Consider the following 42,261-nt stretch of genomic DNA (forward strand, 5'->3'; position numbering starts at 1 on the left):
GGTTCTATTGGCAGCACCACTAGTCCAGAGTTGCAAAGCAGCCCTGTGAGTCCAGACCAATCAGAAAACCTTCAGGCCTCGGTAAATACTGGTGGTACATTAAATAGTGAGAGTGGTTCTATTGGCAGCACCACTAGTCCAGAGTTGCAAAGCAGCCCTATGAGTCCAGACCAATCAGAAAACCTTCAGGCATCGGCAAGTACTGGCGGCACATTGAATAGTGAGGGTGGTTCTACTGGCAGTACCACTAGTCCAGAGTTGCAAAGCAGTTCTATAAGTCCAGACCAATCAGAAAACCTTCAGGCCTCGGCAAGTACTGGCGGTACGTTAAATAGTGAGAATGGTTCTATTGGCAGCACCACTAGTCCAGAGTTGCAAAGCAGCCCTGTGAGTCCAGACCAATCAGAAAACCTTCAGGCCTCGGTAAATACTGGTGGTACGTTAAATAGTGAGAGTGGTTCTATTGGCAGCACCACTAGTCCAGAGTTGCAAAGCAGCCCTATGAGTCCAGACCAATCAGAAAACCTTCAGGCCTCGGCAAGTGGTGGTTCTATTGTTGCTGAGTCTAGTCTAAAAACTGACAAAAGCGATGATAATGTGCAGACTCAAACACAGTTAACTGCTTCTAATTCTTCTCAGAAAGGTGAGTCTTTTGAACAATCTAACTCAGATGAAAGTTCAGTTTTGAACAACTCTAGTTCTGAGAACCTAAGTTTTAATGAAACAAACGCTGGTGAAGCAGCGATGGTTAACAATAGAGAAAATTCAATTGAAGAGAGAAACCCGTCTAGCCTACATCCTGTAGCTGGTGGTGAAGTCACTATGACCGAGTCACAAGAGGTTGGATTAAGGCAAGTTCTTGATAATACAGAAATGAGCAATGATGCATTATTAAAAGCGGAAAATATCTTGTCTCTAGGTGCAAATTCCAATTTGAGCTCATTTACAAAGGAAGAAAAAACAGAGCTTTTAGATTTGGCTGAGAATTTAGAGGCAAATAATTACATAGCTGAATCATTACAAATCAAAAGAACGTTGGAGAGCTAACATTGACGATGACATTAGAGCAAGAATCAGCAGCTAACGATGTTAATAATCACTCTTTGATTCTTGCTACAGCAGGTAGTGGTAAAACAAAAACATTAATTGAAAAAGTAAAAAACGTACTAAAAATATCATATGACAGGAAGGTTATTCTCGTTACATTTACAAATGCGGCCGTCAACGAAATGCAAGAAAGGTTGGAAATAGCTCTTCCACAATCATCAATAAACAGAGTTTCTGTAACTACATTTCACAGGCAGTTTCTTAACCAAACAAAGAAACTCATGCAAGGTAAGCTACTAATTGGAGCAACATACTTCAACTTTATTGAGAGGTTGAAGAATTACATCGAGAATGAGCACCTACTACCGGAGTTAAAAGTAACATTCAGTGACATTACGAGTATTTTGAATGATCAGCCATTAGATGAAAAAAAAGGGTTTGATAAAGACGCTGTTAAGCTAGTTAAAGAATGTTATCAAGAGTTAAAGATAAAGAACCACCTGTATGACTTAGATGACGCAACCAGGCGCGCGGTAGAAGGAACTTTAAGTGGGGAAATACCGCTATTAAATTGTACAGACCTAATGATTGATGAGTTTCAAGACACAGATTTACTACAATATGAGTGGATTGCCCTGCAGGGGCGCGGAGGGATTAATCTAACACCTGTTGGAGATGATGATCAAAGTATCTACTCATGGAGAGGCGCTAGAAGTTATGAAACAATGCTTAAGTTTAAAGATGAATTTAAACCCAATATTCATATGCTTGCAAAGTGCTTTAGATGTAGACCTGAAATAATAGATGCCAGTAAAAATCTAATAGAATTTAATAAAGATAGAATTCCCAAAGGTATGGTCTCGGGGAAGGAAGTTGGTGGCACTGTTAAAACATACATACATAAATTTAAAAAAAGTATGCTGTTAACATTTTTAGAAAACTACAATAAATATGATGGTGAGTGGGCGATCCTAAGCAGAACTAATGTTGCATTGGACTCAATAGAAGAGTTTCTGATAGAACATGAAGTAGCGTATTCAAGAAACAATCAAACAAGTATTTTTAAAACAAGCGCTGGTGATTTCGTAATTAAACTGTGTTCATATCTTTTAAATAAGTTTGCACACTACCATCTGTCAGAAGTTTTAGGGTACTTAAAAGAGGATGAGAACCTAATTCCTTTAATTTCAGAAAGTATCAAAAGTAATTCTGATATTGAGTCATATCTAAATAATTACGGTCAATCAATTAATGGAACGGCTTTTGAAATGTTCTATTCAAATTATTATTTATTTGAAAACACTCATGATTCCAAAGAGATAAACACAAGAATTGATTTGTTGATTGATTTCATCATAGAGCGCCGCTCAAAAGGCGACAAGCTGAATAAATGCGCTGTTGAAACATTACTTCTTGAAGGGCTCAAGACAAAAACAGGCTCTTGGTTCGAAAGAATTAAGCTTTACTCAGATAAAATTAAAGAGCAAAACAGCAAATCTGAAATTGATAAATCAGTGGTAACTTTAACCACATACCATGGCTCTAAAGGCCTAGAGTGGACTAATGTGGCTATTTTTGATGTTATCCATGAAACAATGCCAAATATGCAGTCACCAATCGATGAGGAAAGACGTTTGCTGTTTGTTGGGATGACACGCGCTGAGCAACGGTTATTTATTCATAGCTACTTAAATAAGGCTGATATTGATGATTTAAAGGATGTGGGTGAACTGGCACTATTCAAAAAAGATTACGAATATAGCCCACCAATAACATCAGATATTAATGATGTTTGTTTTCCAAGCGAGTTTATCGAAGAGATTTATTACACTAACGATTAATCAAATGTTGTTTGGCTTATTTCTGGAAATTTAATCTTTTGTAATGTTGACTAAAAATTTATAAGCAATTATATTGATTATAACCCTAAAGGTTCAGCCTTTAGGGTTAACCAATCAACACAGACTATCAACGTCACAACCACTCTTCTGAGTCATTATCGGAATACAAACTTCCAATAATGATTTCTCAATCCACTTTACCTTTTAGGTCTTTGATTTTTGCACTATGCATAATTATGCCTATTGGTATTTAAAGTGGCTTCTAGCTGTTGAAGTTAAATCTCAGCGTTAATACCTTCTTGGTATTAAGACGGTTGAAGTGATTCTTTCACAAATACCTAACCAATTCCTATACGGGATACTCTTCTGTATAGGAATCGAAATCTCATTCGATGCGACCGCTATACAGATCTACTTATTTTTAGTTCTGCGTTTTCGGTCAAATGCATTGGAGGAGATTATGGATATCATTCTTATATTACTGGCGTGCACATATGTTGCAATCAAAATTCACAGCATCATCGTTAAGCCAATTCTATCAATAGCTAGTTCAAGCTGGGGTTAATTTGAATAAACTAATTCCAACCTATTCGGGCTACAACAATCACAATCAGTTAAAGATTCAGAGTGTATATTGCATTGTATATGACAGGTTAACGTTACAAGTTTTAGCAACAGCTGAAACACATAACGAGGCCAGTCAAATAGCAACTGAGATATTCAACAAAGACAAAGTATTCGCTGTTCCCGGTGAAGTTAGGTTTTCAGATGAGAGTATTTCACATAGTAATATTCTTGGAATGAACCTTGTTAATTTTGAATTCTTTGTTGAAGCAAATATGAGTCATCCACTGATTAAATCAACTTTCACAGGCGAGCATTAGCTCCCTGTGAATTTCCTTACTGGTTATACCTATCCAGCTTGAAGCAGGATGCTTAGGTATAACCAGTAAGGAGAAACCTATGTTTGAAGATACTGCTTTTCATATTTTCGACAAATCAACATCAACACTTACATTATTCACAGGTGAGATAAAACAGATTGATGTTAATCATTTAGACAAACCAGACTACCTATCAGCTGTAAAGCAAAAGGCCATTTCTAGTGGCTTAATTGGCGAAAGCGATTTTGTATGTGAATGGGATGTTTAACAGATAGTAGGGTAAACCTTACTCTCTGAATGAGCTTTATATATTAGAGTTTATTCAAAGGGTTACGGTGAATATTGCCGTTATTTTTGATTAAGTCGCGCGATATTTTCTTTATGTAATTATATCTACATCAGTTGTGATGATTTTATAACTTTATAGAGGGCTTATTTATGCGTACTGCAAAAGATAATTCAGCAAGGCTTGGTGGTAGAGTCGCGAGTCTTGATATCAGAAATGGTCAAGATGGGTATTTTGGTACTGTGACAATTGCTTGTGATGACGGCTACTTTAAGAAGTCAAACGAACCTAACGGACAAAGTGAGTGGGTTGACAGAACTTACTTTTTTGATGTCAAAGTGGATAGTCGGTTTTTAAAGAATTTTAAACCAGCTATTGAAGTAGGGGACGAAGTAACTTTAAGAGGAAAACTTGTTCAAGAAAAGTGGACTGATAATGGTGGGCAAAACCGCTCTTCAACAAAGATTAAAGCTATCGAGCTAATTCAACATCTTAGAAAAGTTGAAGTGGAATGTTTAAAAGCCTCTGGCTTAATTGGCAATCAGAACCAACAAAATAGTCATCCACAACAAAATAGTTCTTCAAACTACCAAAGTGCGCCTCAGCATCATAGTCAACAGCAAAATAATGCACAAAACTATCAGCGCAGCCAGCAAGACCAGAGCGCACCAATACACTATCCGCAATCGCAGGGCGGTTTTGCTCCTAAACCTCAACCAGGGGGGTATGGCGGTAGTCAACAATAACAAGCTAGATAAGGTTTCCTAGCCTAGGAATTTGCATGACAAGGATGTCACTTTTGTTTTTTCTAATATTCATAATACCTTTTCGCTTCTCGCGAATAACTCTGCTATGGCAGTTAAAGTTGAATATTAGTTACGCACTCTCAACATCAAGTTGAAAAGCAAAAATCTATTTTGTGAGTGCACACCAAGCAACATCGTTGCTTGTTTTAACCTCTGAGGGTTTAACCTTCACAGGTTAATCCTTCAGGTTTTTAAAATTTGGAGGAACTTATGAATAACAAATCAACCGGCGCATATTTACGTCGTCGCGAACGCAAATTAATTAAACGAGCAAAACGTGATGGATCTAACAAGTTAGTTATTCGCGCAAGCCGTTTATATCAAGAGTCAAACCGCGTTTTTCACGGTTAATCTCTAACCTATCTACCAACCCACAAGGGGAATTTTCCCTTTGCTGGGGATGTTCCCTTTAAAAATCTCTTTGGAGGAGAACATCATGGCTAGACCAAAAAAAGCCATAACCAAAGCTCAAATAAATGCAGAACTTGAAAGAAAGAAACAGTTTAAGCCGAAGCGAACAACTGATCACTTTCTGTCAGTAAATGCAGAATATACGTGCCATTCGTTAGACGAAGACATCATAACAGCTCATCGAGCTGGTAAAGTTGCCCCTGGGCAGGATGTATTTTTTGGTTTAATGGATGATTGTTTGGATGCTGCAAGAGGTGAATATTACATTCATTGGTCAGACGAGAACATTAAGGCGTTATGGGAAAGTGTTTTGTATCGTTCACTTGGTATGCTTCGGTATGCTAAAGCGAATTCAGAGATGCTAAACGACGAACTTGAATGGATTTGCTCTGCAAATTTTGATTATGTATGCCAGTGTCTAGATTTAGATGCTTGTTCAATTAGAATTGCAGTACCACAGATCTTACAACAGTATAATCAACTTAATGAATTACTTGTAACTAACAAATACGCTAAAGCTCTTTGTGAATACAAGCACTTCATCTTAAATGGTAGCAATTTCTCATCGTCTAACTCTCACCTTTATAGTGACTTAGAAGGGCCTGACATCCCTCTTTGGCATGATCTAAAGTTTTAGGAGTTGATAATGGAAATTTATCTTATTCATGAGTCTAATACTTGGACTCTACTTGATGATAATGTTACTGAGCGAAAGCTACTATTAGGTCAGAGTGATGAAGGCTATCACTTTGGTCATATTGATGGTTGGCCAGACTCAGTTGAAGTTTGGAATTCTACCAGTTATGCAACTAAGGAATTAGCAGCAGAGGCTCAAGTGAATTTTATGCTAGACCTTGCAGATGAGGATGAAACAGAAGAAGTATATGAAAAGTGTTCTGTTCTAGACTCACCAAACCTTCATCTTTATGAAAAAAGTTATATAGACTTTTTAGAAGTACCATTTTAAATATTAAGAAATCAAACCCATCAAGGGACACTACACCCTTGAAGGGATAAGTGTCCCTCAAAAATCTCTTTGGAGGAGACACAATATGAATACTCAAACACAATCAAACGTATCTACAATTAAACCAGCAACTAAAATTGATTATAACGAAATGATAGAGGTTGACGCTCATGAGCGTTTCCCTGAAATCTTCGACCCTAATCAATATAAGATTAAAATTCGTAAACACCGCCACCCTAATTGTCAAAAAGCAGACATGCATTATACGCCGGATGAAGCAACACTTCGTAAAGCGTTAGCATGGTGGCTTGCGCCTGCTCAACCGAAGCCTCTTGGCTTGGTTGGTGAAACAGGTACAGGTAAAACGGAGTTATTACTATTCATTGCAGATCGCTTTAATGAGCCTGTCTTCATTGAAAAAGTAACCGTAGGCATGAGTGGTGAGCGCTTAGAAGGTGGTTATGAATTAGCTGTTGATGGAAAAGGTAATAATGTTACTCGCAAGCGATACAGCCAAGCTGCATGCGGATACAAATACGGTGGTTTAGTTATCTTAGATGAAGTGGATAAAGCTAATGAAGATTTATCAACATCGCTTCATTTGTTTGTTGAAGGCAAACCTTGGACACTTAGTGTTTTCGGTGAAACCATAAACAAACATGCTAACTGTCGAATAGCTGCTACAGCTAATACTACCGGTGGTGGTGATAGTGATAGGTATATTACTTCACAACGTTTAGACCAAGCATTACGTTCACGTTTTGGTTGGTTAAAAACTAAATATCCAAGCAAAGCAGTTGAGTTGGAAATTTTGGAAAAGAACTTTCCGAAACTAACATTGCCGATTCGCAAGCTTATGGTACAAACAGCTGACTCTTTAAGAACAGCTGCATTAGGTAAAGACCACGATGGCAACATCGATAATGGATTAGGGTGTGTTTTTTCAACACGAACTTTAGTCCACTGGGGTTTTTACATGATGACATTTGGCGCCAATCGTTCTCCATATGAGTCATTTGAATTTTCGTTCTTAGGTTCCATTGATAATGATGAAATTGAAGAGGTTAATTCTGTTGTTCAACGAGTATGGGGTGATGAAATTAATAAACCACTTGGCGAGTTAATTCAAAAAAAGTAACTAACTCAAACACTAACACATCTTCTAATTCGGCTAACTTAAAAGTTGAGAGAGGGGACACAGTGTTTGAGTGCTTTGAAGTTGAAAATGGTCGTTTTGTTGGTTTTAGCTACCAACCATCAAATGGTAAATACCTCCGTATTGAAGGGGGTAAAGACCCACTTAAAATTGACGATGTAAGAGACATTAAAGCTATGAGTATGTCTGAGTTAATTCAGGCAACCGATAAGATTGATTACATTAGGAACGGCAATCCTTATTTTCTTATTCATTCGGATGAGAAAATGAAGAACTGTGACTTTGTAAACTGTCGAGCTCAAGTTATGTTCAATGCTCAAGGTAACCTGAAATGCAATAACCCGTTTGATGTTTATCATCATGCCGGTGAAGGTAAATATTGGGCTGTAACATCATTCCAAAATACGACATATGTGTTGTTCAAGAATGATAATACTGAATGGAAATGGGTTTTTATGTCTGTAAACGGTGAGAGAAATGCTCTTGCCAAAAATAAAGAACAAAGAGGTTATTCACTTATGGGAATAGGCCACTTTAATCAAAATACATGGGATATTGAAGTGATGTAACCAATCACAGGTCCTATTAATCAACCAACCCTTTGGGGAGTACTTTCCCCAACAGGGAAGTCTCCCCTTTTTTTATATCAAATTGGAGGAGACAACATGTCTTTATCAAACGAAGCAATCGCAAACGGCAAAGAGTTAGCAGAACAAAACACTTCACTTAAAAATGGAGCATGTTTGTTAGGCTGGCAATTAAGATCGCCATGTGGTGAATCAACTTTACCGAACGCAAAGATAGAACTAGATGGTCAGAAAGTATCATCTAATCAAATCAAGGGGAGTAAACTACAGTGGTTTCCTAGAAGCAAGCTGAAGCTTACAACGAAGTACAACAACCGTCTTACACGAACTTTTAATAGTTATGGTGTTAAGTATGGAGACTTTACGGTTGTCCCAACAACCAGATTAGATGAACTTAAGTCAGAGCTTGATGAAATAAAGCGTGATTGGCAAGACGAAGTAACAGTATTAATTGCTGAATATGATAAGTCAGTTAATCAACATATGGCTGAAAATTCGGATATCGCTGCACTGATCCATAAATATGCCTTATCTCAGGTTGAGTTCCAATCAAAATTCAAACTGACGTTTACAAAGCCTCTGGCTATGAAAGCGCTTTTTGATGATGATGAAGACGATATCAAAAATGATGTTGCAGAAACTCTTTGGCAAGAAATTGCTAAGGAAGCAAGTAGTGTCTACAAAACAAACTGGTTTAAAGACAAAACACCAGTTAATCGCGTAAGCCAAAAAGTACGTTCACCATTTAGAAGAATGATGAATAAACTTATTGATTTATCATTTGTAGATAGTGGTATTGAGAATGTGGTCAGTACAATACAGGAAGTTTTAAATAACTTACCTTCTAGTGGCTACATTGAAGGTCATTCATTTTCAGAGTTAACCAACTGGTTACTCGTAATGAGTAATGAAGACACACTTCGCCTTCATGCTGAAGGAAAACCTCAATATAGTGCAACACCAGAGCCGGAAGTAATTACACATGAGGATACCGACGAAGCGATTAATTTCGTTTCAGGTGAGTCAAGTGAATCTGCTTCTGAGAGTTCAATCATTGTAGAAACAGCTGATCAAGAAAATTCTTTTGAATTTGACCTAGCGCCTACAGAAGAAACCGATTTTTCCGAGCCTGTTGAGCGTAACAACTCATTAGGTGATTTTGGATTTAATTGGTAACAAATTAAGGAAGCAATCTAGCTTCCTTTAATTCTAAACCCACAGGGGATACTCACCCCTTGTGGGTGTATCCCCTCTTAAACATTCCTGGAGGAGATGCAAATGAATAAATCAAAACTATTAAAACGATTTAGAATGCTTTCAAGAGTAATGAGTAACCGTGGTGACATTACGATTAACTTAACTGGTAACAGATGCTATACAGATTACAACAGCATTACTTTACCCGTAGGTGATCTTGAAAACCCCGATTATCTCGAACTTTTGGAAGGCGCTATTGATCATGAAGTAGGCCATCTACGATGGACCGATAGAACATGGACAGCTAAGTCGTATGAAAAAGGAGCATTTTTCAATGCTATTAGAAATGGCATTGAGGATATTCGTATGGAAAGAATGGTTTGTCTGGAGTGGCCGGGTGCCATCTTAAATTTATCTAAGATGGTTACTCAAGGTATTAAAAAGGGATGGTTCAGTAAACCAACTGATAGCTTCCCGCCTTCATTACTGTTACAAGCTGTAGTTGTATATTATGGGCGATATAAAATTAACGACCAAGTACAACTAAAGGAGTTCTGTGAAATTGCATTAGCTTTATTAACTGATTGTATTGGCCAAAAACCAGTACACGATTTAATTTTGCTATTGGATACGATACCAGCTCTTCGATCTAACCAACATAGTTATGAACTTACAGAACAGATCATTCAATTACTTAAGAAAATAGAGTTTAAACCAGGTGATAGCCAAGGTAATGACTCAGGTGATAGCCAAGGTAATGACTCAGGCGATAGCCAAGATAGCCAAGGTAATGACTCAGGCGATAGCCAAGGTGATGACTCAGGCGATAGCCAAGGTAATGACTCAGGCGATAGCCAAGGTGATGACTCAGGCGATAGCCAAGGTAATGACTCAGGCGATAGCCAAGGTGATGACTCAGGCGATAGCCAAGGTAATGACTCAGGCGATAGCCAAGGTAATGACTCAGGTGATAGCCAAGGTCAAAACTCAAGTGTTAGCCAGCAAGTAATTAATTTTGTAAATGAATGCCTAAATGCCGATGAAAGTCAGCTCATGGCAGATTTGCATGAACAAGTTAATAACGAGCTAGAGAAAATGGCTGATGAAGTAAGATCAAGTAATGATATGGAGCAACTAATTGACTTAAATGCTCCTTTAATATCAAAAAATGATCGTGGCACAGTTGGTACTGCAGAGCTAAACCTAGCTAAGAGACTTTCAACACCTATAAGTCGAGAACTCCATAAAATAATTTATGGGTTAGACCGAAAAAGTGTGAATTTTTCTAAGCAAGGTAGAACTGTTGAGGCAAATAGACTTGCTGGAGTAAAAGCTGGTAATTTTAATGTTTTTAAATCAGAAAGAATTACTAAAGCCCCGACAATGGCGATTTCAGTCCTCGTTGACAGGTCTAGTTCAATGAGTGCTGTTGAGATGAATGGTGCAAACACTTCTGCGCTCGCAATTAACTTAGCAATAGATAAGTTGAAAGGCGTAAATAGTGAATGCATATATTACAGTGCCGGTGACCTATATGAAGCAAAATGCTTTAAATCAACAACTAAAGCCGTTAAAGACAACTTTAGAGTCAGCAGTAGAGGCGGAACACATACAGGGTTAAGTCTTTATTCTGTAATTCGTAGGCTTTCACTACGTGTAGAGCAAAAGAAAGTTGTTTTTATCATTACTGATGGCCAAGCAAGCGATCTAAAGTATTTAGAAAAGTCGATTGAAATGTCGGAACTTCTAGGTATTCAAATTGTATGCATTGGTATAAACACAGGAATGCTTTATGGCTTTGAGAATCAGGAATTACTCAACATTCAAACCGTTGAAGAGTTACCTTCAATTCTAAAACAAGTAATTAAAAATAAATTAATTGCTTAACCAAGTAATGCGCCCTTTTGGACGCATTTTAAAGCAAACACAATGTTTTAAAATGCGGCTATAAGCCAAATAGATTTTCTGCTTTTATCTTAATTTACTGATGGCACCTTGCTATCAAATTTACCGCAAGGTAATTAATTTTGATAAAGCATAAAAGCTACTCAAATCCTTGTATTTGTGTAGAACAAGTATCGACGTCTCGTTGTTACTTTGGGTTTAACCCTAGACTTAGCATAAGCGAGTTCAGCTTGCTTGTGTTCAACAAACTTAAATCAACCCATAGGGGATTAATTATCCTCTGGGTAATTGTCTCCGCTTAATGTTTCTTTGGAGGAGACAATGACTATTTCTAACTTAAAACTAAATGAAGAAACTGGTAAATATATAATCACGTCTGAGCTTAGCTCTGATGAAATTATTGAAACAGCCAAGAAGCTTCTAAACAATAGACTGAGACGAGGAGCTATTTTTAATAGTCCTACTCAAGTAACTGATTATCTTGAAGTCCATTTGAAGGAGTTAGAGCATGAGGTTTTTTACATGCTTTACCTTGATAACCAAAATAGACTAATAGACAAAGAAATACTTTTTACCGGAACGATAAATGCTGCAAGTGTTTATCCCCGGGAGATTGTAAAAAGTGTACTAAAAAAGAATGCAGCCTCTGTAATTTTAGCGCACAACCACCCATCAGGTATTGCTGAGCCATCGCAAGCGGACAAGCTAATAACCACTAAGATCCAACATGCACTCAATCATATTGATGTAAGTGTGTTAGATCACATCATTATTGGTGAAAACACAGTCTCATTTGCTGAGCGCGGCCTTATCTAACTTAAATTAAACCAACCCTTGTGGGGATACTTCCCATAAGGGGCGTATCCCCTTTTTTGTACTCTTTGGAGGAGATACGCATGAATAATTCAATTAAAAAGGCAATTATGCCAATCCCATCGTCAATACCTAACACAGAAGTGAGAGAGGTACATATTGGCGGTAAAACGATTCTTTCATTACGTGCTAAGTGGGGACCTTTATTTGAAGGTCAACAACGAGCTCAAGCTCAAGGCTAAACGTATGAGTTAGCCTTAGGGCTAACTCTTCTTTTTATTCGAGGCGACCACCTAAAGCGCCTTGTATTCAGGACGCTTTAGGGTCGTCTTGAGGAATAGGAGAGTTGTAATGATTGAATCAAAAATAGATAAAGTACTTGCTTTAGTTAAGTCAAATGGCGGGTGGTCTTCTGTCTACTCAGCCTACCCAGGACTTAATGAAGCAGTTTCAAAATCAAATAACCACGGTGGTTCACCACAAGTACCATGCCCAAAAACTGGAAACGGAAGAACTAAGTTTCGCCTTTTCCGCGATTGGGCTGATACCGGTGGCGCATACCATAACGACGTAGGTGCTTTACCCGGCGGAATCGATGTAATTGCGTTTATGGAAAGTTGCTCAAAAAGCGACGCTTTAAACAAAATAATCGATATCTGTGGTGGTGACTTATCAAGCATCTCGCGCGAATACGTTCAAAATGTGAAAGCTTCACAGCCAAAAGGTATTAACGATGATGAAAAAGCAAAACGAGTCGCAAAACTTGAGAAGCTTTTTCAACACGCTATTCCTGCAGCTCATGATCAATCGGGTCGGATACAAGCTTACTTGAACAGTCGTGGACTTAAAACTGATGCGAAAACTCTACCGTTTACACTTGGATATGCTGATGAGCTTTGGTGGGGAGATGGTCAGTCTAAGCCTAAGAAGCTTCACGGTTTATTAGGCTCAATGACTGATTCAGATGGTAATCGAATCACGATTCATCGAATTTTCCTGAACAATCAGGGCTTAAAAGCTGATGTACCTAATGCGAAAATGTTAATGCCTCCGCCAAGCTATATTGGTGGATGTTCTATCAAAATTGACTCACCAGTAACTGAAGGAGATAACACCTTCATTGGCGTATGTGAGGGGATTGAAACTGCATTAGCTGTACGCGAGGCTACAGGCTGTCCTATGTGGTCATGTTATTCGGACACTTTGCTAGAAATGGTTAAAATTCCAGATAATGTGACTTCAGTATTAATTTTTGCTGATAAGGATGCATCTGGAGCAGGTCAAGAAAAAGCAGAAGCATTAGCTGCAAGACTACGTAGAGAAGGAAAGTTTGTTGATATTTATATGCCACCTTTAGATATACCTAATGGCAGCAAAAGTATGGACTGGCTGGACACCTACAACTTAGCAGGCCCTAGTGCTTTTCCATTTCGCTTACCTGTTGACATCTCTGTTAATACTGGGGGTGTCAAATGATTAGCGTTTCTGGTCAAGTTTACAATGACACAAATGGAACACTATTACAGACTTTAGAACTGAATAGTGTTGCCCCTACATCTAACTGTAAATCAGGTTTTTGTGGGGCGTGTCGCATCAAATTACTAAAGGGCAATGTCGAATATATCGATGAACCAATTGGCTTTACAAATGAAGGTGAGATATTACCTTGCGTTTGTAAGCCAAAAGGTGACATTGAGGTTGAAGTAACCTTTTAGATTTTTACAACCAACCCATGCGGGGAGCCCCCCGCTTGGGAAGCTCCCCCTGTTCTTTGGAGGAGCAATGAGTAAACATCATATTGAAATGGCAAAAGCTGGTGGTTCTCAGTTACGTCATTTCGCAGCATACCGTAATGGATACTATCCAGATATGGTTATCAGACACTTCATAGCAAAAACTACTCACTTTTTATTAATTGAAAAATATAGAAAGACTGTAGATTTGCTTGTGATACACAATGTGACAATCGCAAATGCCTGTGAAACGGCAGAATTGCTATTCGAAGCATAAACAACCCTTGGGGGATTACTCCCTCAAGGGTGTGATCCCTCAAATTTACTTTGAGGAGATTCAAATGAATTGCTTATTAGCTAAGCACTTGTTTAAGGAGTGCTTATGAAAAACAAAATGCTAAATAAGATCATGGTTGAACTAATCTTATTAGCAACAATTGTTGGCTATATTCCAGAGCTCTCTGTTAGTGGTTTTGCGGATATGTTTGGCCCGTGTGGTTTCGACAACAAAACATGCTACGAAATTCAAATTCAAGGACTTATAAAGCTAGTCCTTGCTTTTGTTTGTATGTTGGCATCTGTTGTGATAGGTTTCTATATAACTTTCCTAAATGGTTCCGAGGAGGACGATCAAGATGAATGATATCCAAGCTATTGGTTTGACCTTTTTCATTATTGGTAATGTAGTTTTTTTCGGTAGTTATTTATGGATGCACCACCGAATAAGCAAAAAATAAAATAAGAAAAGACCGTTAATCGGTCTTTTTTTTTGTCAAAATTTGAAGAGAGGAGCTACTGCGCCTAAAACAATAACCAGTAAGGGGTAGACGCGAAGCTCTATTGCTGAAAATAGAAAAATTTCAATCAATTCCAAGTTAACTTAATAACTAACAGCCATGCCAGAACTCTGAGAGTTGGGCCATCTGATAAATATCGGTGCCGTCTTCATCATAATTTAGCTTGTTTTTATGTTGAATGGGACTAAACCAAAAGTTAACCGGTTTACCGTTTTCCACTTTCTTAAAAGCTATTTGAATTTGTGTATTAGCATACAACTCTTCATGAGGATGATATAAATCACCGATAGACTCGTATCCTTCAGGTGTTGTAAACATTACCTTATAATAACCTGGTCTATAGCTATACTTTTCCTCAATCAATACTTTTACACTGTAAAAATTTGGTATTACAAAGGTTCTGCTATCCAAGCATGACACACTATTGTCTTTAACAATAAAATGTCTACCAGGGTGAGATTTAAGGTCTGTATTTGCTTCAAGCGTATCCGGGTAAGTAAATCCACTTTTATGGCCAAACATTCCTTTTAATGACTTCTGTCTATCTTTATAGCTAGAGTTAATCTCAGTACCATTTAGCATGATCACATCGTATAAGCAGACTGAGCCATCATCGAGGATATACGTTTCTAAAACGCCACTTTCAAAGCTTCCAATTGCAACTTTAGAGGCAAGCATTTCCTGAATGTTTTTGTCTAATGTGAAAGCATTACCTTTAATATCTACAGCTTGTATTGAATTAATCGATTCTTGGCCAAGTTTTATATAAGCCCGCTTACCTTGCTGTACAGGAATAACTACAGGGTCATTTATTCTGCTAAGCTGTTCTGCAAAAGGCACGTCAAAGTCACACTTATACATAGGAGGCTTAAAATTGCTAAATGGCAAACACGGAACTTTAGTCTTTAATTGCTCGATAGGTTCATATCCATCAATGACCCTAGTTCGAAGCATGTTAGAGTAGTTCATTCGAGCAATGCCAAGGCAGTCGAATGGCAAGCGAGCCGTTTCTTTCATATAACTTATTTTTTGCTGGCCATAATACTCTCTAACTTCAAACTGTGTTTCGTCATCGCTTGCGAAAAATGCAATTTCACGCCAGTTCTCACGCTTTCCCGATTTATTTAAAATTTCTGACTCAACTTTAATCATTCAGATAACTCCAAAATCAAGGTTATAAAATTCGCACTGATCTTCTGATGGTTCATTCATTTCGGTATCTTCATTACTCACTTGGCGGTTATGTTGGCCTAGTACGATAATATTTGCTGGTGGTTCAATGATGTCATCTAGTTTTTTTAATGCTTCTTCAAGTTCTCCACCTTCTGTTGAAACGTACTGTGAAGTAATTACGCAGCTAGCAAACTTATCGTTATTAGCCTCTTTGTAGTACCTAAAGAAATCAGAGTAATATGAAGTTAATCGGCTTTTTAAAACGGGTAAGATTGGATGGCTAATTACACTATCCTGCATGTCTAGTGTTTTCAAGGCACGAAGAATTAATGCAAAACCAGCCCATTCAAGTGTATTGTTGAATACATCCATACCCCCAAATACGTTGTTTTGCCATGCATCAAAAGCAGAGTGCATTTCATACTCATCCATATACCAAACTTTGCTTGTACCATTTTCAAACTCTAATAATAAATAGCAACCAGAGTATGAAGTCTCCTGAGTACTATCGCCTTTATCGTGAGATACTTTGTTTGAGCTAACATCAATTGAAAACTTATCGTTGTCATAAACCACTGCAAGTTCATAGCTTTTTACAATACCTTGAGTTTCAAGGTAGGCAATTACATTATCTGTATTTAGTGCAGGAAACAGACAATATGCAGTAGTGTAGGGATGTTTCCTAACTCTTATGTTTACTAGGTTAAGCAGATCAGGACTAAGAGAGCCGATCAACATATCCATTTCTTTAATTGTCGCAACAACGTCATCTAGGGCGCACTCTTTAATCAAAGCGGAATAATGAGAATGTGAAGCCAAGTTGAACAATGTTTCCCACTGTTTAATATTGTCTGAAGTAGATTTGATTAGCTTTTCAATTTGAACTGATAACATTAGTACGCCTCACGTGAATAAGCACTTTCGAATTGTTCTTCATAAGCTTGCTGATTGGAGCTGTGCTGACAATCTTGATCATCAAACAACATTGGGTCATTCATAACACTATCTCTATAAATACAAGGGCAGAGAGTCTTCCAGTGACGTTTAATAAGGGTTTTCTCCCTCATTTGATCCACATGTACTGAAAGCCACGCTTCATTGCCCATCGCCTTACCTTGCTCTTCAATAGCTAATATTTCTTCAGGAGGCATAACTGTAGTCTTAAAAGAACCATCAATTAGCTCAGTTTGACAATAGCCACCGGCTAATTGTCCACGCATTGCTTTAGATAGTACGGTTGTAGTGTGGGTAACTTTTGAATTTACACCGTTGTATTGGAAATTGTCTTTTTCATAAAAAACATTCGCATTAATTTGTTTTACTTTTCCAGAACGGTAAGCAAGTTTAAGAATTCCCTTGTAGCCTAATCCTAATTGAGTCACATATTGGCCTGATGATTCACTATATTCAGTTTTTAAAAAGCAAAGCTGCTCAGTAGGGCAAAGTGAAAGGCCTATTTTTGCAGCTTTTAAAAATGAACTGATTACTGACTCAACTGGAGTGTAAGGGAAGCTGTATTCTACGTTTAATCCAGACATAACGATTTGATAGACGTAGTTTAGCTCTGTATTAAAGTCTAGCTTATAACCATTTTCGGAAAGATAAGCCTCAAACTGGCCTTTGCATGCTGTTAATTTTCCATACAATAAATTTTGATATTCTTGAAGTGATAAACTCATAACGCTCACCGTTGAACTTGGATATGTAATTAGAATATTTGATTTAAAAAATCGCGCTTATTACCAGTCAATAACAACGACCTCATCGTTTTTGGTGTATCCATACCAGTTTTCACTATCTAAACATTCTTTAAGAGTTGCAATTGCTTTCTTCATGTCATTATGAGCAATCATCTGGCGGGTACGTTTCATCTCAAAAACCTCGCATATATCAGCCTCTAAATATTCAACACCGATAAAAGCAAACAACTTAACGGGAATACCTGCTAAATTCGCAACATACTTATAGAAACTCTCTTGAACGTCATATCGAAGGTCTCTGCATTGGAATCTAAACTTATTTGGATTGGCTGAACGAGTAGACTTAACATCACTGGCAATTGCATGCTTGTTAATGTAATCGAATTTTACTTTAAGCATTAATCCTGAGTCAGGATCTCGCGCTATTACAGTAAGTTCCGCAAAACCATTTGAAATTAATCGCTTAGCTCTAGCGTGAGATTTGAATGTATCCAAAATTCTATGGGCGTCATCCCAGACTAAACCATCTATTGGTGTCTTATGGGTTATGTGTGAAAGCGCTCCATCGTTGAAAGCAGCTAATAGGCTAGAACACTTATTTTCTTCCACCATTTTTACAGCTTCGTTGTAGGCTTTGACTCCAGCCCCTTTTATTATGGATTTTGCAATCAAATCATCAAAAATTAGGGTGTTTGGTTTAGCATCTAACAAGCGCTTAACTAACTCTGATTTAGTGCCTGAGACCTTTTGACCTGCGGCTTTTAATGCGTCCTTTAGCTCAGCACTTGTGTGAAGCGCTGTAGGATACTCAATGGCAAGAGGTACACGGAAATAGCGATCATAAAAACCAATTGGCTCTAATATTAACTCATGACCATAAGTGCCAGTATCAAGAGTGCTTCTTTGTGCAGCCGTTCTTTTTCTTTCCTCATTAGAAAAATATTGACGAAATACATGAGCTGGTGTGTTTTTCGCTAACTCTTTAATCAGAGATGAGCTATGAGCATCTAATTCGTGGTAAACAGAATTTGGCACACCGCTATAAATACCCTCAACAAGATCACCATTAGAGTCCAAAAAGTTTGGATTACCTAAATCATCGTATGCAGGCAGAATAGTGTTAAACCATTCTGTAGGTTTTTCTGTTTCTTGAACTTTTAGATTTGCTGATGCCATGTTCTTGCCTTGCTCTACTTATTTAAAGTAGTAACATCATGTCATAGAGATTTTTTCGTGCTGAACTGAAGAAGAAAACCTATCTTCAAAGTTAATGATGAGAATTGAGCGCGATCTTTAATTTTATATAGATTGCTATTATGGACAATTAAACTAGGAAACTCGATGTTCGAAGGAAAAGCATTAAAAGATATTATTGGAAACCTTAGCGCTGATTTACCTGATACTCATTTTAGTGTTGAAGCACACCATCAAATAACCGATTTATTACCAAGCGAAATGGTCGAAATTATAAAAAATTATTTCGAGGATCTAACCATTCAGAATATTTTGACGGTGGATGGAATAATACAGCGTATAGAGTGTGCAACCTCTACATTCACAGTGGACGTTATACCACTTACAGATTGGAATGAAGAATCGCCATGTGGTGAGTTAAACATTGTCGCTAATTTTAGTGAAAAATACAGATTCATTAACTTGATCACAATAAATGAAATCAATGAATCAGTACCAGGGCTGAAGTTATTCAGAAAAAATGAAAACTTACACTCAAGCACTCTACTGACAATATCATTTGGAGTCACAGCGCAAACTTTAATTAATCAGATAAATTATTTATTAGAAACAACTCAGCGGCTACAGCTGTCTTTATTTGATGAAAAGTCGAACTCTGTAAATTAATTCTATTTATTAAGGAGTTGCCTGATGTGGTTTATTACGACGTTGAAAGAGCCATATAAATTCTATAACAAAAATGGAATACCTATATTAGTCTCTGAAATTGAGTGGACAAACTGCATTTATGACGCTGATGGTGATGTAGTTGGGGAATGTTCACCAAGTGTAATAAAAAATAAGCAGCAAGCACTTTTAGCTTTAGTGGGGGCCGGAGTTTTTGGCTTCCCTTCTAAAAGTGAAGCCAAAGAATTTGCTAAGGGTCTTAAACTAAAAACGTGGAACTATCTGCAATTAGGTTAACGATAATAACTTGATCATTAAGAGCAAGCATTTGTAGAGCTGTATTGGGGTAGCATATTAATTCAAGTATAAGAGGTGTGATTAATGGGAAGGTCAAAACCTGTGAGTTTCGCTGGTAAGCACTTTGAAAGACAAGGTGATGCTGTTGATTATTTTAATAATCAAAAAGTAGAGCTGTTACCAGAAGGTACAATAGAGAATGGCGAACTCTTCGAGTCTTTAAAAGATGTTTTTGAACGGTACTGTGATAATTCGCCCGGATATGAATTAAATGGCAGGTTGATAACAGGCTTCAGTGTCGCATATGAAAAGCGCCATATAGAAGGAGTTTGGGCAACTCACCCTTGCTTCAAAGTTCACTTTTCTAACGATGAGGTGAGGCCGTTTTCTATCAAAAAAGCTATTAAGTCTTTAGCTGATAACCAAAACTAGAACTTTAAGTAGTAGCAGTCTAAATCAGCTAAGTTAAATACGTCCATTTATTAGAATAGCCACCTATTTTTATTAGGTGGCTATTTAATAGCATTTATTTGTTGCCAACTTACTCGCACTGGTGAACTGAAGCCATACTCATGAATTCATCAACTATCGTGCTTAGCTGTGGAAACCTAGTTTTAACCTCGTATAAGTACATCAAAAGCTTTTGATTGTTGGTTTCGCAATTCAGATAAAAAGGTATGGTTATTAAGTAGTCAGCAAGTGCTGGTGGTATGATTTCAACATGACCGGCATTGTTACGAAGCTCGAAAAACTCTAAGTCACTAACAGCAGAAATGTTAAGCTCATTTAGTTCATCACTTTTGCTCTTAACATACTCAATATCTGCCTCCATTGCCCAAAATGGTACCCAAGCTGAGTTGCTGAAGTTATTTATAAGTTTTTTATAATCACATTTTTCAGTCAGGCTACAATCTAAGAATTCTAAATTAGCTTCGTTGATGTCATAAGTTAATGATTTTACAGCCTCAAAACTGTCTTTTATGACACCAGTCTCTTCAGTAGAGGCAAACTTTATACGATGAAGCCAATATAAAACTAAACCATCAGCATACTCGTTGCTTAAACTTTTAAGGTTTATTCCAGCATAACTCTCAACAGGAATAAATTGGCCGTTCCAAGTAACCGGTTCAGAGAACAGAAATGTACCTTGGTTAAGCTTGCTATTAAAGTGATCGATAATAGTTGAGTAGTCAAAAGTTGGCTCTACACTAGAGTTGTCAGCGGGGTGACGTAATTGCAAATAAACTATTGATAAAATAGAGCAAAGTAAAATGGCAATGATAAACCACTTCGAGTTTTGATATTTTGAGTATTTATTCAGGTTTGTAAACATAAAAGCCTCCATATGTATGCTTAATAATGTACAGATATACGCAACATATAGAGGCAAAAAAAAATCTAATATTTTTAAAAAATTACTTTTTATTTTGAGGTTGCTCAGCTTTTCGTAGCTCTACCTCTTTTTTGATTTCAAGCTCTTTAAGCTCAACATCACGCTGGTGAGTGGCTTGAATTGCTTTTTGTTCATCGCTCTTTCTATTCTGCAGTCGCTTTTCAAGTTCATCGAATGCAACAGACACTTTCTCTTCTACTGTTTTTGCACGCAAAGACTGTATTGCTCGGTTATATTCTTCATAAGGCATTTTTACAAGAACATATGCATTTGCTACTCCATCAACATTATACAATTCACGCTTTACTCTCTGCGCACCGGCAACACTAACTTCTTCGACAATTGAATCAATAAGCATATTAATTTGAGTCTCAAGGTTTGAATCTAGAGTCTGGTTTTCATATGAACGCTCTTGGCCAGAGATAAGTTGTTTAAAGCTTTTTGCTACATCAAATTTAGCTCTGAGCTCGGCTGCTTTTAATGCAAAAGGAGGTTTGTTTGATGAACCGTATCCAACGCCAAATACACCTGTTGAGTCAGATTGTGGTACATCTAAGTACCAATCTGGAATACTATTAATGAGTTGGTCCATTTTCTCGGTTTTTTTATCAACTTGCTTTTGGTGAGCAACTTCTATCTGTTCAATTTTTTCATGAATACCGTTACTAGAACATGCTGAAACTGTTAGTACAGTGATCGCGATTAATAGGTGACGTTTTAAAGTTTTCATGTATTTCTCCAAATTTGAATTTCAAAAGTAACGATACAGGATGTTTAAAAACGCGCATTTTTAAAAAAACTTAAATTTGATAAATCAGCAGGACAGCATTTAAGATTCGTATAACCCCCAAATTTGTGAGGGTTATTGAAGAAACTAAAGGATTTTTGCATGAACAAATTCGCCATATTGTTTGGGTTGTCATTTATTTTGCCCAGTAAAGTAATCGCTGTAACTGGTGGAGGAGACCAAGGCGGCCCAGCATATGAAAGTTGGCAAGGGTTGATTATTAAAGATGAAAATCGTTGCTCTGCGTATGATAAAAAGGCGGATTATGATTATGACCAGAATATAGAAGATGCCATTGTTGCAAGTATGAATGGGCAAGTTTATGGACCATATACAGGTAGCTATTTTGAATCAGATTCTGAAACCGATATAGAACACATTGTTGCCACTTCTGAGGCTCATGACTCAGGCTTGTGCTCAGCTCCTGTCAGTATAAGAAAAGCCTTCGCCTCTGACTTACTGAATTTAACGCTTGCTTCACCTAAAGTTAATCGATGTAGTAAAACAGGTAAGTGCGGCTTTGATGCCGGTGAGTGGTTGCCAGAAAAAAATAAATGCTGGTTCGTAAATCGCATTGTTCAAGTTAAGCAAAAATATAAATTGAGTATAGATTTAAATGAATATCACGCATTAAGTTCAATACTGATGAACTGTACTAGTACAGATATGATATACCACAGCAAAGTTAAATCTTTGCAGCCTACTACTTATGATACGTCCTATCCAACTGGTGCCTTGTCAATTTATGATGATAACCAAAATGGTAAAATTAGCTGCAAAGAAGCAAGAAACCATAAAATAACGCCTGTCTATAGTGGTCACCCAGCCTATCCGTATATGAATGATCGCGATGGCGATGGAGTTGTTTGTAGATGATATTGTAGTCTAGGATAGGCGGTATATTTTTTCAAAACACACTTGTACAGCCCTTCTTAACTAAAAGCTCGATAGAAAGAAGAAATACGAGGGATAGATGATATTAGAATTTTAAAAACTCATAATGTTTAAAATTTTAAAAATTGATCGTAGAATTAAAAGATATGTGTCAGACACTTTAAACATATGTCCCAAGATAAATACGTATCAATTACAGAAGCAGCAAGTTATGCTCGAGAGAAAAAGTTATCTTCAATTAAAGAATGGCTTGAGGCCAGTGAAGGTGATGAATTTCCAGAGTCTATGCCTAAGCGCCCACCAAATGTATATGGCTGTAAATGGTCAGAAGTTTTAGCTCCTAAAAATTCACCTGGTTGTGGACGATTCGTTGAGTTTCATGAAGCTTGTCGAATTGCTCGGACATTGGGTGTTGAGACGATGACACAATTTAGGGAGTTGAGTAAAGAGGGTGGTAGGCCTGCTAATATACCATCAAATCCAAACCTTCATTACAAAAGTGAATGGAAAGGTTGGGTTCATTTCTTAACTGGAAAAACTGAGTAAAGATTTCAGCTGTTATTAGTTGTATTCATCGGCCTTATTTCATGCCGGAGTTTTTAGTCACCTAGAAGTTACGCAATTTTTTCTGGCCTACCTTTGTATTCACCATTCTCCTTGGCTTTTTTAATCCCCCATAAATGGACTTTTTCTCCTGTACTTAATATCTTTGTGGTAAAACAATCACCAGTTTTAGTTAGGCCCTCAGATGGGTTCATCAAAAATTCCCCATGTAAGAAACATTTCATTGACTCGAACTGACAGTAACATTACAATAATCAAAGTAATTATCATTTGCATTACTATTTAATTAGAAAAAGGAATTCCTTCATGTACAAGTCATTATTTTATTTTTGTTTCTACCTATCACTTGCCTTTCTATCATTCAGTAGCCACTCAACAGAGAACTATGCTCATTGCTTTAAAGACTCAAGTGCAAGCTCATGCCCACCAATTCAAGCTGACCCTAACAAAGTTGTAGGTGATTTGGCTGCTCAAGGTGAACTTGTCACCCCAGCCCTTTTAGATTGGTATACTGATATTGAATTATTTGAATCGTACATTCGGGTAGCTGGAGATTTTAAAAATATTTCTCGTATCTGGGCATCGGCCATTCTAGGAGCAGTTGAATACAATTATGCAGGCTCGTTTTTTCACAATGAAGCTTGCAGTTTGGTACAGATGAACCCAGTAGAAGCTTATTCTTACGTGTATTCGTCGCGATGCTAGATATGAAAAAAACAGTATTTTATATTTCGTTATTACTAGTGATTCTCTTGGCATTCGCAAGTAAAAGCTATTTATCCAAGCCTGCTAAAAGCACTCTTTCAGGCATCTCTCCGGGTAATATTAAGGAACATTCTACACACGCTGACAGTATTGATTCAGCTAAAACAATCGCTTCACTTTCCTTAAATGAAGTACAAGATGAAAATGTAGTTGTCAAAGTCAATATAGATGCTTACAACTCTTTGACTATGCAGCAAAAGCTAATGCGAGTACTAAGAGAGGATAAGGATATAGCTGTTGATGTCTTATTAGCTTTAATAGATAGTGGGATGATAGGGGTTAACCAGCCAATGCGAGATAGTAGCTCTCACACTGCTAGATCTGACCACTATACCCCTCTTTATACTGCTTTAATTGCAAATCATGAGCTTAGTGTGGCGGAACTCGATGAATTTTTGAATCGAGGTGCATTTATTAACCCTGAACTTGGAGCATGGAAGCGCGCAATAGGTTCTAGTCCAGAGCAAATTTCAGTCAAAATGCTAGAAGCATCGAATATGGGTGTTAGTGAGTACAATGAAATGAGAGATCTTGCTTTGTTCTACGGGAATATTGAACTTTTCGAACACACTAATTTAAACCTGGGAGAAATGAGTTCTGAATCCTACAAGAAGTTTTATGAAGCTATGCAGCCTAACTATGAAGCTTTTTACTCACAGCTACAGACTCTAAATAATGCCAAAGATGACAAATGCGATGAAGTGGACTGTTCTTCAAACTTAAAAAAACTAAAGGTGATGGTGGATGCCAGTGAGAAGCAAATCAATCAAATTTCACTACTTTTAAAATCAGGTGTATTTTCCTCCGATGAAAAAGCCAATATGGAAAAATACCTAACAGAGTTTAAAAGAAAAAAGGAATTATTAAGCAAATAGAAAACAAGCTGGTAGCATGACATTTCATCCTTACGCTACCAGTTTATATTTTAAAGGCAGTGTATTCATACCCTTATTCATAAGCTGCACTTGATTAGTATGTGCCTTTAACTGAAATGTGTATCTCTTGCCTTACCAATATCATCTGATACGCCTCGTCTTGGTGTGGGCGAGTAATAAAGATTCATACCGAACCTAGCGGTTTCCACGATTCCAATACTCGCTTTTGGCATTGGAAATTAGCAGGCTAGTCCAGTTTTCCAATATTCCTGATTGTTATTCCGATCAAACCTGATATGCTTTTATATGCGCTCCACTTGCGCGTGTAATCACGCCTACTTTGGCGAAGTCCGTTTGAGGACAAAGTGAAAAGAATAAAACGTAATAGAAATTAAACTAACATTCATGCATCGCATGTTTGTGGTAATAGGCGTGGTCATAAACATGTTTGGAGAATATGTATGTCTGTTAATAGACTTCCTACTGGCGTAGCTGTCGCTCAAGCCAAAAAAGACGCTAAACGATTAGCCAATAAATCTGAAATTCACCTTTCTCATGCTCAAAATGAGGTTGCGTTAAAGCATGGCAGAGCCGACTGGCCTACACTCATGAACCAGTTAAAAACACAAAGCGCTTTGTCGGCTACGCTAAAACAAAGCTTTCTTAATAAAGTCACGTTAGACTTTCCTGAAAATAAATCCCTTAATATCGTCGTAGGCCAATCTGGTAGTGGTAAAACAATGTTGCTACTTGAGTTTGCCGCGCAATGGCTGCAAAAAGGTTTTCCGGTTCTGTACTTGGGGGCTGATGTTTCTCAGGGCTATCAATGTGGGGCAGCAACCAATTCTTTAATATCGAAGTACCCCAGTTTATTTACTGCTATACCTCTTCAATCACTTACCAAAGGATTTGTACTAGATGATGTAATGCTTAATGGTGCCATTTTACTCGCTGACGAACTTCCTCATATGGTGAGTAGTGAAGTAATCGGGATCACCACCGAACAAGTGCAGAAACTAATAAACTGCTCGATGCACACCTTCCTTGGCTTTCAAATATTAGGGGAAGCGCAAGAAATCATTAGCGATCTTAAAAACGTCACCGATGATAATACGCGATTCGTTATTTTAAAGTGTTATGCTCCCGACATTTATGCAAACTCGCTATTTGAATATGACAGAAAAGTCATGGCAGAAGAAGTTGAACGGTTAGAAAAGAAGCATAACAAATATACTGAGTTGCTTTATGTTGAACAAAACTCTTACCAAAAGCTTCGGTTTAAATTAGCAGACCATCACGCACTTTAAGGAGGGAAGTATGTACACCTTAACATTACCCTCTAAACGGGATGTGCATCGTTATCGTGATCGCCTTAAAAGTATTTGTGATAAATACGGTGTCCGACTCGGAAAATCAAACGAAAAGGCTGAAACCATACTTGCTGAGCTGTTTGATTGTCCTAATTACAATACCTTGCTAGGAATTGCTAGTCGTTCTAATGACAAAGAGCCTACACTAATTGATAAATCAGAGATACTTCGACTTGCTTTACCAAGAACGACACATGGCGCTAAAGACAGGATCATCAATATTGTTCGTGAGTTTGCTTTACTTGGAGATAGCCCAACTAAACTGGTGAGTTTTTTTCACCGAAAAGGTGCGCTGAAATCCCCAGTGATGGGTTTTTGTTTTACGCTGACCAGCGGTAGGGTGTTATTGTTTGATAGTCACGGTATTAGCCTGGTCAATGATAAGCAGGAATCGGTAGTTATCTCACTGTATACCCATATTCGTGAATTGCTGCCAACATCCTGTTGGTATTTTGCTGCTATGCAGTTCGATGATATGAGCTTAAAAAGTGTTATCGAAGTGAGTAGCCTGATTGAGAATGCCGGTGTAAAAGTCCATGCGCTTTCCTGGCGTGAACTTTTCCCGTTGTCGCAAGCAGAACTTTCTCCTATCAAGAGGCCACTTGAAACCATTGCACAATGGGAAAGCCTTTTTTCGAAATAGCTAATCAAATCAAGATCAGTTTAATGCTGCCCTCATTCTGACTATTTTGGAATGCAGTATGTAACTTTATTACTCAAAATAGGCTCCATTTCGGAGCTTGTTTTCGTTTCAGTATGACACTTTATTTTCCTACGTCGATTTTTTCTGCCAAAAATCAGCATTTGCAGAATCGGTCGCACAACCACTATTTAGGCTCTAGAATCGGAATACCAAATCTTCAGTTGTAAAAACTCACTCTATTTTCCCTAAATTATCTGTCAAAAATAGATTTTTTTCAGGCATTTCTAAAATCCATTTCAAGTAAATTAATAAGCTCAACTTAATAGATTTTCAAATTTGGACCAAATTCAAAAAAGGAATTCTATTTAGAATAACAACTTACTTTGGGTTCTAAAATGCTATTTCGTAAACTATTACTACTAGCCTTGGTATATATATCTTTCAGCACTAAAGCTGAAACCACAGTAAATGTTGATCCTGTAAACACCTTGTCTTCTAAAAGCTTACTAAGTAGTAAAACGGATGAGCCGTTTACAATAATAAAGGTACCAACATTGTACACCTTGGACGGAAATAAGGCTTTTGGTGAACAGCAGATCACATTTAAGTTACATAGTGACGCACCAAGCTCTGTTGTTGTAAATGGAATTACTGTAACAAAAGGGCAAACTGTTCAATTTGACAAGGCTGTTAACTCAGCTGGCGGTCTAGATATTCCAATTTACCCAGGGGAAGTTGGATCATCAGGAACATCAAATTATACCATCACTCTCAGTGTCAAAGGGGCAACATGTCCTGAAGGCTACACTTTATCAGGGGAAATGTGTTATAAAACTTCAACTGAACCAGCAATTAAAGTGTGTCCTTCAGGTTATGCATATAGTACAAATACTGGTGATTGTTCTAAAACATATACAGTAGACGCCACTAAGAACTGCCCTGCAGGTACAACGTATTCAAATGGTGTATGTATGGGTTCATCGAGCTCGCCTGCAAGTTCATCTTGCCCCGCTGGATATACGCGCTCAGGAAGTAGTTGTTATAAAGACACTCAAATTGATGCAACTAAAAATTGCCCAGTTGGTACCACATACTCAAATGGTTTATGTCTAGGTTCATCGAGCTCGCCTGCAAGTTCATCATGCCCTGCTGGATATACGCGTTCTGGTAATAGTTGTTATAAAGATACTCAAATTGACGCTACTAAGAATTGCCCAACGGGTACCACATACTCAAATGGTTTATGTCTAGGTTCATCGAGCTCGCCTGCAAGTTCATCATGCCCTGCAGGATATACTCGTTCTGGTAATAGTTGTTATAAAGATGTACAAATTGATGCATCCAAAAACTGCCCTTCTGGATATAATGTATCAGGTAGTCAGTGTAGGAAAGTGGAGCAAACGGATTTTATCTACATGTCATGCAAGCCTAGTTATGAAGAGGCTGGCCCAACTTTCTATTGCCCAAATGGAAGTTCATACGATCCAAATTCAACGAATTGTACACTCACGAATAACTCAGGTTCACAATGTGCGTTAACCAAATATGAGGGGGGCAAGTATGTATGCGGTTCTGGTGAAACCTTAATTCCTTCAGCCAATCCAACTTGTCAAAAAAAGAATGGGCAAACAGTTCCTGCATCATTTATATGTCCAGCAGGAACCGTTGACATAGGTTCTGGTGCATGGCGATGTATGTCAAATACATCTTATGCAGCTGATAAATATTGTCCAAGTGGATATACTAATGGCGGTGCTAGCTGCGAAAAAATACAAACTACGAGCATTACTTACTCTTGTCCGTCACAATATAGTTTGTCAGGGTCGAAATGTAATAAGAGAGAGAGTGCGAGTTTGGTTTATTCATGTCCGGCTGGTGGCTCACTAAATGGCACTAGCTGCGTTAGCTCAACATCTACTGCTGTGACTTATTCTTGTCCATCACAATACAGTTTATCAGGGTCGAAATGTAATAAGAGAGAGAATGCGAGTTTAGTTTACTCATGTCCGGCTGGTGGCTCACTAAGTGGCACTAGCTGCGTTAGCTCCACATCTACAGCTGTGACTTACTCTTGCCCGTCACAATATAGTTTGTCAGGGTCGAAATGTAATAAGAGAGAGAATGCGAGTTTAGTTTATTCATGTCCGGCTGGTGGCTCACTAAGTGGCACTAGCTGCGTTAGCTCCACATCTACCGCTGTAACTTACTCTTGCCCAACAGATTATATTTTATCAGGGGATCAGTGTAGTAAAACTGAAGAAGTTCCAAGTACCAATACTTGCCCTACAGGTTGGAACCTAGAAGGGGAGGAGTGCACCAAAACCGAATCAGTTGCACCATAACGCCTTTCGCCAAGTCCAATTTTAAAAATTGGACTTGGTTTTAAAACACTTCAACCAGAAACATTTTAAAAAATAGATTAAATTTAAAATTTACTCTTTTTTCCCGCCTTTTAATTAGAAACAAGCTGTAAATTATAAGTAGTTATTCGACCTTGGTATTTTACATATGTCATTGAAAGATATTAAAAATCAAATTCAAAAGGCTTTAAATGTATTTTTAATGCCTTATCCAGAGCTAATTAAAAATGGGGTTGGGACCACTAAACAAGAAATGAATGATATTGGTTTTGCTATTTTCTCGGAGCTGAAGTCTGCAATGGATATCATTTCTGAATTAGGAAAAACACCAATCGTAGAGCCCATGAATTTAAACCAATTCACAATTCCTGCAGATGTATTTTTAAAAAATGAAGATGTAAGAAACACAATTCTAAAAAACAATCCTGATTTCACTTTAGAATCTTTAGCTGAAATGAACGGCCTATTTATAAACCCCAAAACAGGTGATGTGTTTAAGAAACATGCTCAGCTAAGGATTTAATATGGAACTAAATTTGTCAAAAGGCTTTGCTGAAGCAGAGAAAAACTTAAAGTCTGCTCAATCATTATTGCTTGCTAAGTATGATGTCTCTTGGATATCCAACCCGGAAAAAATAGATTTAGATCGAATAACGTTAATAGATAAAGAAACTTTAACCGAAATTAATGACGCTCTTGAAATGATCGCTCAAGCCAAAGATGCTCATGAATTAGAGAGGGAATTATGAAAACTCAGTTCTTAATTTGGTTTTTAATTGGAGTAATTATATTTATTTTGGACTTCATGAAATTTGATACAGAAAATATAAAATGGCTGTTCGCTGTAGTGGCTGGTGAATTTATTGTTGCCTTTATTTTCTTATCAAGTAAAGTTGCTAGTTTTAAGTAACCCTTACAAATCAACCACTTAAGTCCGATACTGGTTAGTATCGGACTAATCTCCCGATTCGAAAGTTAATATGCTCTTACTAATAACTCTCCTTATTCTCAATATTTTATTGCGAGAATACATAAAGCAAAGCAACACCAAATTTTCAAAAATATTGTTTTTGATTGGGATACCTCTGCATGAAGCTGCTCATTATTTTATAGCCCGATTAACCCTAAGGAAAATTGTACACTGTAAGTTCATACCAAATTTTAATATGTCCCCACCTGCATATGTTATTTATAAGAACGGCTCTTCAATTGGTTCTAAAATTATTGATTTACTCATTGGCATGGCGCCTTTGTACTTAGGGGTTCTAGGGATTTTCCCCTCTAAAGTAACATAAATCGCCACAACCCTCGCAGTTAATGGCTTGTGGAGCTGGGTTACCTTTCATTTTAGACTTCATTTTCAACAATAGGCCTAGTTATTTCCTGTAAATCAGGTAGTTTGCGGTTACTAGCGAACTGATAAGTGCCGCTCAGATTAATGTTCTGCCATGCAACGGGTGATACTTGTCGAGTTATTGCTGCTTTTTCCTCGTCACCAACTTCTTCAAAGTGCAGTAATAGATGACTTAGGATCATCGAGTTAAAGTAGATAATAGCATTTGCCGTCAAACGGGCACACTCGTTCCAGACGACTATTTCTGATTCGTTTTTTCCACGGAACTGGTCACGATTGACCGATGCAATAGCTCGCCTGAGGAAATGCCAGGCTTCGCCTCGGTTCAGTGCTCGTTGAACATATTGGCGCAGACTTGCATCATCAATATAATCAAGTAAATATTGGGCTTTGATGAGCCTATTATATTCCGTTAATGCTTGTAATATAGGGTGTCTAGATGGATAACCAGATAATTTGCGTACTAGCAATGCCTGTGTTGTGCGTTTTTCTTGAAGGGATAACACAATACGCTGAATATCCTGCCAGCCTTCTTCAATCACATTCATTTTTATCGGCTTTTTCAGCGCCAGATGCGTGTTTCCGTCGTCGCTTTCAGTTACGTTAAATAGGTCATTGATCACACTGGTGAACTGAGCATACCTAGGCGCAAAACTATAACCGCATAAATCCAATAAGGCATAATTAACATGATTAACACCATGGGTGTCGGTTGAGAGGACATCTGGCTTAAGATCACTAGTATTAGATTGTAGTAAGTCGTAAATATAATGGGACTCATGCTCATTAGATCCTATGATACGGGCATTTAACGCACTATGATTGGCAACTAACGTCATGGCCGTAATACCTTTGTTGGTGCCGAAGTATTTCGAGGAGTAGCGAGTTTCAAAAGTCTCAAGGTGAGTTTCAAATTTTTGCCCATCGGTAGTGGCGTGCAGGACGTCTTCTTGGATGTGATAGTGGCGGAAAATAGGGAGTGCCGCTACTGCGTTATTGATGATATCACTAGCCTCTTGCAAGGTTTCAGGCCTAATATAATTAGCTTGTATAGTGCTTAGATGCTCATAACTGCGATCAGATATTTGTGCCATCCCATATACGCCGCGATGTGTCGCATTCGCAATTAGAATAGCCAATAAATCATCCTGATTGGCGCCTACTTGTTTTTGTATTGGCAGCACGTGTGCGAAGCATTGCATAAAGTTGGTTTCTTGTTCAACATAACGCAACACATCAGCAATACTGACGGGGATCATTTGTTTAAAGAAAGGGTTGTTGACAAGTGATTGGGAGCCTTTAACTGGCAGTCGCCATCGTGTGCCACTTCGGCTCTTCATGATCACATTGCGGTTATCACCATTATCAATGTGACGAGCAACATCTTCTAGGGATGTTGTTAAGCGTATTTGTTTTACTTGCAGTAGCTTCTGAATCGGCTGCTTTAGCTTTTCCAATGTTGATGATGCCAATAGATCAGGCTGTATTGACGATGCAATTAAGTCGTCTTCTAGCGCACGATATTTAGTGACGTTTGATAAGTAAATTCGACCATTAAGCCGAGAAGCCAGTTGACGGTAAAGCAACCATTCGTATCGCTGTGGATGAACAACATCCTTGTTAATTAACCATGGACGATGTTTTTGTTGGATAAGTGTACTATCCATTGTTTGCAATGTATTACCTGCTAATAGTTCTGTTTTTGTGGTTTTGAGCTGGGTCACTAATGCTTCTGAGCCTTTACCTGCTTGGCATTCAAGACATAGAAACACGGGCCTTAATAACTGCTCAATTAACCCGTTTTGATCATCATAATATTGCCATTGATATTCTTCTACCGTGCGTTTTTGCTTTTTTAAGTACAGGCATAGCGTTTCTATATCTTGGTTATTCATTACACTTAATGCTTGTTGCCTAACCGTTGCAAATGGTTGATTATCGTCGATACTGTCATCAACAAACAGATGCAGTAATTCTGCGGCTTTGGTGACATTGTCTGCAGCTGACCTCCATGAGTCAAACACTGCCTGTTGGGCAAACGCATGCGCAGCTTCTTGTTGTTTACGGATATGATGAATAAACCCATCAGCCAATCGCTCTAGGCTTTGCCGTATGCGTTGAGTCAGAAAACACAGCAACCATAGGTGTTGCTGTGGACGCTTAAAGCGTTTTAGTTTACTGCCATAATAATCCACCATCTCACCGAAGTGTTGTTGGTTTTTAGACGATAAGGCTAAGCCCTTAACAGCATTATCAATCTGTCTTGTATAAGTGTGATTACCAAGGGATTATGTCGGTCTAATTACCGAGCGACTTTGTCGTAAATAGCATATCAGCCAGTTGCTAAACTGGCTACCTTTTATGCCGATTCAGCCAGAGCATTAGATTTTTCGACTCGCAATGCGGTGGTATTCATATTGTTTCTTAGCCACATGCTGCGCACACCGCCCGCGCTAATATCAACACCAAGGGCTTCACTGAGCTTTATCGCGACTTTCTGCTGACCAAGGTGAGGGTGTTCAATTGAGAATTGCACAACGGCGTCTTCTATCGCCTTATCCACACAGTTTTTGTGCCGTAGATTAGGTGTTTCTTGGCGTTTTAATGCTTCAGGGCCACCTTGCTTAACCAGTCTTAAGTGCCGATGAATAGTGTCTCGTGATACGCCACTTTGGCGTGATGCAGCGCTGACGCTTCCGAGTTTTTCGATTAACGCTAATACTTCAAGTTTCTTCTGTACTGCCAAGTCTTCTGATGCCAGTTTGCTTGGTTCATTAACTTCCGAGATCTTGAGTTTGCGACCAGCGAAGTGAGCGGTAAACCCTTTTTTACTCGTGTTCCTTATCTCGATTTTCTGATTGGCAATGGAGTGCTTGAGCGGTGAATCTATTAGGTAGAACTTGTTGCCATAACTGAAGGTATGGTCGTTACGTATTTTACGATGGTCTTTAATGACGCAGATATCATCAAGGTTGATGTGTTTCGACAGAGGCGTAAATTCAGGTACTTGCTTTGATTTCACTTGAACTTTCGACTGCCAGAACTGCGGAATGAAGACATGCTTAAGGTAGGCATTGGCAGCGGCAATATCGTTAATATTGTTCAACCTAAGCTCGGGAACAAGACGGTCTTGGAAGGTATCGAATGCTCGCTCAATACGGCCTTTGCCTTGGGGTGAATTGGCAAAGATGATTTCAATGCCCAGCTCCTCACAAGCCCTCTGCATCTGTGAGAAGTTGCAGCGTTTAGGGCCGCCGAAGATACCGGCTCTGTCCACATAAAGCGTTTTAAACACACCTTTCGTTTCGATACATTCTCTCATGACTTTCAGGCATCCAACGGTGGTCTCTGACGGGAAGAACTCAGCATATACTTCACTGGTCGCATCATCAATCATGGCAATTAAACAGTGCTTTTTATCCCCAAACCAGCGATGTGGACTGCCATCCATTTGCATCATTAGACCCGGTGCTTCCATCCGCTCTCTGCGCTTTCGAACATTGCTACGTCTTCGTTTGGCTCGTTTAACGTGATGAATATCATGTGCCCAACTGCGAAGGGTTTCACGCTTAATAACAATGTTCTCATTCGTAGCTAATTGTTCAGCCAAGTGCAAGAGATTCAAATCGTAATATTTTTCCTGAATCAATTTTTGAACCGCTTTTTTTATTGATACCGGCGTTTTGTTGGGTGGGGCTTTGCCACTGTTACCATGAACAGCGAATTGAATACCGACTTGCTGATATTGCTTTACGTAGCGTTCAATAGTGCGTCGAGACTTACTGAGTAACTTAGCAGCATTGGCAATTGTTATCCTGCCTTCAACCACTTTAGCTATGATATCAACGGTGAGTTGAGCTTTAGAATCCATCACAATCATCCTCAACATGCCTTCTAGTATTCCAAAAACAAAACACTAACAGACACGTAAAAAAGTGACCGACAAATTTCCTTGGTAATTAGCGATTACGACAGAATCGCTTGGTAATTAAGATACGACAAAGCCGCTTGGTGTTAACAATCTGTCTTGTATAAGGCTGTAACTGATGATACACCGTCAGTTCTTTTTTTAGCTCTGTCACCATAACGCTTTTTGCACCGGCTCGAAGCTGGCTTAAGGAGAGCCCATCTTTGTCATCGATAATAGTATTTAGAAATCCGTGTAGTTCAGATGAAACATGAATACGAAGCTTATTATTTAACGCCTTCTTGACCTGTTGGATAACACGACTGATAAGCTTTTGTAAGACAGTATATTTAGGGATGGCAATTCTATGCGTTGCTAGATATTCAGCGGCTGCATCGAATAGATAACGAGGCTCAAGCCAAGCTTTGCCGACCATAACAAGATGTTCGTACAGCGGCGCAAAGTGCAGACTTTCGTCCCATTTCTGATAGTTTAATAACCTCAGTATTCTTTGATATATACGGTCACGCTGCATCTTATTAATGCTGAAAGGCCTGATCCCTTTGCCTCCTTGAACTTGCGTTGAAATAAACTGCATATCGTCAAAGATGAGGTTAAAGCTAGGTGAAAGAATCACAGGCTTAGACTTAAAATACCCTAATAACGCAATGAAATAGCATCGGTGGTTCCTTAGGCGAATACTTTTCAACTCTGTTAACTCGATCTCGTTTGGCGTAAAATACAATCGTTGTTGTTCAAGTGATAATAGCGGCGGAGAATATAGATCAAGCTGCTCAGCTTTGGTAAGAATTGATAGTTCGTTTTTTATAGCCATAGGAATTAAATTAAGTTTAAGGGGTTGTTAACCTCATAATTTGCCATACTTTGGAGAAGTAACCCACCTTTGTATGCCTTTAAATATGGTGAGTATGGCGATTTATGTTACTTTAGAGGGGAAAATCCCTAGAACCCCACTTAGGCGCAATTGCAATTTATTTTATAGGCCCAGAACCAACTCAACCAAACCCTTATGTTTCGTATTTTCTACGCTGGTTGGTGGTTTTAGCTATAGCTCAATGCATGCTTCCGTCATGGCAAGATATTAAGAATTCAATGCCTGGTATTTTAATATTTTCGATACCTTTTGCATTAATTTACGCCAATCTAAATCTTGGGCTAAGTATTTCAGATAACAACATAAGGGAATTTCAAATCGTATTGACGACTCTTGCAACTTACCAAATGATTGGAGTGGCATTTATAAAGTTGCGTATGATCAACGTATAAATTAAGGTTACAGAGTAAGCTGATATCAACTGACATATAAAAGGAAGTTCATGGAATTTAAAATTACTGAGATGAATCACATTGAGAAATTGGACACTGTAATTAGAAATAGCGATAGCCAAGGAGTACAAAGTATCAAGTGCAGCAACCCTTTGTGTTCTAACGCAGCCACGGTAATAAATTTTGAGGTGAGTGTATTTCGTTGTAGTGGCAAAGAGCATTGTGGCGGAAATCAATATAGGGATTGCCCGCGCCATTTTGCCGTCAAACCATTAGATGAAGCTAAAAAGTAAAATGCAGTGTTTAATTTTATCTTTTACTTGCTAAATTTCGGAAGTAAAACATCCCCTTCTACCTAGAAAAATCTTTTTAATTAATAGAGTCTAATTTCCCAAGATTCTATTTTATAGTTAATTTAACATAATATTTTAATTGCATAAATGGGCATTTACACAAGTTTATTTTGGATGTATAAATGTACAGTGCTTATGGTTTCGTATGAATTTAAATTATGAACAGCAGATTGGAAAAGATTATCGATTTAAAACAGCCTCAATTACCGGCTACCAAGATTAAACAAAAATTAAATGAGATTTATGTAAACCCTAAATGTCCGATATTCAATTATGTTAACTCTTTGGCGGCGGATACATCCAAAGAGACCGTCACTCGATGTTTGCAAGCAATTGCAAAACATACCGGCTACCCAGATTTTTATGAAATTAATTGGGCAGAAATTACTTCAACTGATTTGAATAGCCTTATCCATAACCTAAAAGCCAAGGAGCTATCTCCAAAAACGATTTCATTATATGTTTCCGTTGTAAAGGGTGTATGTGAGCATGCCTATTTGTTAGGACAGATTTCTAGATTGCAGCTAGATGGTATTCTAAAAGTGAAAGGAGAAACCGGCTCTAGAATTAAAAAACATCAGGTAATTTCTCGTTCTAGTTTCCAAGTGCTTTTGGAGAGAATAGCAAGCTCAAACCCAACTAATAGAAATAAAATGCTTAGAGATTTGGCGCTTTTTCATATTTTAATTGGTACCGGGTTAAGAAGAAGTGAGTTGGCCACAATAGAGATTTCATCATTAGTCTTAGAGCTTAGTAGCGAAGATAGAGTCACAATAAACACTCAGTATTTGAAGATTATTGGTAAAGGTAATAAGGAAAGATATGTTGCGATCCACCCTATTACAAAACTTGCTTTGGAAGACTGGTTGAATGTTCGAGGCATAATGCCTGGCCCGTTATTTGTCAAAGTATCACATAGTGGAAATATTGATGTTGAAAATAGTAAGCCTTTATCTGGCAGCGCTATTTATGAGCTTTGTAAAATATATAACACAGTTGCTCCCCATTCTCTAAGACGATCATACGCGACCTGGCTGGATGAAAAAGGCGTAAAGATAAGCAGAATTAGTAAACTGCTTGGTCATTCTAAAGAAGTTACAACTGCAATGTATATTGTAGATGAAGATTCAAAGGCATTTGAGGATGTGTTGAATAATTTGTTTTGAGATCTAAAATTTTGTTTCTACTGCCGTTTATATCAAAAAACATTGATTTTTAAGGTTTTATCGATTTACAAAAAGTGACTGAAATCAACATAAATTTTTGTTCATTTTAAATTTATCTTTTTTTGTTAGAATATAGAGTAGTGAACTTACAAGAACAACTAAACATGGCTGATACATATTTTAAAAATCTAGATGATGACTCAAAGAAAAAATACGTCTCACAAGTTTTAGAGCGCTGCAAGCAAGTGTGGGGGGTTGATGAATTATATGAAATTGAAGATGAAAGTGGACGAAGAGCTTTAGGACATAATGCGAGCACTATGAAAATGTGGTTTAGCCGCCCTTCTATGCCATGGGATTTTATTTTAACTACAGCGATTAGAAGAAATGTAAGTCTAGACTACCTTCTTCTGAACATAAATGAAAACACAAATTTAGAAGATGTTAGACCTGAAGAACTTCTTGAAACTGTAAATAAAGTAGTTGCAAGTTCGTTAGAAGAAAGTGCTGATTACGGAATTATTGACCCTACTTTTGTTCCAACAATTACTAAAAAGATTAAAACTTCATTAGAAGATGCTTTAACGATTAAAGCAAAACCGTCCAAATCAGCCTAAGATAAATCAAATTAGCAAGAAAATGGCCAGAAAGACTCTGGCCATTTTTAATCCGACTGGCGTAAAAACAATTCTTCCGAGAAAAGGCTTTTTACTTTAGTGATAAATGTTGGGGCCAGAAATGCACTAAGTAATATCAAGTCGTTTATATTTACAGTAATGGAATAAAAAAAGCCTAAATATGGGTTAAGGGAATTTTGAGTAATATAATTAGACATTAGAATTAGGTGCAAGACAGAATTTACCAGTAAGACATACATTGTAGTTATGGAAGCGTCTGAGTACCTTTTCCCTTTTCGTATAAATGGGAACAATAAAGCAATGAGAAGCGCTGTGATGCTATCAAAAAGCGAGAACATCAAGTACATATTGATTATACCATCAATAAAACCACCAGTTTCACTTAAGTATTCAATAGTCATTAAGTAGTCGGTTGATAAATAGGACAATGTAACGAATGCTACTAAACACAAGTGTGAGAATGATGTTTTTTTGAAGTAGGCTTTAATGATAGTTATGCAAAAAACCAAGAACAGTAAACCTGAAAAACTCATCAGGTACTTTAAAAAGAAATCACTAGCCCCTACAGTAAATAATTCATTGTAGTAGACTATAAATGCTTTAATGTAATCCATATTAAGCTCTGCGTTTGTAACTAGTTAAACTAACTACATTTTCAGACTCTATATTTGGTGTATATGCAGGGATAAAGCTATTTTTCTGAGGGAAACCCTCGATATCAGCAAGCTCAGCTTTAATTTCTTGAATTCTCTGAAAGACCGCAGCTCGCTCATCATTAACTGGTAAGCCTTTCATGTAAACTTCCAATTGAATTGATTCTTGAACCAATTTTCTGACACGCTGAGCTATTGCAAGGGAGCGGATCGATTCGCGCTTTAAGAATGCAGCTAAAGAAATAACCCAAAAAACGAAGCAGAATAACAAGCCCATTAAGGCAACAGGTGAAACTCCCACATTAACATCCATCTTTAACTACTACATCGGGCGTAATAATAATGTACTGAGAGTACACCAGCAATAGTGCTTTATTATTGCTTTTATGTGACTATTTGTTATCTTTCATCTTTTTTCTTAGGCGGAAGAATTCCAGCGCCACGTTCAAGGTTAACAGCTGGTAATTCTTTAATGTTCACCACTTCAATTTCAGTTGATTGAGGCTGAGAAAATGCCATAAAGGTGGCGAAAATAGCATACATATGGAACTCCTTGCGTTAGCCGCACAAAGGAATTTCTACCCTGAGCGGTGCATTTATTTGTTTAAATTGTTCATGAAGTGACGTTAAAAAGTCATCAGCTTCATTCAAGTTATAAAAAGCAAGGCTTGTGCCAATCTTCTCCCCATCTAATATGAAGTAAATAAAGATACGCCTAACAGATCTAAAGGACGACGGAGTAAGCACTTCCATTTCCACCTTTAGATTATGTCTACTTGTGTTCTCAGCAAGCATACAAGCTCTCAATATATCCGGGGGCAAGATATTAATCATATGAAATCCTTATGTTTTTTTACAATACCACTTAAGACAATATGTTTGGTCTAAAAAAAGCGAAATTTTAATTAAAAACAAACTTAATATGTTCCATTGAAATTTATCATTGAGTGATGTTAATTGGAGGTTCAGATGTTACTCATTAAAAAGAAACAAAGCCCAGTACGCGGGTTATTTTACATTTCACTTTGCATTTCATTATCTATTGTAAGTTGCAGCTTGAATTCATATTTTCGATACGGCATGACTTTGCCACTCGAATTTTACACACCCCTAATCATTACTTTGATATTGCCTCTATTGAACTCAAAGCAAGGAACTGTGCTTTTTGGCCCTGTTAAATTGTTTAATTCTGGAAAATAGCGCGATTTTAAGAGTGTGATAGCTTAGATTTAAATGCTCTATGTGGAAGACTTACAATGAAAAATAGTACAGCACTAATATCAATAATCTTAGCGTGCTTATCTAGCGAAGCTGCAGCAATTATCCCTGGGGATAATACTGCATGTTATCCATTATCATATGATAGAGCTGCAATCAAAAAGCAAATAAAAGTGGATCTTCTTACTTATGCGGCCTTTAACACTGTAAGTGGAGAGGAAAAACTATTGAATGACACATACTCAGCTGAACTTGAGAATATAAAAGTGGTATCTACTGAGTTTCAAAATTTTAAATTTTCTTACTCTGAGCGTGATGGCCAACTTTGTGGTTCAATAGTAAAAAAGTAATTAATTTAAAATAAGAGGTTAAACATGAAAGAATATTACGTTGTAGAAATTGGTTATAGTGGCGCTGGAGGTGCTGGAGGAGATGTAGCTAAAAGATTTACATTGGATAAAGACAAAGCTCTTTGGTTTGCTGAGGTATTTTTTACGGGCCTAAAAACATTAGATAAAGAGTCTGGCTTTATAAAAATTATTGGCTCAGATAAAACTCTTTCTTTAACGATTTCTAATAATACCCTACCCAAATTTAATAGTATCAAGCTGCCCTTGCCTCAGTGTAGCCATTAAGAATTCGATTTACTCATTTATGGGCTTCGCGCCCAATTCGAAATCGGCCTAAAAACGAAGTAAGAAATAGATCTTCCCATGCCAAATACATTTTCTACTCCAGCGGCTCAAATCTTGGCCATTGAGGACGCAAGCATTAAACGGCTAATTCAAAGCTTAAACACTCTTAGGCTTTTTTGACTTTTTTTCATCCCAAGTTTCGAGGACAAATAATGCTAAAGTATGCGCAGAGTGAATAGCAAGCCTAGCGTGGCGTGGTTTCAAATTATAAACCTTGCGTCCTTCCCCATGCGCTGAGCTAGCATGCGTTCTAAATGCACCAATGCCTCCCACAATTGACAACATCCCAGAAATAATCCTCTTTAGATCATCATCTTGAACTAGTTTAGTGTCAAAACCTAAATCATCTCTTACTACTTTCCAAACACCTTGGAGATCTTGCTTTTGGGGGAACGGTAATTTTTCATCTTCAATGTATACCTTAAAGATTGACTCTAATATGTTACATGCAGCGGAAACAGCGTCTCGTGGGGCTGAATTTACATTATTTAATGCGCGGTTAAACTCAGCTTCTATTGAGGGGATATCACGGCCTTTAATTACCTCCAATAATGATTTGCTGGGAGCTGAATTACCGTCTGAAACTGTCCCCCCATTGATGTATGTTAAATTACAACGCTCAAAGACTTTTATTAATTTAGTCTTTAGCTCTTGCTTTTGCGCTGTAATATTTACTCCCCATTGATAGCTATCTTGAGCTAATTCATCAGATAACTCCATGTATTCTTCAATGATTTTCCCTAAAATTTTAAGTGGAAAATCAGATTCCTTATTAATTCGTCGTAACCAAGCTTGTATTTTTACTTGTTTAGACCCTACAGGCGGTTCTCCTGGTGCGTCAGCATACGTAAATAGGTTATCTAATCCAACGTGTGACTCTATCTCATGCAGATTATCTGATAAAACAGCAATAACTGGAGCAGGAATTTTTTTTCGCATAATTTTTTGATATGAGATTGCAAATGCTAACAGTTTATCAAGCATTTTGTAGGATATAAAATACCCAATGTTATTTTCATATGGATACCTTGTTTCTGAATTCCGGCTACCTTAACATTAAATCTATACCATCATACTAATATCTATAATCAATACTCACCCACCCTTAGTGCCATTGAATAGCCCCGATTGGGTTGCGCCCTTTCAAGAAGATAAAAATAAATAAAAGAAAAATTAAACAAACAAAGGACAAAAACGCAGATGCTGAGGTGTGTGCTTTATATACAATAAATGGTATGATGGTATAGAAAGTAACCGCTTAAGTGAATTACCTATGTCTTTGTATAATGATGTTGAGTTTGCATTTAACCAATTAGTTAGTGCGACTGAAGCACTTAACCAATTCCTTCATGAATGTGAGGTGGTTCATGCTGAATGCTATAAGTTACCAGCTTCAGCTGGTGACATGTCCGATACTAGTGGTTGGGAATTAGTAACCCCTGAAAAGCATACCGGCTTTACTGCATTAAGTATGGCCACAGGTTCTTTTGCCCGGTTTACGCCAGATTATAACCACTCACCTAAATACCCTTTTAGACTACCTGGCTTTATCCAATTGGCGCCAATTCATTATCAATCAGCTTCACAGCTGGTGGAGGCATGTAATTTACAAAAAGTGATAATAAAAGAGCTCATCAACAGCAGCAAACTCAATCAAGGTCAAAAGCGAGAGCTAATACAGTCAATTTGCCCTAACGCTATTACCTTACAAATATACAGGCTGATCAAAGTTGCTGATGGCCCAGTTAAACGAGTTGGTTTTACTTGGTGTAACAAAAACAGTATGAGAACAATTAACAAAGGTAAGCGTAACTAATAGCACACATTAACGGTAATTGGTTTTCTCGGGTGGATCAATTTTGTTGACCATTTAACCGGC

The 42,261-nt window shown here is 37.8% G+C and carries 48 protein-coding genes and 2 pseudogenes; 36 read left to right on the forward strand and 14 right to left on the reverse strand.

The genetic code is table 11. The features are described from left to right. From HUS61_RS21540 to HUS61_RS17860, 18 genes are all read left to right on the forward strand, one after another. Positions 1-1,047: hypothetical protein (locus HUS61_RS21540; protein ID WP_220094927.1), on the forward strand; the 1,047-nt coding region annotated here is incomplete at its 5' end. Positions 1,048-1,055: 8 nt separating this feature from the next. Continuing rightward, positions 1,056-2,888, forward strand: a complete 1,833-nt coding sequence (locus HUS61_RS17780) for a UvrD-helicase domain-containing protein (protein ID WP_258536044.1) — start codon at positions 1,056-1,058, stop codon at positions 2,886-2,888. A 566-nt stretch (positions 2,889-3,454) separates the two neighbouring features. Then, a complete protein-coding gene (locus HUS61_RS17785; RefSeq protein ID WP_175083334.1) occupies positions 3,455-3,772 on the forward strand; it encodes a hypothetical protein in 318 nt (105 codons plus the stop codon). A gap of 79 nt (positions 3,773-3,851) precedes the next feature. Next, positions 3,852-4,040, forward strand: a complete 189-nt coding sequence (locus HUS61_RS17790; protein ID WP_036973817.1) for a hypothetical protein — start codon at positions 3,852-3,854, stop codon at positions 4,038-4,040. A gap of 170 nt (positions 4,041-4,210) precedes the next feature. Further along, positions 4,211-4,804 (forward strand): single-stranded DNA-binding protein, encoded by a 594-nt coding sequence (locus tag HUS61_RS17795; RefSeq protein ID WP_175083335.1) that lies wholly within the window; start codon positions 4,211-4,213, stop codon positions 4,802-4,804. Positions 4,805-5,074: 270 nt separating this feature from the next. Continuing rightward, entirely contained in the window at positions 5,075-5,215 is a 141-nt protein-coding gene (locus HUS61_RS17800; RefSeq protein WP_162898092.1) for a hypothetical protein, read from the forward strand. An 85-nt stretch (positions 5,216-5,300) separates the two neighbouring features. Beyond that, on the forward strand, positions 5,301-5,912 hold the full coding sequence (locus tag HUS61_RS17805) for a hypothetical protein (protein ID WP_138533951.1): 612 nt from the start codon (positions 5,301-5,303) through the stop codon (positions 5,910-5,912). Positions 5,913-5,921: 9 nt separating this feature from the next. Next, a complete protein-coding gene (locus HUS61_RS17810) occupies positions 5,922-6,242 on the forward strand; it encodes a hypothetical protein (RefSeq protein WP_138533950.1) in 321 nt (106 codons plus the stop codon). Positions 6,243-6,327: 85 nt separating this feature from the next. Continuing rightward, positions 6,328-7,380, forward strand: a complete 1,053-nt coding sequence (locus tag HUS61_RS17815; RefSeq protein WP_175083336.1) for an AAA family ATPase — start codon at positions 6,328-6,330, stop codon at positions 7,378-7,380. A gap of 62 nt (positions 7,381-7,442) precedes the next feature. After that, on the forward strand, positions 7,443-7,967 hold the full coding sequence (locus HUS61_RS17820; protein ID WP_138533948.1) for a hypothetical protein: 525 nt from the start codon (positions 7,443-7,445) through the stop codon (positions 7,965-7,967). Positions 7,968-8,063: 96 nt separating this feature from the next. After that, positions 8,064-9,161, forward strand: a complete 1,098-nt coding sequence (locus HUS61_RS17825; RefSeq protein ID WP_175083337.1) for a DUF3150 domain-containing protein — start codon at positions 8,064-8,066, stop codon at positions 9,159-9,161. Between the two features lie 102 nt (positions 9,162-9,263). After that, positions 9,264-11,069, forward strand: coding sequence for a VWA domain-containing protein (locus HUS61_RS17830; RefSeq protein WP_175092373.1), 1,806 nt, complete (start codon positions 9,264-9,266; stop codon positions 11,067-11,069). A 339-nt stretch (positions 11,070-11,408) separates the two neighbouring features. Next, entirely contained in the window at positions 11,409-11,903 is a 495-nt protein-coding gene (gene radC, locus HUS61_RS17835) for a DNA repair protein RadC (RefSeq protein ID WP_138534074.1), read from the forward strand. Positions 11,904-11,983: 80 nt separating this feature from the next. Continuing rightward, positions 11,984-12,142 (forward strand): hypothetical protein, encoded by a 159-nt coding sequence (locus tag HUS61_RS17840; RefSeq protein ID WP_162898094.1) that lies wholly within the window; start codon positions 11,984-11,986, stop codon positions 12,140-12,142. 109 nt (positions 12,143-12,251) lie between these two features. After that, a complete protein-coding gene (locus tag HUS61_RS17845; protein ID WP_175083339.1) occupies positions 12,252-13,376 on the forward strand; it encodes a toprim domain-containing protein in 1,125 nt (374 codons plus the stop codon). Next, positions 13,373-13,615, forward strand: a complete 243-nt coding sequence (yfaE, locus tag HUS61_RS17850) for a class I ribonucleotide reductase maintenance protein YfaE (protein WP_036973826.1) — start codon at positions 13,373-13,375, stop codon at positions 13,613-13,615. Before HUS61_RS17845 ends, yfaE begins: the two co-directional genes overlap by 4 nt. A 67-nt stretch (positions 13,616-13,682) precedes the next feature. Continuing rightward, positions 13,683-13,910, forward strand: coding sequence for a hypothetical protein (locus HUS61_RS17855; RefSeq protein ID WP_036973827.1), 228 nt, complete (start codon positions 13,683-13,685; stop codon positions 13,908-13,910). Between the two features lie 105 nt (positions 13,911-14,015). Continuing rightward, positions 14,016-14,276 (forward strand): hypothetical protein, encoded by a 261-nt coding sequence (locus HUS61_RS17860; RefSeq protein ID WP_138534076.1) that lies wholly within the window; start codon positions 14,016-14,018, stop codon positions 14,274-14,276. Between the two features lie 244 nt (positions 14,277-14,520). Here the strand turns inward: HUS61_RS17860 and HUS61_RS17865 are convergent, their stop codons facing one another. From HUS61_RS17865 to HUS61_RS17880, 4 genes are read right to left on the reverse strand one after another with little or no spacing between them, the layout of a single operon-like run. Beyond that, the gene (locus HUS61_RS17865; RefSeq protein WP_175083340.1) at positions 14,521-15,582 is read right to left on the reverse strand and encodes a hypothetical protein; all 1,062 of its coding nucleotides are present in this window, start codon (positions 15,580-15,582) and stop codon (positions 14,521-14,523) included. Next, on the reverse strand, positions 15,583-16,497 hold the full coding sequence (locus HUS61_RS17870) for a hypothetical protein (protein WP_175083341.1): 915 nt from the start codon (positions 16,495-16,497) through the stop codon (positions 15,583-15,585). It abuts the gene before it with no gap. After that, positions 16,497-17,282: a recombinase RecT gene (locus HUS61_RS17875; RefSeq protein ID WP_138534079.1), complete on the reverse strand. Its 786-nt coding sequence runs from the start codon at positions 17,280-17,282 to the stop codon at positions 16,497-16,499. Before HUS61_RS17875 ends, HUS61_RS17870 begins: the two co-directional genes overlap by 1 nt. Positions 17,283-17,342: 60 nt before the next feature. Next, entirely contained in the window at positions 17,343-18,479 is a 1,137-nt protein-coding gene (locus HUS61_RS17880; protein ID WP_175083342.1) for a PD-(D/E)XK nuclease-like domain-containing protein, read from the reverse strand. A 165-nt stretch (positions 18,480-18,644) separates the two neighbouring features. Between HUS61_RS17880 and HUS61_RS17885 the strand changes: the two genes are divergently transcribed. The 3 genes from HUS61_RS17885 (at position 18,645) to HUS61_RS17895 (ending at position 19,892) form a co-directional block, all read left to right on the forward strand. Further along, positions 18,645-19,163, forward strand: a complete 519-nt coding sequence (locus tag HUS61_RS17885; protein WP_138534081.1) for a hypothetical protein — start codon at positions 18,645-18,647, stop codon at positions 19,161-19,163. A gap of 24 nt (positions 19,164-19,187) precedes the next feature. Then, positions 19,188-19,460, forward strand: coding sequence for a hypothetical protein (locus HUS61_RS17890; protein ID WP_118845639.1), 273 nt, complete (start codon positions 19,188-19,190; stop codon positions 19,458-19,460). An 84-nt stretch (positions 19,461-19,544) separates the two neighbouring features. Then, entirely contained in the window at positions 19,545-19,892 is a 348-nt protein-coding gene (locus HUS61_RS17895; RefSeq protein ID WP_175083343.1) for a hypothetical protein, read from the forward strand. Positions 19,893-20,001: 109 nt separating this feature from the next. Here the strand turns inward: HUS61_RS17895 and HUS61_RS17900 are convergent, their stop codons facing one another. Continuing rightward, positions 20,002-20,793, reverse strand: coding sequence for a hypothetical protein (locus HUS61_RS17900; RefSeq protein WP_175083344.1), 792 nt, complete (start codon positions 20,791-20,793; stop codon positions 20,002-20,004). Positions 20,794-20,875: 82 nt separating this feature from the next. Further along, a complete protein-coding gene (locus HUS61_RS17905; protein ID WP_175083345.1) occupies positions 20,876-21,583 on the reverse strand; it encodes a hypothetical protein in 708 nt (235 codons plus the stop codon). Positions 21,584-21,742: 159 nt separating this feature from the next. Here HUS61_RS17905 and HUS61_RS17910 point away from each other — a divergent pair, with 159 nt between their 5' ends. Together HUS61_RS17910 and HUS61_RS17915 are read left to right on the forward strand one after the other, a co-directional pair. Beyond that, on the forward strand, positions 21,743-22,516 hold the full coding sequence (locus HUS61_RS17910) for an excalibur calcium-binding domain-containing protein (RefSeq protein WP_175083363.1): 774 nt from the start codon (positions 21,743-21,745) through the stop codon (positions 22,514-22,516). Positions 22,517-22,702: 186 nt separating this feature from the next. Then, positions 22,703-23,080, forward strand: a complete 378-nt coding sequence (locus tag HUS61_RS17915; RefSeq protein ID WP_175083346.1) for a hypothetical protein — start codon at positions 22,703-22,705, stop codon at positions 23,078-23,080. Positions 23,081-23,148: 68 nt separating this feature from the next. Here HUS61_RS17915 and HUS61_RS17920 read toward each other — a convergent pair whose 3' ends face one another. Next, positions 23,149-23,292, reverse strand: a complete 144-nt coding sequence (locus HUS61_RS17920; protein WP_175083347.1) for a hypothetical protein — start codon at positions 23,290-23,292, stop codon at positions 23,149-23,151. A 112-nt stretch (positions 23,293-23,404) separates the two neighbouring features. On the opposite strand from HUS61_RS17920, the gene HUS61_RS17925 reads away from it, so the two are divergent. The 7 genes from HUS61_RS17925 to HUS61_RS17955 all read left to right on the forward strand — a co-directional run bounded on the left by HUS61_RS17925 (position 23,405) and on the right by HUS61_RS17955 (position 29,860). After that, entirely contained in the window at positions 23,405-23,803 is a 399-nt protein-coding gene (locus HUS61_RS17925; RefSeq protein WP_175083348.1) for a hypothetical protein, read from the forward strand. A 2-nt stretch (positions 23,804-23,805) separates the two neighbouring features. Beyond that, the gene (locus tag HUS61_RS17930) at positions 23,806-24,738 is read left to right on the forward strand and encodes a hypothetical protein (protein WP_175083349.1); all 933 of its coding nucleotides are present in this window, start codon (positions 23,806-23,808) and stop codon (positions 24,736-24,738) included. A gap of 461 nt (positions 24,739-25,199) precedes the next feature. Then, complete coding sequence (locus HUS61_RS17935; protein WP_175083350.1) at positions 25,200-26,045, forward strand: ATP-binding protein; 846 nt, start codon at positions 25,200-25,202, stop codon at positions 26,043-26,045. Positions 26,046-26,055: 10 nt separating this feature from the next. Then, complete coding sequence (locus HUS61_RS17940; protein WP_175083351.1) at positions 26,056-26,751, forward strand: hypothetical protein; 696 nt, start codon at positions 26,056-26,058, stop codon at positions 26,749-26,751. A gap of 395 nt (positions 26,752-27,146) precedes the next feature. Beyond that, the gene (locus HUS61_RS17945) at positions 27,147-29,093 is read left to right on the forward strand and encodes a hypothetical protein (RefSeq protein ID WP_175083352.1); all 1,947 of its coding nucleotides are present in this window, start codon (positions 27,147-27,149) and stop codon (positions 29,091-29,093) included. A gap of 166 nt (positions 29,094-29,259) precedes the next feature. After that, complete coding sequence (locus tag HUS61_RS17950; RefSeq protein WP_175083353.1) at positions 29,260-29,634, forward strand: hypothetical protein; 375 nt, start codon at positions 29,260-29,262, stop codon at positions 29,632-29,634. 1 nt (position 29,635) lies between these two features. After that, a complete protein-coding gene (locus HUS61_RS17955) occupies positions 29,636-29,860 on the forward strand; it encodes a hypothetical protein (RefSeq protein ID WP_175083354.1) in 225 nt (74 codons plus the stop codon). A gap of 598 nt (positions 29,861-30,458) precedes the next feature. On the opposite strand, the pseudogene HUS61_RS17960 reads toward HUS61_RS17955, so the two are convergent. The 3 genes and pseudogenes from HUS61_RS17960 to HUS61_RS17970 form a co-directional block, all read right to left on the reverse strand. Further along, positions 30,459-32,735 (reverse strand): annotated as a pseudogene (locus tag HUS61_RS17960) (Tn3-like element ISKox2 family transposase); the annotation flags it as partial. A gap of 89 nt (positions 32,736-32,824) precedes the next feature. Then, positions 32,825-34,345 (reverse strand): ISNCY family transposase, encoded by a 1,521-nt coding sequence (locus tag HUS61_RS17965; protein ID WP_095730053.1) that lies wholly within the window; start codon positions 34,343-34,345, stop codon positions 32,825-32,827. A 133-nt stretch (positions 34,346-34,478) separates the two neighbouring features. Next, positions 34,479-35,207: pseudogene (locus HUS61_RS17970) on the reverse strand (DUF4158 domain-containing protein); the annotation flags it as partial. 502 nt (positions 35,208-35,709) lie between these two features. Here HUS61_RS17970 and HUS61_RS17975 point away from each other — a divergent pair. The 3 genes from HUS61_RS17975 (at position 35,710) to HUS61_RS17985 (ending at position 37,795) form a co-directional block, all read left to right on the forward strand. Beyond that, a complete protein-coding gene (locus HUS61_RS17975) occupies positions 35,710-35,952 on the forward strand; it encodes a hypothetical protein (RefSeq protein ID WP_175083355.1) in 243 nt (80 codons plus the stop codon). Between the two features lie 230 nt (positions 35,953-36,182). Further along, positions 36,183-37,178: a site-specific integrase gene (locus HUS61_RS17980; RefSeq protein ID WP_175083356.1), complete on the forward strand. Its 996-nt coding sequence runs from the start codon at positions 36,183-36,185 to the stop codon at positions 37,176-37,178. 164 nt (positions 37,179-37,342) lie between these two features. Next, positions 37,343-37,795 carry a hypothetical protein gene (locus tag HUS61_RS17985; RefSeq protein ID WP_175083357.1) on the forward strand — a complete coding sequence of 151 codons (453 nt, stop codon included), beginning with the start codon at positions 37,343-37,345 and terminating at the stop codon, positions 37,793-37,795. Between the two features lie 636 nt (positions 37,796-38,431). Here HUS61_RS17985 and HUS61_RS17990 read toward each other — a convergent pair. The 3 genes from HUS61_RS17990 to HUS61_RS18000 form a co-directional block, all read right to left on the reverse strand. Next, the gene (locus tag HUS61_RS17990) at positions 38,432-38,782 is read right to left on the reverse strand and encodes a hypothetical protein (RefSeq protein WP_175083358.1); all 351 of its coding nucleotides are present in this window, start codon (positions 38,780-38,782) and stop codon (positions 38,432-38,434) included. 86 nt (positions 38,783-38,868) lie between these two features. Continuing rightward, positions 38,869-39,012: a hypothetical protein gene (locus tag HUS61_RS17995; protein WP_162898100.1), complete on the reverse strand. Its 144-nt coding sequence runs from the start codon at positions 39,010-39,012 to the stop codon at positions 38,869-38,871. A gap of 15 nt (positions 39,013-39,027) precedes the next feature. Next, positions 39,028-39,303, reverse strand: coding sequence for a hypothetical protein (locus HUS61_RS18000; RefSeq protein ID WP_175083359.1), 276 nt, complete (start codon positions 39,301-39,303; stop codon positions 39,028-39,030). Between the two features lie 422 nt (positions 39,304-39,725). Here HUS61_RS18000 and HUS61_RS18005 point away from each other — a divergent pair, with 422 nt between their 5' ends. Together HUS61_RS18005 and HUS61_RS18010 are read left to right on the forward strand one after the other, a co-directional pair. Further along, entirely contained in the window at positions 39,726-40,037 is a 312-nt protein-coding gene (locus HUS61_RS18005; protein WP_175083360.1) for a hypothetical protein, read from the forward strand. A gap of 24 nt (positions 40,038-40,061) precedes the next feature. Next, positions 40,062-40,322, forward strand: coding sequence for a hypothetical protein (locus HUS61_RS18010; protein ID WP_175083361.1), 261 nt, complete (start codon positions 40,062-40,064; stop codon positions 40,320-40,322). A gap of 156 nt (positions 40,323-40,478) precedes the next feature. Here HUS61_RS18010 and HUS61_RS18015 read toward each other — a convergent pair whose 3' ends face one another. Next, complete coding sequence (locus HUS61_RS18015; protein WP_258536043.1) at positions 40,479-41,366, reverse strand: abortive infection family protein; 888 nt, start codon at positions 41,364-41,366, stop codon at positions 40,479-40,481. 289 nt (positions 41,367-41,655) lie between these two features. Between HUS61_RS18015 and HUS61_RS18020 the strand changes: the two genes are divergently transcribed. Then, positions 41,656-42,198: a DNA replication terminus site-binding protein gene (locus HUS61_RS18020; RefSeq protein ID WP_175083362.1), complete on the forward strand. Its 543-nt coding sequence runs from the start codon at positions 41,656-41,658 to the stop codon at positions 42,196-42,198. Positions 42,199-42,261 lie beyond the last annotated feature (63 nt).

Origin of the sequence: Pseudoalteromonas sp. 0802 (genome assembly GCF_013350085.1) — a bacterium.
In the GTDB taxonomy this organism is placed as follows: domain Bacteria; phylum Pseudomonadota; class Gammaproteobacteria; order Enterobacterales; family Alteromonadaceae; genus Pseudoalteromonas.

What these genes read in the sequence shown, in the direction of transcription:
- HUS61_RS17780 (WP_258536044.1), top strand. Translation starts at nt 1,056, where the DNA reads ATGACATTAGAGCAAGAATCAGCAGCTAACGATGTTAATAATCACTCT.
- HUS61_RS17790 (WP_036973817.1), top strand. Translation starts at nt 3,852, where the DNA reads ATGTTTGAAGATACTGCTTTTCATATTTTCGACAAATCAACATCAACA.
- HUS61_RS17795 (WP_175083335.1), top strand. Translation starts at nt 4,211, where the DNA reads ATGCGTACTGCAAAAGATAATTCAGCAAGGCTTGGTGGTAGAGTCGCG.
- HUS61_RS17800 (WP_162898092.1), top strand. Translation starts at nt 5,075, where the DNA reads ATGAATAACAAATCAACCGGCGCATATTTACGTCGTCGCGAACGCAAA.
- HUS61_RS17805 (WP_138533951.1), top strand. Translation starts at nt 5,301, where the DNA reads ATGGCTAGACCAAAAAAAGCCATAACCAAAGCTCAAATAAATGCAGAA.
- HUS61_RS17810 (WP_138533950.1), top strand. Translation starts at nt 5,922, where the DNA reads ATGGAAATTTATCTTATTCATGAGTCTAATACTTGGACTCTACTTGAT.
- HUS61_RS17815 (WP_175083336.1), top strand. Translation starts at nt 6,328, where the DNA reads ATGAATACTCAAACACAATCAAACGTATCTACAATTAAACCAGCAACT.
- HUS61_RS17825 (WP_175083337.1), top strand. Translation starts at nt 8,064, where the DNA reads ATGTCTTTATCAAACGAAGCAATCGCAAACGGCAAAGAGTTAGCAGAA.
- HUS61_RS17830 (WP_175092373.1), top strand. Translation starts at nt 9,264, where the DNA reads ATGAATAAATCAAAACTATTAAAACGATTTAGAATGCTTTCAAGAGTA.
- radC (WP_138534074.1), top strand. Translation starts at nt 11,409, where the DNA reads ATGACTATTTCTAACTTAAAACTAAATGAAGAAACTGGTAAATATATA.
- HUS61_RS17840 (WP_162898094.1), top strand. Translation starts at nt 11,984, where the DNA reads ATGAATAATTCAATTAAAAAGGCAATTATGCCAATCCCATCGTCAATA.
- HUS61_RS17845 (WP_175083339.1), top strand. Translation starts at nt 12,252, where the DNA reads ATGATTGAATCAAAAATAGATAAAGTACTTGCTTTAGTTAAGTCAAAT.
- yfaE (WP_036973826.1), top strand. Translation starts at nt 13,373, where the DNA reads ATGATTAGCGTTTCTGGTCAAGTTTACAATGACACAAATGGAACACTA.
- HUS61_RS17855 (WP_036973827.1), top strand. Translation starts at nt 13,683, where the DNA reads ATGAGTAAACATCATATTGAAATGGCAAAAGCTGGTGGTTCTCAGTTA.
- HUS61_RS17860 (WP_138534076.1), top strand. Translation starts at nt 14,016, where the DNA reads ATGAAAAACAAAATGCTAAATAAGATCATGGTTGAACTAATCTTATTA.
- HUS61_RS17865 (WP_175083340.1), bottom strand. Translation starts at nt 15,582, where the DNA reads ATGATTAAAGTTGAGTCAGAAATTTTAAATAAATCGGGAAAGCGTGAG.
- HUS61_RS17870 (WP_175083341.1), bottom strand. Translation starts at nt 16,497, where the DNA reads ATGTTATCAGTTCAAATTGAAAAGCTAATCAAATCTACTTCAGACAAT.
- HUS61_RS17875 (WP_138534079.1), bottom strand. Translation starts at nt 17,282, where the DNA reads ATGAGTTTATCACTTCAAGAATATCAAAATTTATTGTATGGAAAATTA.
- HUS61_RS17880 (WP_175083342.1), bottom strand. Translation starts at nt 18,479, where the DNA reads ATGGCATCAGCAAATCTAAAAGTTCAAGAAACAGAAAAACCTACAGAA.
- HUS61_RS17885 (WP_138534081.1), top strand. Translation starts at nt 18,645, where the DNA reads ATGTTCGAAGGAAAAGCATTAAAAGATATTATTGGAAACCTTAGCGCT.
- HUS61_RS17890 (WP_118845639.1), top strand. Translation starts at nt 19,188, where the DNA reads ATGTGGTTTATTACGACGTTGAAAGAGCCATATAAATTCTATAACAAA.
- HUS61_RS17895 (WP_175083343.1), top strand. Translation starts at nt 19,545, where the DNA reads ATGGGAAGGTCAAAACCTGTGAGTTTCGCTGGTAAGCACTTTGAAAGA.
- HUS61_RS17900 (WP_175083344.1), bottom strand. Translation starts at nt 20,793, where the DNA reads ATGTTTACAAACCTGAATAAATACTCAAAATATCAAAACTCGAAGTGG.
- HUS61_RS17905 (WP_175083345.1), bottom strand. Translation starts at nt 21,583, where the DNA reads ATGAAAACTTTAAAACGTCACCTATTAATCGCGATCACTGTACTAACA.
- HUS61_RS17910 (WP_175083363.1), top strand. Translation starts at nt 21,743, where the DNA reads ATGAACAAATTCGCCATATTGTTTGGGTTGTCATTTATTTTGCCCAGT.
- HUS61_RS17915 (WP_175083346.1), top strand. Translation starts at nt 22,703, where the DNA reads ATGTCCCAAGATAAATACGTATCAATTACAGAAGCAGCAAGTTATGCT.
- HUS61_RS17920 (WP_175083347.1), bottom strand. Translation starts at nt 23,292, where the DNA reads ATGAACCCATCTGAGGGCCTAACTAAAACTGGTGATTGTTTTACCACA.
- HUS61_RS17925 (WP_175083348.1), top strand. Translation starts at nt 23,405, where the DNA reads ATGTACAAGTCATTATTTTATTTTTGTTTCTACCTATCACTTGCCTTT.
- HUS61_RS17930 (WP_175083349.1), top strand. Translation starts at nt 23,806, where the DNA reads ATGAAAAAAACAGTATTTTATATTTCGTTATTACTAGTGATTCTCTTG.
- HUS61_RS17935 (WP_175083350.1), top strand. Translation starts at nt 25,200, where the DNA reads ATGTCTGTTAATAGACTTCCTACTGGCGTAGCTGTCGCTCAAGCCAAA.
- HUS61_RS17940 (WP_175083351.1), top strand. Translation starts at nt 26,056, where the DNA reads ATGTACACCTTAACATTACCCTCTAAACGGGATGTGCATCGTTATCGT.
- HUS61_RS17945 (WP_175083352.1), top strand. Translation starts at nt 27,147, where the DNA reads ATGCTATTTCGTAAACTATTACTACTAGCCTTGGTATATATATCTTTC.
- HUS61_RS17950 (WP_175083353.1), top strand. Translation starts at nt 29,260, where the DNA reads ATGTCATTGAAAGATATTAAAAATCAAATTCAAAAGGCTTTAAATGTA.
- HUS61_RS17955 (WP_175083354.1), top strand. Translation starts at nt 29,636, where the DNA reads ATGGAACTAAATTTGTCAAAAGGCTTTGCTGAAGCAGAGAAAAACTTA.
- HUS61_RS17965 (WP_095730053.1), bottom strand. Translation starts at nt 34,345, where the DNA reads ATGATTGTGATGGATTCTAAAGCTCAACTCACCGTTGATATCATAGCT.
- HUS61_RS17975 (WP_175083355.1), top strand. Translation starts at nt 35,710, where the DNA reads ATGGAATTTAAAATTACTGAGATGAATCACATTGAGAAATTGGACACT.
- HUS61_RS17985 (WP_175083357.1), top strand. Translation starts at nt 37,343, where the DNA reads ATGGCTGATACATATTTTAAAAATCTAGATGATGACTCAAAGAAAAAA.
- HUS61_RS17990 (WP_175083358.1), bottom strand. Translation starts at nt 38,782, where the DNA reads ATGGATGTTAATGTGGGAGTTTCACCTGTTGCCTTAATGGGCTTGTTA.
- HUS61_RS17995 (WP_162898100.1), bottom strand. Translation starts at nt 39,012, where the DNA reads ATGTATGCTATTTTCGCCACCTTTATGGCATTTTCTCAGCCTCAATCA.
- HUS61_RS18000 (WP_175083359.1), bottom strand. Translation starts at nt 39,303, where the DNA reads ATGATTAATATCTTGCCCCCGGATATATTGAGAGCTTGTATGCTTGCT.
- HUS61_RS18005 (WP_175083360.1), top strand. Translation starts at nt 39,726, where the DNA reads ATGAAAAATAGTACAGCACTAATATCAATAATCTTAGCGTGCTTATCT.
- HUS61_RS18010 (WP_175083361.1), top strand. Translation starts at nt 40,062, where the DNA reads ATGAAAGAATATTACGTTGTAGAAATTGGTTATAGTGGCGCTGGAGGT.
- HUS61_RS18015 (WP_258536043.1), bottom strand. Translation starts at nt 41,366, where the DNA reads ATGCTTGATAAACTGTTAGCATTTGCAATCTCATATCAAAAAATTATG.
- HUS61_RS18020 (WP_175083362.1), top strand. Translation starts at nt 41,656, where the DNA reads ATGTCTTTGTATAATGATGTTGAGTTTGCATTTAACCAATTAGTTAGT.